This is a genomic window from Bradyrhizobium sp. UFLA01-814, assembly GCF_046718885.1.
Classification (GTDB): domain Bacteria; phylum Pseudomonadota; class Alphaproteobacteria; order Rhizobiales; family Xanthobacteraceae; genus Bradyrhizobium; species Bradyrhizobium elkanii.
The window spans coordinates 1-54,492 of record NZ_JAQOSR010000042.1; the positions used below are offsets into that span (position 1 = coordinate 1).

56 protein-coding genes and 1 tRNA gene are annotated in these 54,492 nt (G+C 64.7%); 25 read left to right on the top strand and 32 right to left on the bottom strand.

The window, feature by feature from the left end; all coding sequences use genetic code 11:
* The coding region (locus PMN64_RS15100; RefSeq protein WP_411781204.1) for a hypothetical protein at positions 1 to 216 on the top strand (216 nt) is incomplete at its 5' end.
* Positions 217 to 407: 191 nt separating this feature from the next.
* Here the strand turns inward: PMN64_RS15100 and PMN64_RS15105 are convergent.
* From PMN64_RS15105 to PMN64_RS15115, 3 genes are read right to left on the bottom strand one after another with little or no spacing between them, the layout of a single operon-like run.
* Positions 408 to 1,907 carry a tripartite tricarboxylate transporter permease gene (locus PMN64_RS15105; RefSeq protein ID WP_411781205.1) on the bottom strand — a complete coding sequence of 500 codons (1,500 nt, stop codon included), beginning with the start codon at positions 1,905 to 1,907 and terminating at the stop codon, positions 408 to 410.
* Positions 1,907 to 2,404 (bottom strand): tripartite tricarboxylate transporter TctB family protein, encoded by a 498-nt coding sequence (locus PMN64_RS15110; protein WP_411781206.1) that lies wholly within the window; start codon positions 2,402 to 2,404, stop codon positions 1,907 to 1,909. Before PMN64_RS15110 ends, PMN64_RS15105 begins: the two co-directional genes overlap by 1 nt.
* Positions 2,404 to 3,372, bottom strand: a complete 969-nt coding sequence (locus tag PMN64_RS15115; protein ID WP_411781207.1) for a Bug family tripartite tricarboxylate transporter substrate binding protein — start codon at positions 3,370 to 3,372, stop codon at positions 2,404 to 2,406. The genes PMN64_RS15110 and PMN64_RS15115 overlap by 1 nt, the downstream gene beginning before the upstream one ends.
* A 331-nt stretch (positions 3,373 to 3,703) precedes the next feature.
* Here PMN64_RS15115 and PMN64_RS15120 point away from each other — a divergent pair, with 331 nt between their 5' ends.
* From PMN64_RS15120 to PMN64_RS15130, 3 genes are all read left to right on the top strand, one after another.
* Positions 3,704 to 3,937, top strand: a complete 234-nt coding sequence (locus PMN64_RS15120; RefSeq protein ID WP_028340954.1) for a hypothetical protein — start codon at positions 3,704 to 3,706, stop codon at positions 3,935 to 3,937.
* A 109-nt stretch (positions 3,938 to 4,046) separates the two neighbouring features.
* Positions 4,047 to 4,436 (top strand): PRC-barrel domain-containing protein, encoded by a 390-nt coding sequence (locus PMN64_RS15125; protein WP_028340955.1) that lies wholly within the window; start codon positions 4,047 to 4,049, stop codon positions 4,434 to 4,436.
* 849 nt (positions 4,437 to 5,285) lie between these two features.
* Positions 5,286 to 5,465 (top strand): hypothetical protein, encoded by a 180-nt coding sequence (locus PMN64_RS15130; RefSeq protein ID WP_028340956.1) that lies wholly within the window; start codon positions 5,286 to 5,288, stop codon positions 5,463 to 5,465.
* Between the two features lie 527 nt (positions 5,466 to 5,992).
* Here the strand turns inward: PMN64_RS15130 and PMN64_RS15135 are convergent.
* Entirely contained in the window at positions 5,993 to 6,250 is a 258-nt protein-coding gene (locus tag PMN64_RS15135; RefSeq protein ID WP_411781208.1) for a DUF3551 domain-containing protein, read from the bottom strand.
* Between the two features lie 186 nt (positions 6,251 to 6,436).
* Here PMN64_RS15135 and PMN64_RS15140 point away from each other — a divergent pair, with 186 nt between their 5' ends.
* Positions 6,437 to 6,817, top strand: coding sequence for a hypothetical protein (locus tag PMN64_RS15140; RefSeq protein WP_411781209.1), 381 nt, complete (start codon positions 6,437 to 6,439; stop codon positions 6,815 to 6,817).
* 307 nt (positions 6,818 to 7,124) lie between these two features.
* Here PMN64_RS15140 and PMN64_RS15145 read toward each other — a convergent pair whose 3' ends face one another.
* From PMN64_RS15145 to PMN64_RS15160, 4 genes are all read right to left on the bottom strand, one after another.
* Positions 7,125 to 7,346 carry a hypothetical protein gene (locus PMN64_RS15145; protein ID WP_016845010.1) on the bottom strand — a complete coding sequence of 74 codons (222 nt, stop codon included), beginning with the start codon at positions 7,344 to 7,346 and terminating at the stop codon, positions 7,125 to 7,127.
* A gap of 20 nt (positions 7,347 to 7,366) precedes the next feature.
* Positions 7,367 to 7,597: a hypothetical protein gene (locus PMN64_RS15150; RefSeq protein WP_016845011.1), complete on the bottom strand. Its 231-nt coding sequence runs from the start codon at positions 7,595 to 7,597 to the stop codon at positions 7,367 to 7,369.
* A gap of 215 nt (positions 7,598 to 7,812) precedes the next feature.
* Positions 7,813 to 8,331 (bottom strand): transcriptional regulator LdtR, encoded by a 519-nt coding sequence (ldtR, locus tag PMN64_RS15155; RefSeq protein ID WP_028340958.1) that lies wholly within the window; start codon positions 8,329 to 8,331, stop codon positions 7,813 to 7,815.
* Positions 8,332 to 8,993: 662 nt separating this feature from the next.
* A complete protein-coding gene (locus PMN64_RS15160) occupies positions 8,994 to 9,455 on the bottom strand; it encodes a DUF6163 family protein (RefSeq protein ID WP_016845013.1) in 462 nt (153 codons plus the stop codon).
* 213 nt (positions 9,456 to 9,668) lie between these two features.
* Between PMN64_RS15160 and hemB the strand changes: the two genes are divergently transcribed.
* From hemB to PMN64_RS15175, 3 genes are all read left to right on the top strand, one after another.
* A complete protein-coding gene (hemB, locus tag PMN64_RS15165) occupies positions 9,669 to 10,733 on the top strand; it encodes a porphobilinogen synthase (protein ID WP_411781210.1) in 1,065 nt (354 codons plus the stop codon).
* A 259-nt stretch (positions 10,734 to 10,992) separates the two neighbouring features.
* Positions 10,993 to 11,550, top strand: coding sequence for an RDD family protein (locus PMN64_RS15170; protein WP_411781211.1), 558 nt, complete (start codon positions 10,993 to 10,995; stop codon positions 11,548 to 11,550).
* 86 nt (positions 11,551 to 11,636) lie between these two features.
* Positions 11,637 to 12,413 carry an arginyltransferase gene (locus tag PMN64_RS15175; protein ID WP_028340961.1) on the top strand — a complete coding sequence of 259 codons (777 nt, stop codon included), beginning with the start codon at positions 11,637 to 11,639 and terminating at the stop codon, positions 12,411 to 12,413.
* Here the strand turns inward: PMN64_RS15175 and PMN64_RS15180 are convergent.
* Positions 12,410 to 13,783, bottom strand: coding sequence for an Nramp family divalent metal transporter (locus PMN64_RS15180; RefSeq protein WP_411781212.1), 1,374 nt, complete (start codon positions 13,781 to 13,783; stop codon positions 12,410 to 12,412). The genes PMN64_RS15175 and PMN64_RS15180 overlap by 4 nt on opposite strands.
* A 121-nt stretch (positions 13,784 to 13,904) precedes the next feature.
* Here PMN64_RS15180 and PMN64_RS15185 point away from each other — a divergent pair, with 121 nt between their 5' ends.
* From PMN64_RS15185 to PMN64_RS15195, 3 genes are read left to right on the top strand one after another with little or no spacing between them, the layout of a single operon-like run.
* Positions 13,905 to 15,035 carry a PspA/IM30 family protein gene (locus PMN64_RS15185; protein WP_411781213.1) on the top strand — a complete coding sequence of 377 codons (1,131 nt, stop codon included), beginning with the start codon at positions 13,905 to 13,907 and terminating at the stop codon, positions 15,033 to 15,035.
* Positions 15,032 to 15,694 carry an OB-fold-containig protein gene (locus tag PMN64_RS15190; protein ID WP_411781214.1) on the top strand — a complete coding sequence of 221 codons (663 nt, stop codon included), beginning with the start codon at positions 15,032 to 15,034 and terminating at the stop codon, positions 15,692 to 15,694. Before PMN64_RS15185 ends, PMN64_RS15190 begins: the two co-directional genes overlap by 4 nt.
* 3 nt (positions 15,695 to 15,697) lie before the next feature.
* A complete protein-coding gene (locus PMN64_RS15195) occupies positions 15,698 to 17,446 on the top strand; it encodes a flotillin family protein (protein ID WP_411781215.1) in 1,749 nt (582 codons plus the stop codon).
* A gap of 190 nt (positions 17,447 to 17,636) precedes the next feature.
* Here PMN64_RS15195 and PMN64_RS15200 read toward each other — a convergent pair whose 3' ends face one another.
* On the bottom strand, positions 17,637 to 18,446 hold the full coding sequence (locus PMN64_RS15200) for an autoinducer binding domain-containing protein (RefSeq protein ID WP_411781216.1): 810 nt from the start codon (positions 18,444 to 18,446) through the stop codon (positions 17,637 to 17,639).
* 36 nt (positions 18,447 to 18,482) lie between these two features.
* Positions 18,483 to 20,123 (bottom strand): amidase, encoded by a 1,641-nt coding sequence (locus PMN64_RS15205; RefSeq protein WP_411781217.1) that lies wholly within the window; start codon positions 20,121 to 20,123, stop codon positions 18,483 to 18,485.
* A 158-nt stretch (positions 20,124 to 20,281) separates the two neighbouring features.
* On the opposite strand from PMN64_RS15205, the gene PMN64_RS15210 reads away from it, so the two are divergent.
* Positions 20,282 to 21,523 (top strand): MFS transporter, encoded by a 1,242-nt coding sequence (locus tag PMN64_RS15210; protein ID WP_411781218.1) that lies wholly within the window; start codon positions 20,282 to 20,284, stop codon positions 21,521 to 21,523.
* Positions 21,524 to 21,634: 111 nt separating this feature from the next.
* On the opposite strand, the gene PMN64_RS15215 is transcribed toward PMN64_RS15210, so the two are convergent.
* A complete protein-coding gene (locus PMN64_RS15215) occupies positions 21,635 to 22,891 on the bottom strand; it encodes an adenylate/guanylate cyclase domain-containing protein (protein ID WP_092078051.1) in 1,257 nt (418 codons plus the stop codon).
* A 174-nt stretch (positions 22,892 to 23,065) separates the two neighbouring features.
* Here PMN64_RS15215 and PMN64_RS15220 point away from each other — a divergent pair, with 174 nt between their 5' ends.
* Positions 23,066 to 23,257, top strand: a complete 192-nt coding sequence (locus PMN64_RS15220; RefSeq protein ID WP_411781219.1) for a hypothetical protein — start codon at positions 23,066 to 23,068, stop codon at positions 23,255 to 23,257.
* Here the strand turns inward: PMN64_RS15220 and PMN64_RS15225 are convergent, their stop codons facing one another.
* Complete coding sequence (locus PMN64_RS15225; protein ID WP_411781220.1) at positions 23,258 to 24,136, bottom strand: DMT family transporter; 879 nt, start codon at positions 24,134 to 24,136, stop codon at positions 23,258 to 23,260.
* A 90-nt stretch (positions 24,137 to 24,226) separates the two neighbouring features.
* On the opposite strand from PMN64_RS15225, the gene PMN64_RS15230 reads away from it, so the two are divergent.
* The gene (locus PMN64_RS15230) at positions 24,227 to 25,045 is read left to right on the top strand and encodes a helix-turn-helix domain-containing protein (RefSeq protein ID WP_411781221.1); all 819 of its coding nucleotides are present in this window, start codon (positions 24,227 to 24,229) and stop codon (positions 25,043 to 25,045) included.
* On the opposite strand, the gene PMN64_RS15235 is transcribed toward PMN64_RS15230, so the two are convergent.
* The 13 genes from PMN64_RS15235 to rpoZ all read right to left on the bottom strand — a co-directional run bounded on the left by PMN64_RS15235 (position 25,036) and on the right by rpoZ (position 38,199).
* The gene (locus tag PMN64_RS15235; protein ID WP_411781232.1) at positions 25,036 to 25,839 is read right to left on the bottom strand and encodes an N-acyl homoserine lactonase family protein; all 804 of its coding nucleotides are present in this window, start codon (positions 25,837 to 25,839) and stop codon (positions 25,036 to 25,038) included. The genes PMN64_RS15230 and PMN64_RS15235 overlap by 10 nt on opposite strands.
* A 147-nt stretch (positions 25,840 to 25,986) precedes the next feature.
* Positions 25,987 to 26,943, bottom strand: a complete 957-nt coding sequence (locus PMN64_RS15240; RefSeq protein WP_411781222.1) for a cation diffusion facilitator family transporter — start codon at positions 26,941 to 26,943, stop codon at positions 25,987 to 25,989.
* A 173-nt stretch (positions 26,944 to 27,116) separates the two neighbouring features.
* Complete coding sequence (parC, locus tag PMN64_RS15245) at positions 27,117 to 29,372, bottom strand: DNA topoisomerase IV subunit A (RefSeq protein WP_411781223.1); 2,256 nt, start codon at positions 29,370 to 29,372, stop codon at positions 27,117 to 27,119.
* 81 nt (positions 29,373 to 29,453) lie between these two features.
* The gene (locus tag PMN64_RS15250; RefSeq protein ID WP_035631644.1) at positions 29,454 to 29,711 is read right to left on the bottom strand and encodes a hypothetical protein; all 258 of its coding nucleotides are present in this window, start codon (positions 29,709 to 29,711) and stop codon (positions 29,454 to 29,456) included.
* Between the two features lie 168 nt (positions 29,712 to 29,879).
* Positions 29,880 to 30,629, bottom strand: coding sequence for a DNA repair protein RecO (gene recO, locus PMN64_RS15255; protein ID WP_304495634.1), 750 nt, complete (start codon positions 30,627 to 30,629; stop codon positions 29,880 to 29,882).
* Positions 30,630 to 30,768: 139 nt separating this feature from the next.
* A complete protein-coding gene (locus PMN64_RS15260; RefSeq protein WP_411781224.1) occupies positions 30,769 to 31,149 on the bottom strand; it encodes a hypothetical protein in 381 nt (126 codons plus the stop codon).
* Positions 31,150 to 31,163: 14 nt separating this feature from the next.
* On the bottom strand, positions 31,164 to 32,087 hold the full coding sequence (era, locus tag PMN64_RS15265; RefSeq protein WP_016844010.1) for a GTPase Era: 924 nt from the start codon (positions 32,085 to 32,087) through the stop codon (positions 31,164 to 31,166).
* Positions 32,080 to 32,901, bottom strand: coding sequence for a ribonuclease III (gene rnc, locus PMN64_RS15270; protein WP_028340976.1), 822 nt, complete (start codon positions 32,899 to 32,901; stop codon positions 32,080 to 32,082). Before rnc ends, era begins: the two co-directional genes overlap by 8 nt.
* Positions 32,898 to 33,659 carry a signal peptidase I gene (gene lepB, locus PMN64_RS15275; RefSeq protein ID WP_028333840.1) on the bottom strand — a complete coding sequence of 254 codons (762 nt, stop codon included), beginning with the start codon at positions 33,657 to 33,659 and terminating at the stop codon, positions 32,898 to 32,900. Before lepB ends, rnc begins: the two co-directional genes overlap by 4 nt.
* A 283-nt stretch (positions 33,660 to 33,942) precedes the next feature.
* Positions 33,943 to 34,359, bottom strand: coding sequence for a holo-ACP synthase (gene acpS, locus PMN64_RS15280; RefSeq protein WP_253591904.1), 417 nt, complete (start codon positions 34,357 to 34,359; stop codon positions 33,943 to 33,945).
* The gene (locus PMN64_RS15285) at positions 34,356 to 35,126 is read right to left on the bottom strand and encodes a pyridoxine 5'-phosphate synthase (protein ID WP_038385373.1); all 771 of its coding nucleotides are present in this window, start codon (positions 35,124 to 35,126) and stop codon (positions 34,356 to 34,358) included. The genes acpS and PMN64_RS15285 overlap by 4 nt, the downstream gene beginning before the upstream one ends.
* 178 nt (positions 35,127 to 35,304) lie before the next feature.
* Positions 35,305 to 37,596, bottom strand: a complete 2,292-nt coding sequence (locus PMN64_RS15290; protein ID WP_028340980.1) for a RelA/SpoT family protein — start codon at positions 37,594 to 37,596, stop codon at positions 35,305 to 35,307.
* 210 nt (positions 37,597 to 37,806) lie between these two features.
* Positions 37,807 to 38,199, bottom strand: coding sequence for a DNA-directed RNA polymerase subunit omega (gene rpoZ / locus PMN64_RS15295; protein ID WP_016844003.1), 393 nt, complete (start codon positions 38,197 to 38,199; stop codon positions 37,807 to 37,809).
* Between the two features lie 361 nt (positions 38,200 to 38,560).
* Between rpoZ and PMN64_RS15300 the strand changes: the two genes are divergently transcribed.
* Positions 38,561 to 39,193, top strand: a complete 633-nt coding sequence (locus tag PMN64_RS15300; protein ID WP_028340981.1) for an NYN domain-containing protein — start codon at positions 38,561 to 38,563, stop codon at positions 39,191 to 39,193.
* Positions 39,174 to 39,833 (top strand): uracil-DNA glycosylase, encoded by a 660-nt coding sequence (locus PMN64_RS15305; protein WP_411781225.1) that lies wholly within the window; start codon positions 39,174 to 39,176, stop codon positions 39,831 to 39,833. Before PMN64_RS15300 ends, PMN64_RS15305 begins: the two co-directional genes overlap by 20 nt.
* Before the next feature lie 169 nt (positions 39,834 to 40,002).
* On the opposite strand, the gene PMN64_RS15310 is transcribed toward PMN64_RS15305, so the two are convergent.
* The 4 genes from PMN64_RS15310 to dapA form a co-directional block, all read right to left on the bottom strand.
* On the bottom strand, positions 40,003 to 40,596 hold the full coding sequence (locus PMN64_RS15310; protein ID WP_411781226.1) for a peroxiredoxin: 594 nt from the start codon (positions 40,594 to 40,596) through the stop codon (positions 40,003 to 40,005).
* A gap of 101 nt (positions 40,597 to 40,697) precedes the next feature.
* Positions 40,698 to 41,171 carry an SsrA-binding protein SmpB gene (gene smpB, locus PMN64_RS15315; protein WP_016843999.1) on the bottom strand — a complete coding sequence of 158 codons (474 nt, stop codon included), beginning with the start codon at positions 41,169 to 41,171 and terminating at the stop codon, positions 40,698 to 40,700.
* A 1-nt stretch (position 41,172) separates the two neighbouring features.
* Positions 41,173 to 41,589: a large conductance mechanosensitive channel protein MscL gene (gene mscL, locus PMN64_RS15320; protein WP_411781233.1), complete on the bottom strand. Its 417-nt coding sequence runs from the start codon at positions 41,587 to 41,589 to the stop codon at positions 41,173 to 41,175.
* A gap of 59 nt (positions 41,590 to 41,648) precedes the next feature.
* Positions 41,649 to 42,539 (bottom strand): 4-hydroxy-tetrahydrodipicolinate synthase, encoded by an 891-nt coding sequence (dapA, locus tag PMN64_RS15325; RefSeq protein WP_028340985.1) that lies wholly within the window; start codon positions 42,537 to 42,539, stop codon positions 41,649 to 41,651.
* A gap of 328 nt (positions 42,540 to 42,867) precedes the next feature.
* On the opposite strand from dapA, the gene PMN64_RS15330 reads away from it, so the two are divergent.
* The 4 genes from PMN64_RS15330 to PMN64_RS15345 all read left to right on the top strand — a co-directional run bounded on the left by PMN64_RS15330 (position 42,868) and on the right by PMN64_RS15345 (position 47,554).
* Positions 42,868 to 45,372 (top strand): transglycosylase SLT domain-containing protein, encoded by a 2,505-nt coding sequence (locus tag PMN64_RS15330; protein WP_411781227.1) that lies wholly within the window; start codon positions 42,868 to 42,870, stop codon positions 45,370 to 45,372.
* Positions 45,373 to 45,612: 240 nt separating this feature from the next.
* A tRNA-Ser gene (locus PMN64_RS15335) sits at positions 45,613 to 45,706 on the top strand.
* Between the two features lie 292 nt (positions 45,707 to 45,998).
* Complete coding sequence (locus tag PMN64_RS15340; protein ID WP_304495638.1) at positions 45,999 to 46,280, top strand: hypothetical protein; 282 nt, start codon at positions 45,999 to 46,001, stop codon at positions 46,278 to 46,280.
* Between the two features lie 992 nt (positions 46,281 to 47,272).
* A complete protein-coding gene (locus tag PMN64_RS15345) occupies positions 47,273 to 47,554 on the top strand; it encodes a hypothetical protein (RefSeq protein WP_304495640.1) in 282 nt (93 codons plus the stop codon).
* 428 nt (positions 47,555 to 47,982) lie between these two features.
* On the opposite strand, the gene PMN64_RS15350 is transcribed toward PMN64_RS15345, so the two are convergent.
* Complete coding sequence (locus PMN64_RS15350) at positions 47,983 to 48,891, bottom strand: DMT family transporter (RefSeq protein ID WP_411781228.1); 909 nt, start codon at positions 48,889 to 48,891, stop codon at positions 47,983 to 47,985.
* Positions 48,892 to 48,987: 96 nt separating this feature from the next.
* Here PMN64_RS15350 and PMN64_RS15355 point away from each other — a divergent pair, with 96 nt between their 5' ends.
* Positions 48,988 to 49,785 (top strand): AraC family transcriptional regulator, encoded by a 798-nt coding sequence (locus PMN64_RS15355; protein WP_411781229.1) that lies wholly within the window; start codon positions 48,988 to 48,990, stop codon positions 49,783 to 49,785.
* A 215-nt stretch (positions 49,786 to 50,000) separates the two neighbouring features.
* Here the strand turns inward: PMN64_RS15355 and gcvA are convergent, their stop codons facing one another.
* Complete coding sequence (gene gcvA, locus PMN64_RS15360; protein ID WP_304495643.1) at positions 50,001 to 50,900, bottom strand: transcriptional regulator GcvA; 900 nt, start codon at positions 50,898 to 50,900, stop codon at positions 50,001 to 50,003.
* Between the two features lie 186 nt (positions 50,901 to 51,086).
* Here gcvA and PMN64_RS15365 point away from each other — a divergent pair, with 186 nt between their 5' ends.
* The 4 genes from PMN64_RS15365 to PMN64_RS15380 all read left to right on the top strand — a co-directional run bounded on the left by PMN64_RS15365 (position 51,087) and on the right by PMN64_RS15380 (position 54,462).
* Positions 51,087 to 51,593 (top strand): PaaI family thioesterase, encoded by a 507-nt coding sequence (locus PMN64_RS15365; RefSeq protein WP_304495644.1) that lies wholly within the window; start codon positions 51,087 to 51,089, stop codon positions 51,591 to 51,593.
* Complete coding sequence (locus tag PMN64_RS15370) at positions 51,590 to 52,852, top strand: MFS transporter (protein ID WP_411781230.1); 1,263 nt, start codon at positions 51,590 to 51,592, stop codon at positions 52,850 to 52,852. The genes PMN64_RS15365 and PMN64_RS15370 overlap by 4 nt, the downstream gene beginning before the upstream one ends.
* A gap of 71 nt (positions 52,853 to 52,923) precedes the next feature.
* Positions 52,924 to 53,646, top strand: a complete 723-nt coding sequence (locus tag PMN64_RS15375) for an AraC family transcriptional regulator (protein WP_304495646.1) — start codon at positions 52,924 to 52,926, stop codon at positions 53,644 to 53,646.
* 72 nt (positions 53,647 to 53,718) lie between these two features.
* Positions 53,719 to 54,462: a sulfite exporter TauE/SafE family protein gene (locus PMN64_RS15380; RefSeq protein ID WP_411781231.1), complete on the top strand. Its 744-nt coding sequence runs from the start codon at positions 53,719 to 53,721 to the stop codon at positions 54,460 to 54,462.
* Positions 54,463 to 54,492 lie beyond the last annotated feature (30 nt).

Consider the following 54,492-nt stretch of genomic DNA (forward strand, 5'->3'; position numbering starts at 1 on the left):
GGCTCGTCCTTTGCCGACACCGCGAACACTGCACGCGTCCCGGGCGTCGTGCTGGGCGACCTCGCCTTGCATTACGAATGGGGCAACAACTGGCGCGCGGCGCTCAATGTCGTGAACGTCACCGACAAGATCTATGTCGCGAGCTGCGCGACCATCAGCTCCTGCTACTACGGCGATCGCCGCCGCATCACGGCGAGCCTCGCCTACAAATGGTGAGCTGAACTTTCCGTTCACGGAAAATCCTGCGACAGCGAGGCGGCATTCGGCTGCCTCGCTTTTTTCGCCGTCGTCAGGGTGGTGTCAGCTTGTCGCGCTAGGTTTCGCGTCGCGGCGATATTTGCCGTGCCCAGACTGGCCCGCTCCGAAATGCGAGCCCCGGAGCGGGCCTTTTACGGTCTGGTCGCATCCTAATCCTCGTTGGCCTTGAACCGCCCGAGCCCCTTGAGCACGAACGGCGCCAGCAGCGCGATCAGCGCGATGCCGAGCAGCGTCGCCGACATCGGGCTTTGCAGCAGCACCATGGGATCGCCGAGGCTGATCGCCAGCGCGCGACGGAGCTGGCTTTCGGCGATCGGCCCGAGGATCAGCCCGATCACGACGGGCGCGATCGGGAAGTCGAACCGGCGCATCAGAAAGCCCATCACGCCGAATGCCGCCAGCATCGACAGCTCGACGACCGACGGCTTCGCCGCGATCGTGCCCATCGTCGCGAACACCAGGATGCCGGCATAGAGCCAGGGCTGCGGAATCGCCAGCAGCCGCACCCAGAGCCCGACCAGCGGCAGATTGAGTACCAGCAGCATGCCGTTGGCGATGAACAGGCTCGCGATCAGGCCCCACACCAGGTCGGGCCGCTCCGCGAACAACAGCGGCCCCGGGTTGAGGCCGTATTGCTGGAAGCCCGCCAGCATCATCGCAGCCGTTGCCGAGGTCGGCAGCCCGAGCGTCAACAGCGGCACCAGCGTGCCGGCGGCGGACGCGTTGTTCGCCGCTTCCGGCCCTGCGACGCCTTCGATCGCGCCCTTGCCGAATTCCTCGGGATGTTTGGTCAGCCGCCGCTCGGTGGAATAGGACAGGAACGTCGGGATCTCCGCCCCGCCGGCCGGCAGCGCCCCGATCGGAAAACCGAACATCGTGCCGCGCAGCCACGGCTTCCACGACCGCCGCCAGTCCTCCCGCGTCATCCACAGCGAGCCGCGCACCGGCTCGAGCTTCTCCTCGGCGTGATGACGGCGCGAGGCGACATAGAGCGCCTCGCCGACCGCGAACAGGCCGACCGCGAGCGTCGTCACCTCGACGCCGTCGAGCAGCTCGGGGATGCCGAAGGCAAGCCGCGCCTGACCGGTCAGCTTGTCGATGCCGACCAGCCCGAGCGTGAGGCCGATGAACAGGCTGGTGAGGCCGCGGACCGGCGAGTCGCCGAAGGTTGCCGACACCGTGACGAAGGCGACGCACATCAGCGCGAAGTAATCCTCCGGCCCGAAGCGCACCGCGAAATCGACCAGCCATGGCGCGAGGAATGCGAGGCCGATGGTGGCGATGGTGCCGGCCACGAACGAGCCGATCGCCGAGGTCGCCAGCGCCGGACCGCCGCGGCCGGCCTTGGCCATCTTGTTGCCCTCGAGTGCGGTCGCCATCGACGCGCTCTCGCCCGGCGTATTGATCAGGATCGCGGTGGTCGATCCGCCATACATGCCGCCGTAATAGATGCCGGCGAACATGATCAGCGAGCCGCCGGGATCGAGCTTGTAGGTCACCGGCAGCAGCAGCGCGACCGTCAGCGCCGGACCGATGCCCGGCAATACGCCGACCGCGGTGCCCAGGAACACGCCGATCAGGGCGTAGAGCAGGTTCATCGGCTGCATGGCGACCGCCATGCCGTGCGCCAGCGCAGCGAAAGTGTCCATCACAGCAGTCGCTCCAGCGGGCCGGCGGGAAGGCTCAGCGTCAACAGCTTGTCGAACGCGAGATAAATCAGCGTCGTGATCACGAGCGCGATGGCGGTGTCGGCCAGCACGGCGCGGCGGCCGAACGCCGCCGACGTGGTGACGAACAGCGCCGAGGTGGCGAGGATGAAGCCGCCGCCAAGGCCGATGATGGCGATCAGGAGCGCCAGGCCGCCGATGATCAGCCACACCGGTTTCTGATCCATGCTCTCGCGCGGCGGCAGGTTGCCGCGCAGCGCGTCGATCAGATTGCCGACCGCGAGGATGACAAGGCCGATTGCGATGACGACCGGCATCGCCTCCGGCCCCATGCCGTACATCGTGGTCGACGGCAGCTTGCTGGCGTCCCACACCAGCACCGCCGCAAGCCCGGCAAGCGCGGCCGCGATGACCACGCCGGCGCGATCGACGCGCCGCGCCGGCGCGGGCGGGAGATTTTCTGACGCCGCGTCCGGCATCACGACTTCACGAGGCCGACGGACTTCAGCACCTCGGTCACGCGCGTGATCTCCTTCTTCAGGAAATCCGCGAAGGCGTCGCCACCGAGATAGGCGTCATCCCAGCCCTTCTGCTTCAGGATCTCCTTCCAGGCGTCGGACTTCACCATCTTCTCGACCGCATCGCTCAGCACCTTGCGCTGCTCCGGCGTGATGCCGGGCGGTGCGACCACCGAGCGCCAATTGGCCAGCACGAGATCGATCCCCTGCTCCTTGAAGGTCGGGATATCGACGCCGGGCAGTCGGTTCGCCGACGTCACGCCGAGCGCGCGCAACTTGCCGGCCTTGATCTGGCCTTCATATTCGCTGAGGCCGGAAATGCCGGCCGTGACCTTGCCGCCGAGAATGGCTGCAAGCGACTCGCCGCCGCCCGAGAACGGAATGTAGTTGATCTTCTTGGCGTCGGCGCCGACCGTGCCCGCGAACAGCGCCGCCATCACATGGTCGACGCCGCCGGCCGAGCCGCCGGCAAAGGTCACCTTGGCGATATCGGCCTTCACCGCGGCGGCAAGATCCTGCGCCGTCTTGATCGGCGAGTTCGCCGGCACCACGATGACCTGGATCTCCTCGGTGAGGCGCGCGATCGGCGTCACCTGATCCAGCGTCACCGGCGACTTGTTCATGGCGAGTGCGCCCACCATGACGAAGCCGTTCACCATCATCTGGTTGCCGTCGCCCTTGGCGCCGTTGACGAACTGCGCGATGCCGACGCTGCCGCCGGCGCCGGGAACGTTGGTGACCTGGACGCTGCGCGCGACACCGGAGGCGACCAGCGCCTGCTGCATCGAGCGCGCCGTCTGATCCCAGCCGCCGCCGGGCGCTGCCGGCGCCATCAGCTTGAGCTCGAGCTGCTGCGCGGGCGCCGGACCGCTCGCCCCAAGCAACAGCGCGACGACCGCGCCGACCAGGCGCATGTGGGACGGGATCATGGGGCTTCCTCCTGAATTTTCGGAAAGCAGCCTGCCGATCGCCGGCTGCATCCGGTCACGTGATCGCATCGCCACTCGGACGGCGCGGTCCCTTCGGGTCAGGAATCGCTCGCCGATCTCGCGTCTGCGTGTCCCTAGCGACCATTCGCCACAGCCTTCGGCAAGCCGCAGGGCACGGCTAGCCAGTGCTGCAAATCGCCGCACCATCGCCGGTCATTTTTCGCTTGCTTTGATTCGGAGCGGGCCGCCAACGCAAGCCTGGTTCTAGGAACCTTCGCCATTTACTCCCGTTCCACCTCGGCCGATTGGTACGGCTATTGGAGGAGAGAACATGAACGTTAAGACCATTGTCGCGGCAACTTTGCTTGCCGCTTTCGTCACGCCGGCATTTGCAGCGGATGAATTCTACGTCGTGCAAGACGTGAAGACGAAGAAGTGCACGATCGTTGACAAGAAGCCGGTCGACACGACGACCACCGTCGTCAGTCCGTCGGGCACTGTCTACAAGACGCGCACCGAAGCCGAGACCGGCATGAAGAGCGTCAAGGTCTGTACCTCGGACTAGGAGGCGATCGAATGCCAGTCATCATTCTCTGGGCTGTGCCGGCGATCATGGTCATCGGCGGCGGCATCTACCTGATCGGCCATATGCACTGAAGGCAAGGAGACCTCTTATGAAGAAATTGGCTATCGGCTGCATCATGGCCGCAGCGTTCGCTACCGCCGCGCATGCCGCTACCACCATGCCCGCCGCGCCGGCGGACAGTTCGACCATCACCAACTACTACAAGCAGAATGTCTACGACCCGAAGGAATCCAAGATCGGGACCATCGACGATGTACTTGTCGACAAGTCCGGCAAGGTCACCGGTCTCGTCGTCGGTGTCGGCGGTTTTCTCGGCGCCGGCGAGAAGGACGTGATCGTGCCATTCACGGCCGTCAAGTCCCAAAAGAAAGACGACAAGTGGTGGCTCACGCTCGACGAGACCAAGGACAGCCTGAAGGCCGCGCCTGGTTTCAAATACGATCGCGCCAGCACGACCTGGAAGCCGGAGAACAAGTAGCACCGAGGTCCCGCCTGCTCACTGAGGGCAGGCGGGACGCTGCGGCAGATCACTCACGGGATGGCGGCGCTATCGAAGCTCGCCCGAAACGCATCAGGTAATGCGCCAAACAACGAAATGGCCCCAGCACCTTTGGGGGCCTGGAGGCCGGTGCTGGGGCCGTTTGCCTGATCCGGGGCTGAGCTGTTGGAGCCAGGCAGCCCCATCCATCAAGAACCGCGCGGTTCCAGCATTAGCTTATGTAAATCGCTGCGGGATATCCCAAGGCGAGTGTCTTGCGCGCAACAGCCGATTGGCTGGGCAAAGCCGGCAGCTCAGGGCGAAGCCGGCGCGACCGTCGAATGAGGGCCTCGGTGGAGCCCTCGGTCGAATTTCAAGCTAGCAATTCTTACCCTAGCAAAAGCCAGGCCATGGAGGCGATGAGAGCCACAAGCGACACGGTCGCAGCGCTTACAAAGGCAATCTCCACACCGTCGATATGGTGGTGGTTTGTATGCATTGAGCGTCCTCCTAGATGGGTGCCCGCGGACCTTGGGACAGCAGCCACGCCGTCAAATTGGCGGTGGTTTCGTCATGCCGCGCCTGCCTCAACAGGGTCTCTCGCTCTCGACAGGGAGGAAGGTTCTTGGCCCGTTGACGTAGCCGTTTGGCTTCCTGGGCAAGGCGTTCTTCAAGATGGAAAATCTGCCTAACCCGGCGTCGTCGCTTCATGGCTCCTCTCTCCAACGCTGACGTTTGGCTGCCCCAAAGCAAAATCAAAAAGCCCGGGAGCGTGAAAAGTTCCCGCCAGCTTCGCGTCAATGAGATCAGACGGATGGAACTGCCGGAACGGCGTGGAAGTTACAGGACATGGGCATCGCCAAGGACCTGAAGAAGCAGGCCAAGACCGCCGAGCAGGCGGCGGTGCGGACGGCTGACGAATTCGCGGCCGAGCAAATGAAGAACCTCGCCCAGGCCTTCCGGGCTCAGGCCGAGGTCGTCAAGCGAAACAAGAAAAAGAAGAAAGATGAGCTTCACCGTAAAGGCTAGGTGCAAGTTTGGAGAGATCGTGCACCGTCGCGGCACCGCCGAGGCAGCTCTGCGCAAGGCAAAAGAGCTTTCACGATCCCAGTGTTACGACATCCACATCGTGACACCTGAAGGCCGAGACTACGACTCGTCCGAGTTTGGGGATCTTCCCCGCACGCCGTTGGCTGTGCGCGTTGCTCAGAAAGGCCACACCTATCCATAGAGCAGCGGAGGTTTCAAAAAGGCCGGCTCAAAAAACGGCCCCAGCGAGGGGGTACAGGCTGAGGCCGGAGCAACTTGGTGCTCAATTCTAACCTAGACCCGACATCTGCCGCCTCTCCGTCCGGTATCGGCGCTTACGAAGTTGAGGTACCTCTTCTTGGCTACGAAACTCCTGGACCCGCCAGCAGACCAATTGTCGTCAGGATTTTGCATCACCCATCCTGGGGCCAGAGCCATCGCCGCTCGCATGCATTTCAAGCGGGCGGCGTTCGGTTATGAGCGCCCCCTCTCCGCGACCCGCCTTGCGCGCCCGACTGGCGCGACAATCAATAGCGGTTGCGATATCCCCGCCGCTGCTGACCAAATGCCGCGCGAGGATTGATGCCGCAGGTCACGTTCCTTCCGGACGCTGACGCGAGACACTGGGCGCGGGTTCGGTACATGCAATCGCCGGGATAGCCGACGCCGCGCCCCTGCACGCACCAGGGATAATCCCGGGCGCTGGCCGGGCTCACATTTGCCAGCCCTGCAATGCCGAACGCCAGAACGAACGCCAAGACAGCGAATAGGACAGTTGTGCGCATGATTGGCTCCTCGCAAGCAATCGAGGACCAACGGAGCGGCAAGATCAGCGTTCCCTTCGGATCGTGGCCGGCCGGTGAGCAAGATCGCGGGCCGCAGCTGGAGCGGCCGCGCCGAGAGCGAGCGCAGGAACCATGCTCCGTCGGGTCGGTTGTCGGAAACCATCCATCCTACACAAGTCAATTGGCATGCCGTCACGACTGCTTTGGTTTCTGACTTTTCCGGTTCTGGTTGTTCTGGGTGGCTGCGGCGATCAACTCGAGTGCGATTCAATCGAAACCCGGAAGGCCGTGCTCCAGACCATCTCCAACGATCACCGCAATCCGCTTGTCAATTTCGCCGCCAGGGAATCGACGGCAAAGCCCACTGCGGAAAACTCAAAGCCGCAATACCTCCTCGCTGAAAAGATCGTCACGACGTCGGCCAGTGAGGACAAGCGAACATTGCAGTGTAGCGGCGGCATCTCGGTTTCCGTGGGCGACATCAAGGCTTCCAAGGAAGTCGAATTCACCGTGCAGAAATCAAGCGACGGAAAGCTCGCGGTTTCGGTTGCTCCATTTCAGTTTTGAGGTGCGACAAACTCAGTGTCGTCCTGGCGAAAGCCAGGACCCATTACCCCAAATCTCAATTGTTGCGCGACGCTGGGGCCGCGATCCCGTTCATCATCAAATGCGGTGGTTATGGGTCCTGGCTTTCGCCAGGACGACGATCGTGTGTGAGGAACCCGCACCGTCATAGCCAGGTTGGCGATCCAGTACGCCGCGGCCTCTCGGCTCAATCACCGCGGCCTCTGGAATACTGGACCACCCGCTTTCGCGGGTGACGACACCGAACGAGCTGTTTGACAGTTGAACCAGACTGCGAAACCAGGCTGGCTTACAGCCCGGTATACCCGGCCTTGACATGGTCGGTGCTGCCGTCGAGCTGGCGCAGATAGGTCAGCCCACACACCGTCAAGCGATGCGGATCGCGCTCGCCGGCGTCGAACAGCGTCTGCACGTACTCTGTCACCTTGGCGCGCGCTTCGTCGCTTGCAGCGGGCGTGCGGTTGAGCAGCAGATCATACGTCTGCATGATCCGATCGATCGCGGCTTCCATTGAAGTCTCCGGGTTGACGCTCAGGCGACCACCAGCGTCTCGGCCTCGAACTTCGCGATCGCCTTGTTGGCGAGGCGGAGGCGGTTCATCTCGCCGCGCTGGAACAGCTTCACGATGATGCCGAGCAGGCGCTCATTGGTGGCGAAATTGTCGGGAATGGCGCCGGATTTGCGCAGATAGTTCGAGGCGATCGCGTAGGCGTCACCGACGACCTCGACGTTCAGCACCTCAATCCCGCGTTCGAGCAACATATCCCTGCCTCTCCGTTGGCTAACGGATAAGCCGCAGGGAATGCCTTGGTTCCTCGCCGGGGCTCATTTATTTTCGCAGGTGCAGCATGAAAAACGCACCGGCCGGGCATGACCGATGCGTTGACTGGAGCAAGGCTGGACTGGAGCAAGGCTGGACTGGAGGCTGCCGGTCTTCTCGAGCGGCCGGCTTGGCCATCAGGCGAAAACGGGAAGGCTCAGAGGCGATACAGGATCTGGTCGGTCCAGAAGCGCTCGAGGCGATGCAGCGACTTGTTGAGGCTCGCGAACTCCTCGTTCGAGATGCCGCCGACCTGCTCCACCGTCTTGACGTGCTTCTGATAGAGCGCATCGACGATCTTGCGGACTTCCTGGCCCTGCGGGGTCAGCCGAATGCGGACCGAGCGGCGATCGACGCGCGATCGCTGATGATCGAGGAAGCCGAGCTCGACGAGCTTCTTCAGATTGTAGGAGACGTTGGAGCCGAGATAGTAGCCGCGGGTGCGCAGCTCGCCGGCGGTCAGTTCCTTGTCGCCGATGTTGTACAGGAGCAGCGCCTGCACCGAGTTGATGTCGGCGCGGCCGCGACGATCGAATTCGTCCTTGATGACGTCGAGGAGCCGGCGATGCAGCCGCTCCACCAAAGTCAGGGCTTCGAGATAGAGCGGCTGCACCGGAGCTTGATCGGCAGCGCGATCAGCGGCATTCGCCGCCGTTGTCGCAACGGCTTTCATCATGACACTTCCCCTGTTTGTCGTTTTTATCGACTTTATTCGACGAAACTTGTGTCCCGCCTGATAGGTCCAACGTAAGGGGGCCGTTTGAATATCCGCTTAAATAAGAGAATAAAGAGATCATGAATTTAAGACAGTGAATCGTGGATTAAGCCCATGGATCAAAGGCTTTTCGCAACTTTTCATTGACGGTGGCAGACCCTTGTTCACGCTTCGTCTGCCTGCCCTGTCACATTCGGAAACAGCATCGTCTGAATTCGAAACGGTGGCGTAACGGGTATGAGGGAACCCTTTACGGTGACCGATCGGTTACCGGAAAATTCTTTGAAAATTTTATCGGCGTGCATCGGCGGGACGTGCACGCGACGCGCGCAAGCGGTGCTGATCCGGTGCGGGGCCAGACCGGTTCCGCCGTCGGCCCGCGCAAAGCCGGCCGGCACACGCGCCGAGATCCGGTGAAATGGGTCCCGACGGCAGGTCCCGCAGAGACGGTCCCGGAAGGGGTTGTCTCAAACGGATGCGATCTGTCGGAACCCAACTATCAGAACCAGCGATGCTGTCTTCTCGTTGCGCGCACGGCTGCCAAATATTGCCGGCCGCGGCCGGCTATTCGTGGCGCTGTCGCCACGGGGCAACAGTGCATCAGGCCATCGCTGCACGCCGGCCTATGGCGGGCGTTCGCGCGCCGACATCCAGGCCAGCGCGAGATAGGCGGCGAGCATCAGCGCCTCGAGCCCGACCACGGTGAGACTGCCGCCATAGATGCCGGGAAACATCAGCTCGATGACCGCCATCGACACCACGGTGGTCAGCCACACCACGGCGCCCCACGGCGTCGCGAGCCAGAGCCCGACGGCGGCGACGAGCTCGATGACGGCGAAATAGATCGTGGCGGTCTGCCAGGCCATCGACTGGTTCTCGAAGGCCTCCTCCTCGCCGCCGACGAAGCCGGTCACCTGGGCCCAGTGATAGAGGCCCTTGGCGACCGAGACGACGGCCATGATGCGCAGGAAGATGACGAGGCGCCGCGTCCACGCATTGTCGTCCGGCTCGATCCGGTCGGACGAAATCGCGCTCACCGAGATGGCGTTGTCCCGCGCCTGATCGCGTGCAGAGGTGTCAGACATCCGAATCGCCGCAGAGCGGCTGCAAAATGGGGTTCATGGGCGCAGTCTTGGCCCGCCGGGGACGCAAAATCAATTGCCGTTGCGGCAAATCAAGGGCGCCAAGGATGCAATAGCGGCGCAATGACGGCGCCCCTGACAGGTGCTAGAACTGGACTTATATCAGGTCCAGACCTTATCAGGTCCAGAACTGCCGTCCGTCGAGGAGAAGAAGACATGGCGATCAAATTCGGGCGCCCGATCGAACTGCGCGATGCGCCGCGGCGCCAGACTGATGCCCTCGCCTCCCCCTCGCTCGACCTTACGATCCGGATGCGGCGCAATCGCAAGTCGGAATGGGCCCGCCGCCTGGTGCGCGAAAACGTGCTGACCACCGACGACCTGATCTGGCCGATGTTCGTGGTCGATGGCCACAACACTCGCACGCCGGTGGCCTCGATGCCCGGCGTCGACCGGCTCACCGTCGACCAGATCGTCCGCGACGCGGAGCGCGCGGCAAAGCTCAACATTCCCTGCATCGCGCTGTTCCCGTTCACCGAGCCCTCGCTGCGCGACGAGCAGGGCTCGGAAGCGCTCAATCCCGACAATCTGGTCTGCCAGGCGGTGCGCGCGATCAAGAAGGAGTTTCCCGACATCGGCGTGCTGTGCGACGTCGCGCTCGATCCCTTCACCAGCCACGGCCATGACGGGCTGATCGAGGACGGCAAGATCCTCAACGACGAGACCGTTGCGGTGCTGGTGAAGCAGGCGCTGACCCAGGCCGAGGCCGGCTGCGACGTGATCGCGCCGTCGGACATGATGGACGGCCGGATCGGTGCGATCCGCGAGGCGCTCGACGACAACGGCTTCGGCGACGTGCAGATCATGTCCTATGCGGCGAAATACGCCTCCGCTTTCTACGGGCCGTTCCGCGACGCAATCGGCTCGGCCAAGACGCTGACCGGCGACAAGCGCACCTACCAGATGGACAGCGCCAATTCCGACGAGGCGCTGCGCGAGGTCGAGCTCGACATCGCCGAGGGCGCCGACATGGTGATGGTGAAGCCGGGCATGCCCTATCTCGACATCGTCCGCCGCGTGAAGGACCATTTCGCGATGCCGACCTTCGTGTACCAGGTGTCCGGCGAGTACGCGATGATCGCGGGCGCCGCCGCCAATGGCTGGATCGACGGCGAGCGCGCGATGATGGAGAGCCTGGTCGGCTTCAAGCGCGCCGGCGCCGACGGCATCCTCACCTATTTCGCGCCGAAGGCCGCCGAAAAGATCAAGGCGGAGAGCTGATAGTTTCCTCCGCCGTCATTGCGGGGAGCTCGCGACAAAATTGCAAAGCAATTTTGCACTGAAGCGACGATGCTATCCATGCCGCCGCGAGCTCAGCAATGCGTTGCTTCGCTCCGCTCGCAATGACGGCGTGGAGGTAGAACCGCTCAATTCAGCCGCCGAATCGCCGGAATATTTCGGCTAGTTAATGTTCGCGCAGGCTTGGCGAACGCGCCTCCTGTTCCCATCTCCTGCGCGGGACTTTCATCGGAGGTTGGTCATGTCCTACGGCAATGACGGCGGCACCTGGCGCAATGAGGCCTGGAGCAACGACGGCGGCGTTCCCCCGCATGCGTTCGATCCGTTGATGCAGCCGGACCTGTTCCGCGGCGTGCTGACGCGGCGCGTGTTTGCATTCCTGATCGACCTGTTCGTGCTGTCGGTGCCGGTGATCCTCGCGGTGATTTTCATCGCGGTGTTCGGCCTCGTCACGCTCGGTCTCGGCTGGGCGCTGTTCTGGCTGGTCTCGCCGGCCTCGATCGTCTGGGCGATCGTCTATTACGGCGCCTCGATCGGCGGGCAGCACTCCGCCACCATCGGCATGCGCATGATGGATCTGGAACTACGGACCTGGTACGGCGCGCGCGGCTATTTCGTGCTCGGCGCCACCCACGCGGTGCTGTTCTGGGTGACGATCTCGTTCCTGTCGCCGCTGGTGCTCCTGATCGGGCTGCTCAACGGCCGCCGCCGGCTGCTGCACGACATCATCCTCGGAACCGTCATTATCAACAGCTCGGTCCGGACCCCGGTCGCCCCGGCCGCGCGGGCCTCCTATTAGGCCCGCCTAAACCAATTGACCGTTAGCCTCAGGGGGGCGATGCTCACTCGGCTGCCTTTATTGTTTGTGGAGCCCGACGATCTGACGTGACCCAGCATTCGCGTGATACTCCCCAGTTCTATTTGACGGCGCCCTCGCCCTGCCCGTATTTGCCGGGCCGACACGAGCGGAAGGTTTTTACGCACCTGGTCGGCGACAAAGCGGGCGATCTCAACGACTTGCTGACCCATGGCGGCTTCCGCCGCAGCCAGTCGATCGCCTACCGCCCGGCCTGCGACCAGTGCCGGGCCTGCGTCTCGGTCCGGGTGATCGCCAACGAATTCCGCCCCTCCCGCAACTTCCGCAAAGTGCTGGCCCGCAACGCCGACGTCATCGGCGAGCAGCGCACCGCGGTGCCGACCTCGGAGCAATATTCGGTCTTCCGCGCCTATCTCGACCGCCGCCACCGCAACGGCGGGATGGCCGACATGACCGTGCTCGACTACGCCATGATGGTCGAGGACAGCCATGTCGAGACCCGGATCATCGAGTACCGCAAGCGCAATGCCGACAGCGCGATCACCGGCCGCGGCGACGAGCTGATGGCGGTGGCGCTGACCGACGTGCTCAGCGACGGGCTGTCGATGGTCTATTCGTTCTTCGAGCCCGGGCTGGAGGCCCGCTCGCTCGGCACCTTCATGATCCTCGACCACATCGCCCGCGCCCGCCGGCAGGGCCTGCCCTACGTCTATCTCGGGTACTGGATCGAGGGCTCCAAGAAGATGGACTACAAGGGCCGCTTCCTGCCGCAGCAGCGGCTTGCGCCGTCGGGCTGGCTGCGCGTCGATGCCTCAGGCGAGGTCTTGGCCGAGCCGCAGGACTAGCTGCCGAAGAACGTATCGATCAGCAGCTTCACGTTCAGGATCACGATCAGCCCGGCAACGATCCACGCTGCCACCGCGACGGGGCGCGAAATCGCGAACACGCCCATCTTGCGCTTGTCGGACACGAAGCGCACCAGCGGGATCACCGCGAACGGCAGCTGCATCGACAGCACGACCTGGCTGAACACCAGCAGCTGCGCCGTGCCGCTTTCGCCATAGAGCGCGGCGACCACGATGACCGGGACGATCGCGATACCCCGCGTCACGACCCGCTGCAGCCAGTCGGGCAGCCGCAGATCGAGAAAGCCCTGCATCACGATCTGTCCGGCCAGCGTCGCGGTCACCGTCGAGTTGAGGCCGGACGCCAGCAGCGCCACGGCAAACAGCGTCGAGGCGATGCCCAGGCCGAGCAGCGGCGAGAGCAGTTCGAACGCCTGGTCGATCTCGGCGACATCGGAATGGCCGCTCTTGTGGAAGGTCGCGGCCGCCAACACCAGGATCGCGGCATTGACGAACAGCGCCAGCATCAGCGCGATGGTGGAATCCGTGGTCGCCCACTTGATCGCGTCGCGCCGCCCCTCCTCGGTGCGCGGATAGGCGCGGGTCTGCACGATCGAGGAGTGCAGATAGAGATTATGCGGCATCACGGTGGCGCCGATGATGCCGATCGCGATGTAGAGCATCTCCGGATTGGTGACGATCTCGCGCGACGGGATGAAGCCGCCGAGCACGGCGGCAACCGGCGGCGCGGCGGCGGCGATCTGGACGACGAAGCAGACCGCGATGACGATCAGGAGCGCGATCACGAAGGCCTCGAGGAAGCGGAAGCCGCGGTTCATCAGGAGCAGCAGCAGGAACGCATCCAGCGCCGCCAGCAGCGCGCCGCCGATCAGGGGAATGCCGAACAGCAGCTTGAGCGCGATCGCGGTACCGATCACCTCGGCGAGGTCGCAGGCGATGATCGCGGCCTCGCAGGCAAGCCACAGCAGCAAATTCACCGGGCGCGAGTAGGTCGCGCGGCAGGCCTGGGCGAGATCGCGGTCGGTGGCGATGCCAAGCCGCGCGGCGAGCGCCTGCAGCAGGATCGCCATCAGGTTGGAGAGCAGGATGACCGACAGCAGCGTGTAGCCAAACTTCGATCCGCCCGCGAGGTCGGTGGCCCAGTTGCCGGGGTCCATATAGCCGACCGAGACCAGGTAACCCGGCCCGGCGAAGGCCAGCAGCCGCCGCCACCAAAGGCCGCCTGACGGCACCGCGACGGTCGCGTTCACCTCCGGCAGGCTGCGCACATGTCCGGCATCGCCCCGCCAGCCGCCTGGCACGGCATTGGGAACGGAAACGGAAGACAGTTCAGGGGTCCGAGCATCCATCCGACAAGGATGGCCGATCTCTCCCGTTATTGCAACTCATTTGCAACTGCATCTAGGCTCACGAAAATGATACCAGCTGCCCAGCTTGTAAAGTACTGAGGAAGTACTTTACGTTAGATGCATGATCAAGCTGCCCGTCGAGACGCCCACCGCAACGCTGCGCTACGCCCTCGCCCCTGACCCTTCAGCCATCGAGGCGATCGAGGCGACCTTTGCGGCCTATGACCGGATGATGGCGATCCTCGCCGAGGTCGCCCCCGTCGGCGCCAACCTCGTCTCGCTGCACGCCCAGGCCTACGAGAAGATCCGCAAGGAGACCGGCCTGCCCGCACGGCTGGTGACGCTCGGCCTGCGCGACCGCGCCAATTACATCGCGGGCTCCGCCGTCCGCCGGATACCGCTCGACGACAAGTTGTTTGCGATCAAGGGCCCAACTTCACTGACCATTAGCACTGTCAGCGGACGCGTCTTGGTGCCGTTCGACGTGCCGGGATATGTCTCGGGCTGGGAAAGCCCCTTCCCGGCGCATTTGATCTCGGATGGACGCGGCTACGAAATCCACATCGCCGTCAAATCGAAATCAGCACCACCGGAGGAGAAGACCATGCTTCACGAAGGCATCCTTGCGCGCATGGGCCGGCTTCTTGCCGCCATCGCGAGCCAGACCATCGACAATGTCGAGAACAACAACAAGGTCGCGCTGGTCAAACAGGCGATCCGCGAGATCGACGCCGGGGCCGACGAGGCCCGCTACGCGCTCGGCAAGTCGCGCGCCGAAGAATTCCGTTTGAAGAAGCGGCGCGAGGAACTGGATACCGAAACGATCGGTTTGAACGAGAAGATTCGTCTCGCACTTGTGGAAAATCGCGAGGATCTCGCGCGCGCCGGCGTCGCACGGCAAATTGATCTGGAGTCGCAGGTGATCGCGCTGGAACGCGCGATGGATTTCATCGAGCTCGAAATCGATGAGCAGACCAAGGCGCTGCAGGCCATGCTCGGCGCGCGCCGCGAGGCGGAGACGCGCTTGGCCGATCTCGAACAAAGCCTGATCCGCGAGGCCCAGGACGAAACCAGCCGGGGCCCATCCGCGACCAATACATTGAGTGCTGAGCGCGCCATGGCGGCGATCGCCCGGGTCACCGGTGTTCCCGCCTCCAGCGTGCTCGGCGACAAGGAGCTTGACGAACTCGATCGCCTGCATCGCGAAAAGGAAATCGCGGCGCGGCTTGAAAGGATCAAGTCAGAAAAATGAGTGCAGTTGGCGACATTCTGCTCGCCCCCGACGTGCGGCCCTTCGCGGTCGCGGCTGCGATCATGGTGGCACTTGGCGGTGTCGAATTGCTGAGCACCATGATCGGACTTTCGATCAGCGAACTCATCGGCAAGGATTTCGCGGTCGAGGCCGAGAGCCACAACGCTCTCAGTGGCCTGTTTCTCTGGATCAACGCCGGGCGGCTTCCCCTCCTGATCCTGATCATCCTGATCCTCGGCATCTTCTCGATCGGAGGCTTCCTGCTTCAGGGACTGGCGCATGCCGCAGGCACCGCCATCCCGGTCTCGCTTGCCGCGGTGGTTGCTGCCGCAGGCAGCATCCCCGTGATCAGAAATACCAGCCGCGGCCTCGCTCGCGTCATTCCGCGCGACGAGAGCTATGCGGTCAACGACAGCGACTTTGTCGGCAAGGTCGCGACCGTGTCGGTCGGCCCGCTCGATCAGGGCCTGCCCGGCCGGGTCCGTCTCAAGGATGTCTTCGGCAACTGGCACACCGTGTCGGCGCGTGCCAGCGCGGAGTCTGGGGCATTGCCGGTCGGCGCCAGCGTGCTGCTGGTCGATCGCGACGCCAAGGGCTTCATCGCGATTGCCGCTCCAGCCGACCTCGTCGAACAACAACCGTCCTCCAACAGGGCATAACACATGTGGGAACTTGCTGTACCCGTCGTTATTGGCGTCATCGTCATCCTCGTTATCGGTCTCCTGTTCGCAAAGCTCTACAAGCGCTCGACGCGCGATGAGGCCTATGTCCGCACCGGCCTCGGCGGCCAGAAGGTGGTGCTCGACGGCGGCTCGCTCGTGCTGCCGATCTTCCACTCCACCGCGGCGGTGAACCTGAAGACGCTGCGGCTCGAGGTCGCGCGCGGCGGCCCTGACTCGCTGATCACCAAGGACCGCATGCGCGTCGATATCGGCGCCGAGTTCTATCTGCGCGTCAAACCCGACTCCTCGTCGATCGCGCTCGCCGCGCAGACGCTCGGCAACCGCACCAATGACGCGGCCGAGCTGCGCGAGCTGGTCGAGGCCAAGTTCGTCGACGGCCTGCGCTCGGTCGCCGCGACCATGAACCTCGAGGAATTGCAGGAGCAGCGCGCGACCTTCGTCAAGGCGGTGCAGGACGCGGTCGGCGCCGACATCCAGAACAACGGTCTCGAGCTTGAATCGGTGTCGCTGACGAAGCTCGACCAGAGCGACATCAAGCACTTCAACCCGAGCAATTTCTTCGATGCGCACGGCCTGACCACGCTGACCAAGATCACCAAGGAGCGTGAGCAGGAGCGCAACCAGATCGTCCGCACCACCGAGGTCAACATCGCCCAGCAGGACCTGGTAGCGCGGCAGACCACGCTGACGATCGAAAGCACCAAGCGCGAGGCCGAGCTCGCCCAGCAGCGCGACATCGCCAACAAGACCGCCGCGATGCGCGCGCAAACGGCGCAGGTCGAGCAGACCGCGTTGCAGAACGAGGCCGAATACCGCATCCAGCAGGAGCTCGCGGTCGCCAACAAGCAGACCGAGGCCAACCAGGCCCGCGACACCCGCAAGATCGAGGCCGATCTCGCGGTCAAGCGCCGCAATACCGAGATGGAGCGTGACCTTCAGATCGTGGCGCAGGAAAGCGCCATCGCGGTCGCGGCCAAGAGCAAGGAGCAGTCGGAAGCCCAGACCATCGCCGAGACCGCGCGCGCGGTCGCGATCGCCGCCGAGGAAAAGGTCACCACCGCCCGCGCCACCGAGATCGCCGAGCGCGACAAGATCATCAACGTGATCGCGGCGCGCAAGGCGGCCGAGACCGACGCGATGCCGATCACGGTGATGGCCGAGGCCGAACGCCAGGCCGCCGCCAACAAGGCGGAAGCCACCAACGTGCTCGCCAAGGCCGATGCGGCCGCCGCCACCACCCGCGCTGCCGGCGTCAAGGCTCTCGGCCAGGCCGAAGCCGAGGTCGCGACGATGAAGGCGGAGGCGCGCAACAGACTGAGCGCCGACATGATCGCCTACGATCTCAACCTCGCGCGGATCAACGTGATCCCGAGCGCGCTCGCCGAGGCGGTGAAGCCGATCGAGAAGATCTCCGACATCCGGATCTTCGACACCGGCGGCATGCTCGGCCGCGGCGGCGCCAACGGCCACACCAACGGCAATGGCGGCCTCGGGCTCGGCGACGGCCTCGCCGCGCAGCTGCTGTCGGTCTCGGCATTCAAGCCGATGATCGACAAGATTCTCTCGGAGGCAGGATTCCCGGCCGGAGCCGACGCACTCACCAGCCTGACCAGCGCGCTGGCGCAGCGCAATGCCGAGGTCGCCCCGTCGGCGGCGAATGGCGAGGACAGCCGCCCCGCCACGTTGGTCGGCACCATCACCGGCCAGCTCGCGCCCACGCCGCAATGAAAGCGCCGAGGTGTTGGGCTGAATCAGTCTGATGGCAAACGCACTTCACCTCTCCCGCTTGCGGGGAGGTTGGATCGCATCGACAGATGCGATCCTGTTGCCGCCTCAGGGCGTGATGTCCCCACGGATGGCGCCTGAGCATGGGCGCATTCTTGCCCGTGCATGTCCGCCGTAGGTTGAACAAGTTGTTCTAGGCGAATGGCATGTCTATGAGCCGAAGCTGGATCGCCTTCGCTATCGCATGCGGCCTGTTCGACGCGTTGAGGTGCGCGATCGCACGCTTCATGTGAGAACGTACGGTCTCGCAGGACAAACCGAGGATCAGGGCAATGTCATCCGAGGTCTTCCCTTGCGCTGCGAGGGACAGGCACTCCTTCTCACGCGCGCTGAGCCAAGCCTTGGTGTCGGCGGCTTGGTTCCACAACCATCTCCGGAGAGAGGTATTCTGGAATTGATGACACAATGCGAACAGTCCATTGACAACCGTCGGTGAAGAACCGGTCTCGTACTTCGTCGCGCTTTCCGAAATCGCACTGACGAACGCAAATGACCCGTTCGGCATGTGCATCGGAATCGTGATTCCGTAGTGCAGGTTCTTGTCGTTCAGGTGGTCCACGCACGCCCGCTCGCCAGTGCTCAGGCGTTCATGGGCTTGTACGTCGATCCACTTTAGGGGCAAGGTCGTCGTAAAGCAGAACCGGTAGTAGGGATCGCAAAGGTGGCTCCAGTGCCGATCCCATCGATTTGGAAAGGCTCGCGTCTTCACGACGGGTGACGTGAAGCTGCCGTCTTGCGCTCTCGGCGTGCTGGCCATGCCGTAGGCGAAGGAGGAAAAACCCAGGTCCGACAGGGCTTGATGCAATGCATCCAGGGCGGACTCGAGGTCAACCGCCTGTTCGAGGTCGGCCGCGAAGCGTCCCATCAGAGCTTCGCGGTCGGCGGTGGGAAATGCGTGGGCTGCTGGGAGAGACATCAAGGTCCATCTCTCATCACGGGCCATAATGGTCATCCTGCGGCCCGCAGGTGTCAAGCCACGCTAGACGGCCAGCTTAGGTCGCCGACGCTGCCAGGGATGCGTCGCGCCTTCGAACGCGGACGCGATGCGGAACACCCTCAGGTCGTCATAGGCTGGACCGACAATCTGCATCCCGGTGGGCACGCTTGTTTCGGCATCGAAACCGGTGGGCACAGACATCACCGGGAGGGTGCCGACCAGGTTGAAGGGATACGTCATGAACCAGCCGATAAAGGGGTTCACCGGCTTCCCGTTGATGGTGAGCGGCTCTTCGCTGCTGCGCCCTGCGACGATCTTCGTCGTCGCAGTGGTCGGACAGATCAGCGCGTCGTGGGTCTCGAAGAGCTTCGACATCGATACGTACATCTTCTGCCGCACGGTATTCAGGTTGTAGAACTTCGTGACGTCGAGCTTCTTGCCCTCTTCGAGGATCTTGATGACGTACGGGTCAACGTCGTTGCGGGACTTGGTCAGAAGACTGCCCGCCAGCGCGTAGAACACACCCTGCCACCGGGTGTTCCATGTCTCTTCGATTTCCTTGGTCCAGCCGATATCGACCTCATCGACCACGGCGCCGAGCGAACGCAGGACCGACACAGCATTGCGTGTGTTCTTCTCGACCTCAGGATCGACCGCGAAATAGCCCAGGTCCATCGACAGCGCGATCCTCATGCCAGCGATGCTGTCGAAGGTCGGCGGGATGACCACCTTGTCCCGCAGGGACGACATGTCGGCCGGATGCTGGCCGGAAGTGACATTCTGCATCAGCCCGCAATCGCCGACGCTGCGGGCCAGTTCGCCATAATGGATCAGCCACTCATTCGGGTGCTCGCGGTCGTTGGGGTTGCGTCCCCATGGCGGCTTGTAGCCGAACACGCCGTTCATCGCGGCCGGGATGCGAATAGACCCGCCACCATCCGTGCCGTCCGACAAGGTCGTGTAGCCGGCGGCCAGGGCCGCGCCGCCTCCGCCGGTCGAGCCGCCGGGGGTATAGGCAGGGTTCCACGGGTTGTGCGTGACGCCCCAAAGCAAGGACGCCGTCACACCTGAATGCGCGAACTCCGGTGTCGTCGTGCGGCAATGCATGATCGCCCCTGCGGCGAGAAGGCGCTCCACAGTCGGCGCGGATTGGTCCGGAACGAAATCCTTGTAGAGCCGCGAGCCGTAGGTGGTGATCTTGCCCTTGACGGAGTGATAGTCCTTGATGGCAAGCGTGATGCCTTCCAGCGGGCGGACCGGTTCACCGCGCACGTACTTGCGCTCCGCAATCCGCGCCTGTTCCAGCGCCTCGTCGAAATAGGTGTACGTCGTTGCCTTGAGCGTCGGCTCCCATGCTTCGACCTGTTTGATCTGCGCCCGGAGCAGTTCGACCGGCGATAGCGTCTTGGCCTTGAATCTCGCGAGCGCCTCGCCGGCCGTCAGATAGGCAATGTCGTCGGCATCGGCCTTTTCGGACGGCCCCGCGGCGGCCGCGCGCGATGCTGCCGGCAAGACCGCCCCCGCGACGCCTGCAAGGGCGATGCTCAGGAGCCGGCGACGCTCCGGATTCGGCTGGGCTTCAAAACTCTCATGGGGGGCTTGGCTCATGATTTCTCGTCTCCCGTTGGCGGAGCCGGTGAGCGACCGGACAGCTTCCGCCAATTCGACGCCGCGCGATTCCAAGTCGCAATTCCCCTAAAGGGTGAATCGAGATGAGAACGAGACGGAAATGGTGCTGCGCCGCCACGCGGGCCTTTGTTTTGGCGTTATCGGGAAACGGGTGGGATCGGGCCTCTTCCAACCACACACTACCGGGCAGTCGAATGATCAAGGATTCCGTCATGTCCGCCGATACGCCTCGCCTGCCGGCCACCTTCAACCGCCTGGCCTGGTCCAACCTTGCCGCGCAATCGGCCGAACAGATTGCGCTTGCGGCTGCGCCGATCGTCGCCGTGCTGCTGCTCGGCGTCGGCGAAGGCCAGACCGGCCTGTTGCAGACCGCGCTGACGCTGCCCTTCATCCTGTTTGCGATCCCCGCCGGCCTGCTCGCCGACCGCGTGTCGCGGCGCTGGGTGATGGCGGGCTCCGAAGCGCTGCGCGCGGCCGCGCTTGCCGCGATCCTGCTGCTCTTGTGGCTCGGCCTGATGACGCTGCCGCTGCTCGCCCTGCTCGGCTTCATCGCGGTCTGCGGCACGGTTGCCTATAGCGTCGCTGCGCCGGCGCTGGTCCCCTCGCTGGTGACGTCACAGCAATTGCCGGCCGCGAACGCCCGCATCGAGCTGGCGCGTACCGTCGCGTTCGCCAGCGGCCCCGCGCTCGGCGGCGTGCTGGTCGGCTGGGTCGGTGCCGCGCCAGCGTTCGGATTCGCCGCGGCATTGTCGGCGATCGCAGTCGTGCTGCTCTCCGGCATCTACGAGCCGGCGCGCCAGCCTGCCCCGCGGCGGCATCCGTTGCAGGACATCAAGGAAGGCGCGGCCTTCGTGATGCACCACGCCTTGCTGCGGCCGGTGTTCATCACCCAGTTCATCTTCAACACCGCCTCCTTCCTGCTGCTCGCCGTGTTCGTTCCCTATGCGGTGCGTCATCTCGGGCTCAGCGCGACCGGTGTCGGCACCACGCTCGCGATGTACGGCGTCGGCATGGTGGTCGGCGCGCTGTTCGCGACCCGCGTGATGAAGCGGCTGGCGTTCGGCACCGTGATCGGGCTCGGCCCGGTCACCGGCTTCGTCGCCGCGGCCGTGATGGCGCTGACGACCTGGATTGCGACGCCGCTGCTCGCGGGCCTCAGCTTCTTCCTGCTCGGCGTCGGCCCGATCCTGTGGGTGATCTCGACCACCACGCTGCGGCAGTCGGTGACGCCGCCCTCGCTGCTCGGCCGCGTCTCGGCGATCAACATCATGAGTTACGGCGCGCGCCCGCTCGGCTCCGCGCTCGGCGCCATCGTCGGCGGCCTCTACGGTGCCGAAGCCTGCCTCTATCTCGCGGCCGCGATCTTCGCCGCCCAGGCGCTAGTGATCCTGATGTCGCCCGCGGTGTCGCTGACGCGGCAGCCCGACATGGTCGGCGAACCCGCGCGCTGCTGAGCGAGACTATCTCATCACGTCATTGCGAGGAGCGAAGCGACGAAGCAATCCATGTCTCCGCAAGCGATGAAATGGATTGCTTCGCTTCGCTCGCAACGACGGGGAGAGAGATCAGCTCGCCAGGTACCGCTCGTATTTGCCGCCGACGACCTCGTCGGCGGCGACAGCCGGATCCAGCGTATAGAGATCCTGTGCATGGCCGATGCCGCGCAGCACGAAGCGGCCGGTGGAGACCAGATAGTTGCGGCCGGCGGCGTCGAGCCCGGTGCGAAAGTCCGTCGAAGTCAGTAGCTCGCGGTCGACCGAGGCGCACATCGAGGCGATCCGGCTGACCTCGTTGACGGCGGGCCCGACCACCGTGAAATCCAGCCGGTCCTCGCTGCCGATATTGCCGTAGAACACCTGGCCGACATGGAGCCCGACATAGGCCGTGGTGGTCGGCCGGCCCTCGTTCTCGCGGCGATCGTTCAGCACGCGGATGTTGTGCCGGAATCTGTGCTCGGCCCGCAGCGCGGCCCGTTTGGCGCCTGCGACGTTCTCGCCGGTGAACATCGCCAGCACGCCGTCGCCGATCAGCTTCAGCACCTCGCCGCCGGCGTCATGGATCGCGTCGATCGAGGCCTGCGCATAGTCGTTGAGGAACGGAATGATCTCGTCCGGGCCGATCCGCTCGCTGATCGCGGTCGAGCCGCGCACGTCGGAGTACCACAGCACGGCCTTGATCTTCTCGGTGATGCCGCGCTGCATGCGTCCGCGCAGCACCTGCTCCGCGGTATCGCGGCCGAGATAGACCCGTCCGAGCGTGCGGGCGATCTCGACCTGCGCGGCCGACTTGATCGCAAGCCCGAGCACCGGCACCAGGTCGCGCAGCGCCGCCATATGGTTCTCGTCGAACCCGTCCGAATGGCGGGTGGTGTAGTAGGAGTAGAAGCAGTCCATCTCGCCGATCGTGCCGGCCTCGCCGAAGCGATGCACGAAGGCGGCGAAATGCTTGTGGCCCTTTTCGGCCAGCTCGCCGATCATCGAGAAATCGTGCGAGGTGTCGGCGAGATCGATCACTATCTCATCATGGCCGTTTTCGAGCATGTGGTAGAAGGCCGACCGCCGCCAGGTCTGGCTGGCCTCGCCGGTGCTGGTCGAGCCGTATTCGAAGATGTCGGCCTCATTGCTCTCGCCGTCGTTCCAGCGGAAACCGCGTCCCTCGAAGATCGGATGCAGCGTATCGATGAAGACGATGGCCCGCGACAGCGGCATGCCCGCCGCCCGGCAGCGCTCGCAGAAGCCGCGCAGCAGGTCGTTTTCCGGCAGGCCCGTCAGACCCTGGCGGACCAGCCAATTCATCAGGCGCAAACGGGGCGTCAGTTCCATAAGCTGGATTATGCCGGGCAATTGGTGCGGGAGGAAGGGCTGGTCGTCGCGTGACAGATGCGAACGCCAATGCGGCATTGCAAGGCCGCCCGCCTCACCATTTCGCGCGGAACACCGCCGCCGAATGGCGCCGATTCCGCTTCCTTTTGTCCACCCCTTCGCGCACAACAGCGCATGGACAACGACACTGGCCCGCCAAACTCGATCCGACGCCTCATGCAATGGGCGATCACCCCGCCGCAATCCTATGGGGTCTATCTTGTCGGTCTTATCCTGGTGTTCGTCCTGTCGTTCTACGCCGGCACGCTGAAGCCGAAGCACTCGCCTGCCCCGTCGGTGACCGCGCCTGCCGCCCCGCGCGGCTGATCAGACCGATTTGGTTTCCGACGTCGCGATCCAGATGCCCGCGAAGACCGCGATCAGGCCGACGACCAGATTGGCCGTGATCGGCTCGCCGACCAATTGCTTCGCAAGCAGCCCGGCGGCGATCGGATTGACCGTCATGGTGTTGGCGACGCGGGTCGGCGAGGCTCGCTCGAGCGCCAGCACCCACAGGATAAAGGCCAGCGCACCGCCGGCTATGCCGAGATAAAACCCCGCGATCCATTGCGACGGGCCGAACTCGCGCAGCGTCGCCAGGCTGCCGGTGAAGGAGCCCACCGCCACCAGCGCCGCCGCGCCGGCGCCCATGCCGACGGCAAGGAAACCGAGCGCGCTGGAGCGACGGATGAACGGCCGCGACAGCACGTTGTAGAAGGCCATGCAGAGCACCGCGGCGGCCATGATCAGTTCGCCGCGCCATGCCCCCACTGGCGCCGCCGCCAGCCCGGATGCCAGCGCCGCCGCCACGCCGAGCACCGCAATCGAGACCCCGATCGATTTGCGCATCGTCAGCGGCTCGATGCCGAGCAAGGCGCCGACCACCATGGTGGAGAGCGGCAAGGTCGCCAGCGCCAGGCTGGCGCGCGCCGCCGTCGTGTAGGACATCGCGAGATTATAAAGCACGAAGAACACGCCGAAGAAGGCGACGCCGAGCGCCGCGACCGCCGGCAAGTCCGCGCGCCGCGGCCACTTCGCCCCGAGCAGGACCGCGGCGGGAAGCACGCAGAGAAAGCCGATCGCCCAGCGCAGGATCGCCAGCGTGATCGGGTCGGCGTTGCCGGCCAGGTAACGCGTGATCGCCGCCGCCGTGCCGCCGAGGCAGCTCGAGACCAAGGCAATCGCAACGCCGATCCACTCGCCCATCCCGATCCCCATGCGTTTTGTATTCGCTTGTGGCATCTTGCCCGGCGAGATCATTCCGGCAACTACTTGGCAGGTATTTGGCAGGTACCCATGTCGCAGCAGCGCGATTTTGCAGCCAGCCTGCGCTGGTGGCGGCAGCGTAAGGGGCACTCGCAACTCGAGCTCGCCGGGCGCGCGGATATCTCCCAGCGCCATCTCAGCTTCCTCGAGCTCGGGCGCGCCGCACCGAGCCGCGACATGGTGATCCGGCTTGCCGCGGCGCTCGACGTGCCGTTGCGCCAGCAGAACGCGCTCTTGGTCGCGGCCGGATTCGCGCCGGTCTGGCGGCAGACCGACCTTGCCGCGCCGGAGCTCGCCCAGATCCGCTACGCGCTGGATTTCATCCTGGCGCAGCAGGAGCCTTTTCCGGCGGTCGTGGTCGACCGGCACTGGAATCTGCTGCTCGCCAATTCGGGCGCGGGGCAGCTGGTGGAATTCCTGGTCGGACCGCTGGCCCCAGGCACGGCGGTCAATCTCGCCGACGCGCTGGTCGCGCCCGACGTGCTGCGGCCCTATCTCACCAACTGGACCGAGGTCGCCGGCTACTTCGTCCGCAGCGTCGAGGCCGATGCCGCCGCCGACGGCACCACAACGACGGCGGAATTGCTCAAGCGCCTGCTGGCCTATGACGGTGTCGAGGCCGCGTTGGCCGCGCCGACGGGGCCGACATCCGGGCCGGTGCTGCCGATGCTATTCCGCAAGGGCGACGTCAGCCTGCAATTGTTCACCACCATCGCGACGCTGGGGACGCCCCAGGACGTCACGCTGCAGGAGCTGCGCATCGAAAGCTTCTTTCCGATGGACGAGGAGACCGCGCAGATTTTTCGAAACTGGTCGAAAGCGAACGCCGCCAAGGCGGCTCAATCGTAGAAGTCCGGCGACAGCTTCAGCCCGTCGCGCTGCGCCTTGTCGTGGTTGATCCAGAGCTGCGCCTTCTCTTTCGTCAGCGTGTCGGCGATCTTCTGCATCGAGGCCAGCGTCTGCTCCTTGCTGGCGTTCATGCTCGGCGCGCGCCGATTGTCCCAATTGTCCCTGAAGTGAACGGCATCGCCGGTCAGCACGACCGCGCCTGTCTTCGGCAGTTTCACCAGCAGCGACTGGTGGCCGGGCGTGTGGCCCGGCGTCGACAGGATGGTGACGCTGCCGTCGCCGAACACGTCGCGGTCGCCTTCGAGCTTCGTCACGGGATGCTCGGGCTTGAAGCGCGGCGCGTTGTTGGCGCCGGGCCATTCATACTCCGCCTTCTGCACATACAGCATCGCGGCCGGGAACAGCTCGACATTGCCGATGTGATCGGGATGGGTGTGCGACACAGCGATCGCCTTGATGTCCGACGGCTTGACGCCGAGCTGGTCGAGCTGCGCGGCGAGCGTCTTTGGCCGCCGCCAGGTGACCGCCTTGGGATCGGCCGGCGCAAGGCCGTTCGGCATCGCCGCCACAGCATCGGGAATCCCGGTGTCCCACAGGAACCAGCCCTGGGCATGCTTGATCAGGTAGCAATTGTCGACGAAGTCCATCGACTTGCCTTCATTGACGCCGGGCGACCAGCGTGAAATGTCGCCTGCAACGCCTTCGCCGCAGTTGAGGATGTAGAGCTTCTCGACGCCCGATTTCGCCGGCTCGGCGTCCGCATGCGGCACAGCGCCCACGGCCCAGAACAACATTGCAAGACCGATTGCCTTCTTCACGTCGCCCTCCGTTGATCACGCCGGCCATTCGCGCGGTTGCAATGTGCCGTGTCGTCGCCGCCCGTGGAAGACGTGGACATGGGTCGAGCGATCAATTGAATGCGAGTGCGTGGCCGCGGCAGGCTAGACCATTTCCGCCGGCGCCAGCCGGCAGGTCTCGCTGCTGATCTCGACCTGCAGCGTCGCGTGGTGGATGCTGAAGCGATCCGAGAGCTCGGCGCAGACATGATGCAGGAAGACATCGTCGTGTCCGCCGGGCCGCACCAGATGCGCGGTCAGCGCGGTCTCGCTGGTGCTCATCGCCCAGATGTGCAGGTCGTGAACTTCAGTCACCCCCTCGAGCGCGGCGAGATAGTCCCTCACCTGCTTGAGATCGATGCCCTTCGGCACCGCGTCGAGCGCGAGATTGACGCTGTCGCGGGCAAGCTCCCAGCCGCTCAGCAGCACCACCACGGCGATGACCAGGCTGATCGCCGGATCGAGCCACTGCCAGCCGGTCGCCATGATTAAGAGCGCAGCGATCACGACGCCGACCGAGACGCCGGCATCCGCCGCCATGTGCAGATAGGCGCCGCGGACATTGAGATCGCTGTCGCGGCCGCGCATGAACAGCAGCGCGGTGCCGCCATTGATCAGGACGCCGAGCGCCGCGACCCAGACCACGGTCCAGCTTGCGACCTCCGCCGGCTCGCGCAAACGGTTGATGGCTTCGACCGCGATGCCGCCGACCGCGATCAGGAGCAGCCCGGCATTGAACAGCGCCGCCAGGATCGAGGCGCGACGGTAGCCATAGGTGTGGGTATCGGTCGGCCGCCTGCCGGCGAGCCATGCCCCGCCCCAGGCCAGCAGCAGCGCGATGACGTCGGAGAGGTTGTGAACGGCGTCGGAGACCAGCGCCAGCGAGTTGGCGGAATAGCCGAAGATCAGCTCCGCGACGACAAAGGCGGTGTTCAGCGACGCGCCCACCGCAAAGGCGGTGCCGAAATTGTCGGGCGCGTGGCTGTGCCCGGCATGGGAATGCCCGGCGTGGGCGCGTCCGTGAGAATGACCGCCGTGGTCGTGATCGTGATTGTGCGCCATGGCAACCGTCGCCCGATGTCGTCGGCGACGGTTATAGCGCGGTGGAATGTGGATACTATCACACCGCGCGGGTCGAAGGCGTAGCCCGGATGGAGCGAAGCGCAATCCGGGATCCTTGCCAAACGCGACAGCGGCCCCGGATTTCGCTTCGCTCCATCCGGGCTACCGCACGATTACTCCACGCCGCGATTGAACTTGTTCGACTTCGGCAGGCCGTGGGCGAGCCGGCCGGCGTCGGCGCGGTTGCCGCGCCAGTCGGCCAGTTCCTTCATGGTCATGCTGTGCTCGCGGCCGGCGGAGTCCTTCCAGGACAGGCCGGCCTTGGCGTCGAACACCGCAACGTCAGACAGCGACGCGCTGGTGTATTTCTGCAGGCGCACGCCGCGGCCGCGCGCCATCTCCGGCACCTGGTCGAGGCCGAACAGCACCATCTTGTGGTTGGTGCCGATCACCGCGACGGTGTCGCCGTTCACGGTCGTGATCGCGCGGGCCTCGTTCGGCATTTCGACGTTGAGCACCTGCTTGCCCTTGCGGGTGTTGCCGACGCAGTCCTCTTCCTTGACGACAAAACCCTGACCCTCGCTGCTCGCGATCAGGAACTTGCGCTCGCCCTTGTTGACGAACAGCGAGATGATCGCGGCGTCCTGCTCGAGATCGATGAACATCCGGATCGGCTCGCCATGGCCGCGGCCGCCCGGCAGTTTTGCCACGTCGAGCGAGTAGAACTTGCCGTTGGTGGCAAACAGCAACAGCTTCGAGGTGGTCTCGGCGAAGAACGAGTGCTCGAGCTTGTCGTCGGTCTTGAAGGCAAGGCCGGAGAGATCCTCGACATGGCCCTTCAGCGTCCGCACCCAGCCCTTCTCTGATATCACGACGGTGCACGGCTCGCGCTCGACCAGCGCTTCCTCGATCGCGGCGAGGTCATGCTCGGGCGCATCGGCGAAGGTGGTGCGACGCTTGCCGAGCGGCGTCTTCGGTCCGAAGATGTCGCGGACCTTGCGCACCTGATCGCTGACCTTGGCCCACTGCTCCGTCTCGGAAGCGAGCAGGCCCTCGATCCCCTTCAACTCCTTGCGAAGATCCTTGTCCTCGGTGCGGATCTCCATCTCCTCCAGGCGACGCAAATTGCGCAGGCGCATGTTGAGGATGGCGTCGGCCTGGATCTCTGACAGCTTGAAGGTCTTCATCAAGACCGGCTTCGGCTCGTCCTCGGTCCGGATGATCTTGATCACCTTGTCGAGGTTCAGATAGGCGACGAGGTGGCCGCCCAGCACTTCCAGGCGGTGCTCGATCTGGGTCCTGCGGAAGTTGGACCGGCGGACCAGCACGTCGCGCAGATGGTCGAGCCATTCGCGCAGGCACTCGGCAAGGCCGACCACCTTCGGGATGCGGCCCTTGATCAGCACGTTGAGGTTCAGCGAGATCTTGCTTTCCAGCTCGGTCAGCCGGAACAGCGACTCCATCATCAGCGCCGGATCGACGGTGCGCGATTTCGGCTCGATCACGAGCCGGACGTCCTCGGCCGACTCGTCGCGGACGTCGGCAACCAGCGGCAGCTTCTTCTCGTTGATGAGCTCGGCGATCTTCTCGACGATCCGCGACTTCTGCACCAGCCACGGAATTTCGGTGACGACGACCACCCAGGTGCCGCGCGCGCCCTCCTCCTGGGTCCAGCGCGAGCGGGTGCGGAACGAGCCGCGCCCCGTCGTGTAAGCCTCGATGATCGCTTCCTTGGAATCGACGACGATGCCGCCGGTCGGGAAGTCCGGGCCCTTGACCCATTTCAGCAGCGCCTTCGATTTGGCGTCGGGCTTCTCGATCAGATGCAGCGCCGCGTCGCAGAGCTCGGCCGCATTGTGCGGCGGGATCGAGGTCGCCATGCCGACCGCGATGCCCTGCGCGCCGTTGGCAAGCAGGTTCGGGAAGCCGCCCGGCAGCACCACCGGCTCTTTCGACTGGCCGTCGTAATTGAGGCGAAACTCGACGCCGTCCTCGTCGATGCCGTCGAGCAGCAGCCGCGCGACCTCGGTCATGCGGGCTTCGGTGTAGCGGTAGGCGGCCGGATTATCGCCGTCGATATTGCCGAAATTGCCCTGGCCGTCGACCAGCGGGTAGCGCGAGGAGAAATCCTGCGCCAGACGCACCATGGCGTCATAGATCGCCTGGTCGCCATGCGGATGGAACGAGCCCATCACGTCGCCGACGATCTTGGCCGACTTCTTGAATGCGGCGCGCGGGTCGAGCCCGAGCAGGTCCATGCCGTAGAGGATGCGCCGGTGCACCGGCTTCAGCCCGTCGCGGGCGTCCGGCAGGGCGCGATGCATGATGGTCGAGAGCGCATAGGCGAGATAGCGCTCCTCGAGCGCGTCACGCAGCGGCACCTCGTGAATTTCGGCCGGCTCTTCCGGCGGAATCTGTCGTTTTCCCATGGGGAGGCGTTAAACCTTGGCGGTGAATCGGGCAAGCCGCGAATCACGCCAACCGCGCATCGATGCACCTGATTCGCGCGATTATTGCGCCGACTGGCCGGCCGTCCGCACGGGCTTGACGGGAGTTTCCTTGAGGCAATGGCGGGCGATTTCGATCTCGGCGTCGGTCGCACCATGGGCTCTGGCCCAGCTTTCGGCGGCCGAGGCCGAGTACCTGGCGACGTAGTAGCGAACCACCGTGCAGGAGACGCGACGGAGCACGCCCCCCTGCTCGCCGGCCATTGCGTCCGGTGGCAGCGTCAGCAACGCCGCTGAAATAATAATTCCCCGCAGAAACATCGGTCGCCCATCGATGGAACCACGCCCCCGCAATGCTTCACGAGGCGATCTCGTTCCCGTCCCGCCGCGCATGACAGGGGCGCGGGAATGTCAGTGCTTCGCGCCATCGACCTGCAAGGCGAGCTCGATGACCTCGATCTCGTCAAGACAGCAGCTCGGGGCGCGGGATCACGTCCCCGCCAGCCGCCTCCGCCGCCGGGCCACGGCGTTGATAAATCCGTCGCGGGCGTCGGAATGGCCCTGGCCGCGGGGCTCCAGCACGTGGCGGAGAAGGAACAGGCCGGTAATCTGGAAACCGTCGAGCAGGTCCTGGTCCGACCAGCTGTTGGCGCCGCCCTCGCCTTCGCGCAGGAACGCCGGCAGCGGCAACAGCCGGTCGCGCCACTGCTCGCCGGCGGCGCGGGACACGGCGCCGCCGGATTTCGGCGATACATAGATCAGGTCCGACGTCTCCCCGGTGGCCGCGCAGTTTCCCAAGTCGAGCCCGAAGCCGAGCTCCGTCAGCATGGCGAGCTCGAACCGGATCAGGTGCACGGCGGCAACGCCGGCGTCCTCGAAATCGTCGAGCGTCCCTTGCAGCATCCAGTAGATGTCCTCATGCGGATCGCGCTCCGGCAGCAGCCGGGCCAGCGCCGCCAGATGCGTAACGCCGTAGACTGCATGCGACGAGCCGAGCAGCGTCGCCGCGCGCAGCCGCGTGCCCTCCAGCACATACATGCCGAGATGCTCGTCGAGCCGCGCCCGCCACACCGCGGTGACGCTGTTGCCGGGCTGCAGCAGCGGCCGCATCCGCGAGCCGGCGCCGCCGCGCACCAGGCCGAGATGGCGGCCGTGCTCGCGCGTCAACAGCTCGACAATGGCGGAGGATTCGCCATGCCGCCGCACGCCGAGCACGATGCCTTCGTCGGTCCATTCCATGCGCGGAGTCTATCAGGATTCCGCGGATGAACGCAGTCATCCTAGCGCGTCATTCCGGGGCGATGCGCAGCATCGAACCCGGAATCTCGAGATTCCGGGTTCGTGTCTTCGACGCGCCCCGGAATGACGGTGGATACCCCTACGCGTTGAACCAGCCCCGCGCGTCGCCGGTGAAGGAATAATACAGCCCGGCGGTGGTCAGGATGCACGACACCACCTCGATGGCGCTGTCGATCTCCATGCCCCTTGTGCCGATGACCTGCACCAGGGACATCACCGACAGGACAAGCACCGCGAGCAGCGCCCAGCGCGGCCAGTTCTTGCGGTGCTGCGCGGCGAGCCGGACGAAATACATCAGCAGCAGGATCATGCAGCCGGCCGTCAGGGTCTCGCCCATGATCATCTGCTCGGTCTTCAGGACGGTCGGCGTGCGGTCCTGGAACGCCACCGACAGCGCATCCAGCGTCAGCGACAGATAGAGCAGAACCTCAAACCACAGCACATTTCTGGGCACGTTCATGCAAACGTCGACTCTTATTCCTTGGGGAATTCCAATCCCATTTCCTTGTAGCGATCGGGATCGTCACCCCAGTTCTCACGCACCTTGACGAACAGGAACAGATGCACGGGGACGCCCATGATCTCGGCGATCTCGGCACGTGCCTGCGCGCCGATCGACTTGATGGTGGCGCCGCCCTTGCCGAGCACGATCTTGCGCTGGCTCTCGCGCTCGACAAAAATCGTCTGCTCGATGCGGATCGACTTGTCCTTGCGATCGGTCCAGCTGTCGGTCTCGACCGTCGACTGGTACGGCAGTTCCTGATGCAGATGGCTGTAGATCTTCTCGCGCGTGATCTCGGCCGCCAGATGGCGCATCGGCGCATCCGACATCTGGTCCTCGGGATAGAGGAAGGGCCCTGCGGGCACCAGCTTGGCCAGCGTCTGGCGCAAATCGGCAACGCCGTCGCCGGACAGCGCCGAAATCATGAAGGTGTGCTCGAAGCGCATCCGCTCGTTGGCGGCCTGCGCCAGCGCAAGCAGCTTCTCGCGCTGCACGAGATCGACCTTGTTCAGCACCAGGATCTTCGGATGGGCGACGGTTTCGAGCTTGGCCAGGATCGCGTTGGCCTCTTCGTCGAGGCCCGACTTCGCATCGAGCAGCACGCAGACGAGATCGGCGTCGTGCGCGCCGCTCCAGGCGGTCGACACCATGGCGCGGTCAAGCCGGCGCCGCGGCGCGAAGATCCCGGGCGTGTCGACCAGGATGATCTGCGCGTTGCCCTCGATCACGATGCCGCGGATCAGCGCGCGCGTGGTCTGCACCTTGCGCGAGACGATCGTGACCTTGGAGCCCACCAACGCGTTGACCAGCGTCGACTTGCCGACATTGGGCGCACCGATCAGCGCGACGAAGCCACAGCGCGTCGCGTCCCCTTGCCCTTTGGCCTCGTCAGTCATTGGTGCCGACGCCTTCGCGCTCGATCATCGCGGATGCTGCCGCCTTTTCGGCCGCGCGCTTGTTGCCCCCGAGGCCCTCGGCGGAGGCCAGGCCCGGCAGGTCGACCGCAACGCGGAATTGTGGATCGTGATGCGGGCCGGTGCGTTCGACCTCGCGATAGACCGGCGTCGGCAGCCCCTTGCCCTGCGCCCATTCCTGCAACACGGTCTTGGGATCGCGCAGCGGCCGGCGCAGCTTGTGCATCCGTTCGGTCCAGTTGCGCTCGACGAACTGGCGCGCGGCCTCGTAGCCGCCGTCGAGAAAGATCGCCCCGATCACCGCTTCGCAGATATCGCCGAGCACGGACTTGCGCAGCCGGGCGCCCTCGACCGCCTTCACCATGCCGAGCTTGATGTCCTCGAGCAGCCCGAGCGCCTTGGCGACGTCGGCGCAACTCTCCTTGCGCACGAGGTCGGCGAGCCGCTTCGACAATTCGCCCTCGTCGGCCTTGGGGAACGACCGGAACAGCATGTCCGATACGATCAGCCCGAGCACGTGATCGCCGAGGAACTCCAGGCGCTGGTAGCTGTCGGCGCGGTTGCGGGTGGCGGGCTTCAGCGCGGACACGTGGGTGAACGCAGTGGTCAGCAGCGCGGGATCCTGGAACGTGTACCCGATCCGCGCCTCGGTGCCCGCGATCGCGGCCTTCTCCTCAGCGGCCTTGGCCGCCTTGCTGCGCCGTTTCTTCGGCGCGGCTGTGCTGTCGGCGGCAGGCGTCTGGCTCGGCTCGCCGGTCGGCGCTTGATCGTTGATGGCTGCGGTATCGTCGTTCATCGCACGATAGAGAATAGGCGATTCCACCGCACGGCAAGCGGCCAGCGCCAGATCATCCAGGCCTGTTCGCCCTCGGCGATCGAGAAGAAGATCATCTGGGCTCGCCCGATGATGTTCTCGAACGGCACGTAGCCGACCTGCGACAGGAAGCGGCTGTCGGTGGAGTTGTCGCGGTTGTCGCCCATCATGAAGAAATGCCCGGGCGGAACGGTGTAGACGATGGTGTTGTCCATGTAGCTGTTGTCGGTGCAATCCAGCGTCTCGTAGCTGACGCCGTTCGGCAGCGTCTCCTTCCAGCGCTTGACGCGGGCGGTCGCATCTGCCGAGCCGCAGGGATCCTCGCCAACGAAATCGCTCAGCCGCTCCCGCTTGATCGGCTCGTCGTTGATGTAGAGCAGCCCGCTCTTGACCTCGATGCGGTCGCCGGGCAGCCCGATGACGCGCTTGATGTAGTCGGTGGAGTCATCCCGCGGCAGGCGAAACACCACGATGTCGCCGCGGTTCGGCTCCGAGCCGAAGATGCGGCCCGAGAAAATGTTCGGCGAGAACGGGATCGAATAGTGGCTGTAGCCATAGGAATATTTCGAGACGAACAGGTAGTCGCCGACCAGGAGCGTCGCCTTCATCGACCCGGAGGGGATGTTGAACGGCTGGAACAGGAAGGTGCGGATGACGAGCGCGATCAGAAGAGCATGGATGACGACGCGGATGGTCTCGCCCAAGCCGCTTTCAGATTTGGTCCCGGTGGTCACGCTCATTGCTTTCCCAATTCCCGTGGACTGATGTCCACGCGGTGGCAGAACGTTCTCTTCGCGCGAAGCGTTCGGCCTTCGCGTGAGGAAAATGGCCTTGATTCTGATCTTGAGGGCAAATTCCGGCCTAAACCCGGAATCAGCGTCTCGCTCGATATAACCCTGCGGCGTTTTAGACGGTTGTTCGCAGGGGCGCAATCAATCGCCGCCTCAAAACTTCGCAATTCATTGAAATATCAATGATTTTTTAGTTTGCTGAAGTTTTCCGGCAGATTCCGGCGCCCCGCGTTCATCTGGCGGGGGCAACCGCCGAAATTATGACGAAGGCCTGGGCCAACGGCCAATCGTCGGTGATCGAAAGATCGATCTGCGCCTGCATGCCCTCGGGCGTCAGTTCCTGGAGCCGGGCCAGCGCCCCGCCGGTCAGCCGCATCGACGGCCGTCCGCCCGGCAGGTTCACGACGCCCATGTCCTTCCACCACACCCCGCGCCGGATACCGGTGCCGAGCGCCTTGGAGCAGGCTTCCTTGGCGGCGAAGCGCTTGGCGTAGGTTGCGACCACCATCTTCTCGCTGTTGGCGCGGCGCATCGCCTTGGCGCGCTCGGCATCGGTGAAGATCCGCTCGAGGAATCGCTCGCCATGGCGCTCGATCACCTTGGCCACCCGGGTGATGTCGATCAGGTCGGAGCCGATGCCGATGATCATGCGCTGACGCCACCCTGCGCCCTGGCGCGGCCGCGGTCCATCGCCGCACGCATCTCACGCACCGTCGCGGCGATGCCGACGAACAGCGCTTCGCCCATCATGAAATAGCCGATGTTCAACTCCCGGATTTCGGGCAGCGCGGAAATCGTCTCAGCGGTGTCATAGTCGAGCCCGTGGCCGGCATGGACCTCGAGCCCGGCCGCCTGCGCGAGCCTGGCGCCGGCGACGATGCGCTTCCATTCGGCCTCCGCCTTGTCCTTGTGACCGTCGACCACGGCGTCGCACCAGCCACCGGTGTGGATCTCGATCACCGGCGCCTTCAGCTTCGCGGCCATCTCGATCTGCCTGGGATCGGCGGCAATGAACAGCGAGACCCGGATGCCGGCGTCATTGAGCCGCGCGATGAACGGCGCCAGCGCGTTGTGCTGGCCGACGACGTCGAGGCCGCCTTCGGTGGTAAGCTCCTGGCGTCGTTCCGGCACCAGGCAAACCGCGTGCGGCTTGGTGGCGAGCGAGATCCGCAGCATGTCGTCGGTCGCCGCCATCTCGAAGTTCAGCGGCTTGGAGATCTCGGCCTTGAGCCGCGCCATGTCCTCGTCGCGGATGTGGCGGCGATCCTCGCGCAAATGCGCGGTGATGCCGTCGGCGCCGGCCGCGATCGCGGCAAGCGCCAGCCGCACGGGATCGGGCCGGCCTCCGCCCCGCGCGTTGCGCAGGGTGGCGACGTGATCAACATTGATACCGAGACGCAGCGGCGGAGACGACATCAAATCACTCTCTGACAAACCAGTTGAACCATCCCCTCATCTGAGGAGCGGCGCCTGCGCCGCGTCTCGAAGGATGAGGCCCCGTCTCGGGCCGCATGGTTCCCGAGCGATGCGGAGCATCGTCCGGAGACGGCGCTGACGCGCCTCCTCACCATGAGGGCCGATGACAGGCGGAACCCTAACCATTGACGCGCTCGACCCGAGCGACGACGGCCTTGGCGCGCAACTGGGCGATGATAGCGCTGAGATGCTTGAGGTCATAGACCTCAAGATCGATGGTCAGCTCCGTGAAGTCAGGCGATTGGCGCGACATGTGGATGTTGTCGATGTTGCCGTCGTGCTCGGCGATCACGGTCGCGATCTGGGCGAGGCTGCCGGGCTCGTTGACATTGTGGACCAGGATGCGCGCCGGAAAGCGCTGCGGCATGGTTTCGTCGATATCCCAGCGGACGTCGAGCCAGCGCTCCGGCTCCTCCTCGAAATCCTTCAGCGCCGGCGACTGGATCGGATAGATCGTGATCCCTTCGCCCGCCGTGACGATGCCGACGATCCGGTCGCCCGGCACCGCGCCGCCGTTCGGCGCGAACTTCACCGGCAGGTCGGAATTGATGCCGCGCACCGGGATCACCGAGGTGGCGCGCGCCGGATGCGGCGGGTTCTGCGTCTTCAGCTTGGCGGCGAGGCCCTTCTTGGCGCCGTAGCGCACCAGCCGCTCTTCCTTGTAGTCGGGATACATCGCGCGCGCGACGTCGGAGGCCTTGATCTCGCCGCGCCCGACCGAGGCCATCACGTCCTCGATCGAGGTGCGCGCGAGCCGCGGCAATGCGCCCTTCAGTTTGTCGTCGGCATATTCGATCTTGGCGCGGGCAAACAGGCGGTCGACGATGCGGCGGCCGAGGCCCGCATACTGGTCGCGCACCGCGTCGCGGGTGGCGCGGCGGATCGCGGCCCGCGCCTTGCCGGTGCGGGCGAGCGCTTCCCAGGCCGACGGCGGCGCCGACTGCGCTTTCGAGGTCAGGACCTCGACCTCGTCGCCGTTCTGCAGCTCCGAGGACAGCGGCGCGAACTTGCCGTTGATCTTGCAGCCGACCGCGCTGTTGCCGACGCCGGTGTGAACGGCATAGGCGAAATCGATCACGTTGGCGTTGCGCGGCAGCGCGATCAGCTTGCCCTTCGGCGTGAAGCAGAACACCTGGTCGTGGAACAGCTCGAGCTTGGTGTGCTCGAGGAATTCTTCCGGATTGGCGCTTTCCGAGAGGATGCCGATGGTGTGGCGCAGCCAGGCGAAGGCGTTGGACTCGTGCTTCATCCGCTCGTGCGGCGAACCCGCGCCCTCCTTGTAGAAGGCATGCGCGGCGATACCGAACTCCGCGATCTGGTTCATGTCCTCGGTGCGGATCTGCAGCTCGACGCGCTGCTTGCCCGGCCCGATCACCGTGGTGTGGATCGAGCGGTAGTCGTTCTGCTTCGGGGTCGAGATGTAGTCCTTGAAGCGGCCCGGCACCACCGGCCAGGTGGTGTGGACGATGCCGAGCGCGCGGTAGCAGGCCCCGACATCGTCGAGGATGATGCGGAAGCCGTAGATATCGGACAGCTGCTCGAAGCCGACCGACTTGCGCTCCATCTTGGTCCAGATCGAAAACGGCTGCTTGCGGCGGCCGAACACCCGCGCGGTAATGCCGTTCTTCTGCAGGTTCTTGGAGAGCTGGGTTTCGATCTCGCCGATCAAATTGCGGTTGCGCTCGGCCAGTGAATCGAGCCGCTGCTTGACCACCGCATAGGCCTCAGGATCGAGCACGAAGAACGACAGGTCCTCGAGTTCCTCGCGCATCTCGTGCATACCCATGCGACCGGCCAGCGGCGCATAGATATCCAGCGTCTCTTCGGCGATGCGGCGGCGCGAGGCCGGCGGCACGAATTCCAGCGTGCGCATGTTGTGCAGGCGGTCGGCGAGCTTGATCAGCAGCACGCGGACGTCGTCGGCGATCGCAAGCAGCAGCTTGCGCAAATTCTCGGCCTGCTTGGCCTCGCGCGACACCAGTTCCAGCCGCTTCAGCTTGGTCAGGCCCTCGACCAGCGCGCCGATCTCGTGGCCGAACACATTGTCGATCTCGGCCCGCGTCGCCTCGGTGTCCTCGATCGTGTCGTGCAGCAGCGCCGCCACGATCGTGGCGTCGTCGAGCTTGAGGTTGGTGAGGATCGCGGCGACCTCGAGCGGATGCGAGAAATAGGGATCGCCGGAGGCGCGGGTCTGCGTGCCGTGCGCCTTCATGGCGTAGACATAGGCGCGGTTGAGCAGGTCTTCGTTGGTATCGGGGTTATAGGAGCGGACGCGCTCGACGAGGTCATATTGTCGCATCATTCGCGTCCGCGGCTTGGCCGGCCTTTCCGCCGTGGACGACGTCGGCGCCACCGCGACCGTTTCGGTTGCAGCCTGCATCTGGATGGAACTGCGGCGTCGATACGCCATGAACTCGCTGCCTCTCGCGCGGGACCGGAATGTCCCACCTTTCTTCAATCTAGTGCGCTTTCGAATGAAGCAGCACCCCGCGCGGGCCCTGGAACCATTCAATTTCGCGCGTCCGCATAGGACGCACCGTAACAGCAAAATTGTCAACAAAAGCAAAGGCCCGGAGCAATGTCCGGGCCTTCGGTAAATCGGTTCGAAACGACGGCGAGCTTACTCGTCTTCCTCGGGCTGCTCCTCCGGGGGCGCCAGACCCTCGAGGCCCTTCAGCAGCTCTTCCTCGGTCATCCGCTCGACCGCGACCTCGGTGTCGTCGGCGTCGACGCTGGCACCGGCGGAACCGATCAGCGGCACGGTGTCGGGCTCGGGCTCGTCGACCTCGACGAACTTCTGCAGGGAGTGCACGAGCTCCTCTTTCAGGTCTTCCGGCGAGATCGTCGAATCGGCGATCTCCCGCAGCGAGACGACCGGATTCTTGTCGTTGTCGCGATCAACCGTGAGTTGCGACCCCGACGAGATCATCCGGGCGCGATGCGCGGCCAACAGGACGAGGTCGAAACGATTGTCGACCTTGTCAATGCAATCTTCGACGGTGACGCGAGCCATCTCGAGGCGCTCCGTGGTAAAAGGGACCAAACATGTAGGTTATGAGGGTTAGTTATAGGCCTAGCCCCCGTTTCGCAAGGTAAAATTTGTGATTTGCCTTCCGAACAGGCTCTGATAACCCGGTCTGACGGGGGCCAGAAGGGCCGGAGCGTCTGACGACATGGCTAGGTTGCTGTCCCAGGCGAGTAAATCTCTTCATTGCAATGTCAAGGGTCTAGGCTTTTTGCCCTCGCCTCACCATAATTGCGGTGGTGACTGTCGTGGGGAAAGATTCACAGAACTTTAGGCAGCAACGCCGGAAATTGCGCGCGGTTGATCACCGCCGCGCTAAGAACACTAACAACCACGCGAGAACACTTTGATGTCGTCACCTGTTTCCAACAAGATCGCGCTCTTCATCGACGGAGCGAATCTTTACGCCACCGCAAAGACGCTGGGCTTCGACATCGACTACAAGCGCCTCCTCAAGGAGTTCCAGAGTCGCGGCACGCTGCTCCGTGCGTTCTACTACACGGCGATCATCGAGGATCAGGAGTATTCGTCGATCCGCCCGTTGATCGACTGGCTCGATTACAACGGCTACACCGTCGTCACCAAGGCGACCAAGGAATTCATCGACGCCAGCGGCCGCCGCAAGGTGAAGGGCAACATGGACATCGAGCTCGCCGTCGATGCCATGGAACTCGCCGAGCACATCGACCAGATGATTCTGTTTTCCGGCGACGGCGACTTCCGCTCGCTGGTGGAGGCCGTGCAGCGCCGCGGCGTTCGCGTCACGGTCATCTCCACCATCGCCAGCCAGCCGCCGATGATCGCCGACGAGCTGCGCCGCCAGGCCGACGTCTTCACCGACCTGGTCGAGCTGCAATCCAAGCTCGGCCGTGACCCGTCTGAACGTCCGGCCCCGCGCGAACCGCGCCACCACTCCCCGCAATTCCTGCAGCGCGCGACCACCATGGCCCCACGGGGAGCCGATGACGAATTCGACGAGTAACCTCGTCACCGCTGCCACGCGCCCCGACAGCAACTGTCCGCTCTGTCCACGGCTGGCCGAGTTCCGCGCGCACGCGCGCGCACGCGAGCCGGGCTGGTTCAACTCACCGGTGGAATCGTTCGGCGATCCGAATGCGCGGCTGTTGATCGTCGGGCTCGCGCCGGGCCTGCAGGGCGCCAACCGCACCGGCCGTCCCTTCACCGGCGACTACGCCGGTGATCTGCTCTATGCGACCCTGCTCGAATATGGCTTCGCCAGCGGCGTCTACCAGGCGCGGCCGGACGACGGGCTGAAGCTGGTCGACGCCCGGATCAGCAACGCGGTGCGCTGCGTGCCGCCGCAGAACAAGCCGCTGCCGGCCGAGATCAACACCTGCCGGCAATTCCTCCGCGCCACCATCGCCACGATGCCGAAGCTGCGCACGATCGTGCTGCTCGGACGAATCGCCCACGAATCGACTCTCAAGGCGCTGGATGTTCGCTTGGCGGCCGCGCCCTTTGTGCACGGTGCCGTGCATAGCGCGGACAAATTCAAGCTCTACGACAGCTACCACTGCTCGCGCTACAACACGAACACCGGCGTGTTGACGACCGACATGTTCCGCAAGGTGTTCGCGGCCGTGCGCAAGGAACTCGGCTAGCATACGCGACAGCGTTGGGGCGGAGGCGCACAATTTCGGAATATTAGAAATATATCCCTGAATTGCCCGACGTGTCAAGTTGCCTGGTCGAACGCCGGCCGCCGCCGGCTACTTTGCATGGGGTTGTTCTCGATATTTTGGCAGCGTGACCTGCGACGGCCCCATCACATCATGTTGCGCTAGTGTCCCTCCGCGGATTGGCCTTCAGCCAAGCCAGCACGTCGTCGGCGTTCCGGTCAGGCGGGAACACCGGATAGAACACGTGCGTGATGCGCGCATCGTCGATGACCAGTGCGAGCCGCTTGATCAGCGTCAGGCCGGCGACCGACATCGTCGGCAACTTCAACGTGTGCGTCAGTTCCAGCGCTTCGTCGGACAGCACCGGGAACGGCAGATGCAGGCGTGACGCCATCTCGGCCTGGTACGCATTGCTTTGCGTCGACAGCCCGAACACCTGGGCGGCACCGGCTGCCTTCAGTTCGGCGAACAGGTCGCGGAATGCGCAGGTCTGCGGGGTGCAGCCGCGGGCGCCCGGGATCATGTCCCAATCGTCGACCAGCCCGATCTTGCCGGGCTCGCCGGTTCGCGGATAGGCGAACACCACGGTGCGGCCCTTGAGCGCCGAGAGCGCCACCGCGGTGTCGTCGGTGGCACGCAGCCTGACCGGCGGGATCGTCATGCCGACGAGGTGCGCCGCGCCGCCGTCATCCGTGGGCGCCGGGATCTTGCTCCAGTCGACATCGGTAAGGCTCGATTGAGTCATGGCCCAAATCTCCATCCACCGTCATCGCGAGGAGCTCGCGACAAAATTGCGGAGCAATTTTGCGCTGAAGCGACGAAGCGATGACGACAAAATCAACCGCCCTACCCGCGCGCTCGCATCAGGCGACCCTTCTCGCGGCCCCAGTCACGCTTCTTCACGGTCTCGCGCTTGTCGTGCAGCTTCTTGCCCTTGGCGACCGCGAGCAGCAGTTTGGCACGGCCGCGCTCGTTGAAGTACAGCTTCAGCGGAATGAGCGTCATGCCCTCGCGGTCGACCGCTCCGAGCAGCTTGTTGATCTGCTTGCGATGCAGCAGCAGCTTCCGAGGCCGCTTCGGCTCGTGGTTGAAACGGTTGGCCTGCAGATATTCGGGGATATTGGCGTTGATCAGCCACAGCTCGCCGTTCTTGGAATCCGCATAGGATTCCGCGATCGTGCTCTTGCCGCTGCGGATTGATTTCACCTCGGTGCCGGTCAGCGAAATGCCGGCCTCGATCGTGTCCTCGATCGCGTAGTTGAAGCGGGCCTTTCGGTTCTCGGCAACGACCTTGATGGGACGTTCGTTCTTCTCGGCCACTTTAGCTCTTCTTGAGGAGGTCGCGGATTTCCGTCAGCAGCACGACTTCGTCGGACGGCTTCGGCGGCTCGGCGGACTTGGCCTCATCCTTGCGTTTGAACTGATTCATGAAGCGGACAACCATGAACAGCACGAAGGCGACGATCAGGAAGTTGAGCGTCAGCGTCAGGAAGCTGCCCCAGGCCAGCACCGCGCCCTGCTTCTTGGCGTCGGCGAGGTTGGTCGCGTTCACGGCCTTGGAAAGCCCGGTGAAATAGTTGGAGAAGTCGAGTCCGCCCGTGATCGCGCCGATGATCGGCATGATGATGTCGCCGACCAGCGAGGTGACGATCGCGCCGAAGGCTGCACCGATGATGACGGCGACGGCGAGGTCGACGACATTGCCCTTCATGGCGAACTCGCGGAATTCCTTCAGCATGCCCATCCCCTTCTGTTCGACATTGTGCACGGCACTGGTCGCGGCGGCAGCGGTCCGGCTCAGTTGATCAGGCCGGCATGCACCATGGCGCTGCGGACCGCCTGGCGGGTCGCTTCGGTGACCGGCACCATCGGCAGGCGCAGCTTCTCGTCCAGCTTGCCGAGCAGCGACATCGCGTACTTCACCGGCGCCGGATTGCTCTCGATGAACAGGTTGGTGTGCAGCGGCATCAGCTTGTCATGGATCTTCAGTGCCGTGGTGACGTCGCCCTTCTGCCAGGCGATCTGGAACTCCGAGCACAGCCGCGGCGCGACGTTCGAGGTCACCGAGATGCAGCCGTGGCCGCCATGGGCCATGTAGCCGATGATGGTGGCGTCCTCGCCGGAGAGCTGGTTGAAATCCTCGCCCATCGCGGCGCGCTGCTGCGAGACCCGCACCATGCTCGCGGTGGCGTCCTTGACGCCGGCGATGTTCTTCAGCTCGAACAGCCGCTTCATGGTGTCGACCGACATGTCGATCACCGAGCGCGGCGGGATGTTGTAGATGATGATCGGAATGCCGATCGCATCGTTGATTGCCTTGAAGTGCTGATACATGCCTTCCTGGGTCGGCTTGTTGTAGTACGGCGTCACGACCAGCACCGCGGTGGCGCCGGCCTTCTCGGCGTGCTCGGCGAGCTCGATCGCCTCCTTGGTCGAATTCGAGCCGGCGCCGGCGATCACGGGCACCCGGCCCTTGGCCTCCTCGATGCACCATTCGACCACCCGCTTGTGCTCGTCGTGGCTCAGCGTCGGGCTCTCGCCTGTGGTGCCGACCGGCACCAGGCCGTGAGTGCCCTCGGCGATCTGCCAGTTCACGAGGCTGCGGAACGCCGCTTCGTCCACCGAGCCGTTTTTGAAGGGCGTCACCAAGGCAGTGAATGATCCCCGGAATTTTGTCTTGGCTGCCATAGACTTCCTCCAAACGCTTCAGGCTAAAGGCTAGGTCGACGGACCTTTGTTGTTGGCGCGCTTCACGTCCGTGCGACCGGCACCCGGTTGTTGCGAAACGCCATGAAAGGCAATTCATATCGGGTCTGGCCGACAGGCGAAAGGGCCGTACCGTACCTATTCCCAACGGTAATCTGCGGCGCGCGAAATCGTTTCCAGCCGCGATTTTGCCGTTGTGCTGGCGCAAACAGCCGCACCGGCAGGCTTCTTAGTATTTTGTGTACGTTTTCAATCAAATAAGAACCCATGGCCCAAACGACCAGATGATTCGGGGCCGCAGAGGACTTCTGTGATCCGTTCCGTTCGCGCAGGCACATTGCGGTCGACGGCGCTGGCGACGAGCCTGGCGCTCGTTGTCGGCCTTGCCGCCATCACGGCAGATGCCTGGGCCGCCGAGGATGCTCCAACTGCAAAGCCGGCTGCCCAAGACACGGCCTCCAAGAGCGCCGCCTCCAAGACCACGCCGAAGTCCACGGCACCGAAGGCGGCGGCTTCAAAGCCAACGGCAACCAAACCCGGCGCCGCCAAGACTGACGCGGCCAAAACTGACGCAGCCAAGACCAGCACAGCCAAGACTGACGCTCACAAGACCGAGGCTCACAAGACAACGTCGTCCAAGTCCGGCGCGGTCAAGACAGACGGGGCCAAGGCCGCTCCTGCCAAGACCGAAGCTCACAAGGCAACGGCTCCGAAGCCCACGGAATCCAAGGGCACCACGTCCAAGACCAACACATCCAAGACCACCGCGGCCAAGCCCGCCGCTCCGGTTGCAACGGGAACTGTGTCGAACAGGTCGGTGCCCGCGCCCGCGCTGGTTCCGGCAACCCGCCAGCATGCCGCACCGATCGCGCGCAAGCCGGTGCTGCCTGCGGCCGTAGCCGCGACATCCTCGACGTCGCAGTCGGACAAGGAAGCGCTTGCAAGCGTCGTCGAGCTGCTGCGCAAGCGCAAGCCGGCGGACGCCACCGAGGCCGAAGCCTCGATCTCCGATCCGGTCGCGCGCAAGCTTGCCGAATGGCTGATCCTGCGCAGCGAGGACAACGGCGCCTCGGTCGAGCGCTACCGCGCCTTCCTCGATGCCAATCCGAGCTGGCCGTCGCAGACCTTCCTGCGCCGCCGCATCGAGGCCTCATTGTGGGACGACCGCCGCGACGACTCCGTGGTCTGGACCTGGTTCCAGAATGAATCGCCGGTCTCGGCCAAGGGCCGGCTCGCGCTCGCCAAGGTGATGATCGGACGCGGCGACCGCGGCAATGCCGAGCGCCTGGTCCGCGAGGCCTGGCGCAACGACGGAATGAGCGAGGACACCGAAAACACCGCGCTCGACCTGTTCGGCTCGCTGCTGACTGCCGGCGACCACAAGGCACGCATGGACACCATGCTGTACGGCACCGACAACGAGGCCGCCGGCATGCGCGAAGCCAAGCGCCTTGGCTCCGGCTACGTGGCGCTCGCGAAGGCACGCATCGCCGCCACCCGCAAGGGTTCGAACCTGCGCGCGCTGCTGGAAGCCGTGCCGAGCGAGCTCTCCGGCGACACCGGCTATTTGTTCGCCAGGATCCAGTTGCTCCGCCGCGAGGAGAAATTCGCCGAGGCCGCGCGGCTGATGCTGAGCGCACCGAAGGAAGCCTCCCGCCTCTACAATGTCGACGAATGGTGGATCGAGCGCCGGCTGCTGGCGCGCAAGATGATCGACACCAACGAGTTTCGCACCGCCTATCTGATCGCGCGCGACGCGGCGCTGCCGGCCCGCGACATCTACAAGACCGAGCAGGAATTCACCTCGGGCTGGATCGCGCTGCGCTTCCTCAACGATCCCGCCCTCGCCGCCCAGCATTTCGCGCGGATCGGCGTCGGCAGCGCCAACCCGACGGCGCTCGCGCGTGCCGGCTATTGGCAGGGCCGCGCCGCGGAAGCCGCAGGCCGCGGCCAGGAGGCGCGCGCCGCGTACGGACGCGCGGCCGAGCAGTCCACCAGCTATTACGGCCAGCTCGCGCGTGCCAAGCTCGGCCTGCCGCAGATCGAGCTGAACAGCGCGCCGCGCGGCCGCGGCGCCGAGCGGCTGGAGATCGTGCGCGCGGCGGCGCTGCTCTACGAAATCGACGCGCGCGAGCTCGCGATCCCGATCTTCGGCGACATGGGCGACAATGGCGATCCGGAGGCCCTCGCCGGCCTCGGCGAGCTCACCGGGCGCCACGGCGATGCCCGCGGCATGCTGCTGATGGGCAAGGCCGCGCTCAACCGCGGACTGCCGTTCGACCACTACGCCTATCCGGTCAACGGCATTCCGTCGTTCCGCCAGGTCGGGCCGGAGGTCGAGCAGAGCGTCGTCTACGCGATCGCGCGCCAGGAGAGTGCGTTCAATCCGGCGGTGGTGTCGCCGGCCCAGGCCTACGGCCTGATGCAGGTGACGCCGGACGCCGGACGTTACGTCTGCAAGCGCGCCGGCATCGGCTTCGACCTCAACCGGATGAAGACCGATCCGGTCTACAACGCGATGCTCGGCGCCGCCGAGCTCGGCGGCTTGCTCGAGGACTATCGCGGCTCCTATATCCTGACCTTCGCCGCCTACAATGCCGGCCGCGGCAGCGTGCGGAAGTGGATCGAGCGCTATGGCGATCCGCGCGATCCCAAGGTCGACGCGGTCGACTGGGTCGAGCTGATTCCGTTCTCGGAGACGCGGAACTACGTCCAGCGGATCATGGAAAACCTGCAGGTCTACCGCGCCCGGTTCGGCGGCGGCACCAAATTGCAGATCGAGGCCGATTTGCGCCGCGGCGCCAGCGTGGAATGAGCCGGCGCGACCGGTTTTCAACAGGCTTGGCGACCGAAGCTTCCAGCCTCAATCCAGTATCACGCTAATCTATTGTTATAACTTGCATTTTAAGCATCGACGCGCTTCGACGCCTGCCGATCGGCGCGTTATATCAAAGGCTCGGGGACGGCCGGCGGCCGAGCTGCCCTTAAATCACCTTGGCGCAATCTGAATCTGCCGCTTGCGGCTCAGCGCCCTCTCGGGCATATCGGCGCCATTGGAGACGTGGCCGAGTGGCTGAAGGCGGCGGTTTGCTAAACCGTTATAGGCTTGTAAAGGCCTATCGAGGGTTCGAATCCCTCCGTCTCCGCCATACTCATTGTTGTCCAGCCCGGAGACATGGGTAACGGATCGTACCTAAGACATGGGTGACAACCTCGTGCCGAACGGGTTGTCGAGGGGTTGCAGGGTTTTCTGCTCCAGGTCGAAGTCCCAGATCATAGTGCATGAAGCTGACGAGCCAAATGCCGGCCCCTGGCCTGGACCGGTCGTCACCTCCGCGTGAATGAAACATCATTCCCGGCGCCGCGAAGCGAGCGCGCAACAAACCGCGCCCACGATCCTTGCATTGTTTTCTTTCACCTGAACATTTCCGGGGTAAGGCCATGCAGCAAGACAGTGGCATCCAATTCCAGGATCTCGACCAGGTTCTGCGTAACGCCCAGCTTCGCCGATCCGCCGACGTTGGCTTCTGGCTGCGACAGCGCTTCCCATCCAAAGCAGGCAGGCTCGTCGTCGCAACTTCGCTGGCTTGCATGGTTGTTGCGCTGGCGATCGTTGCTGCCCCGCGGCCGGTCTCAAGCGCTGCGCTCGGCAGCGAGTGGCAATGCAGCAAGGCGGCGTTTGTTTTGACGACCTGCCGTCAAGCCGACCCTGCGCGCTCATAGCAATCGGCCGCGTCCGAGGGTCGTACGGTAGCAACGTCAATTGACATCGGTGAAACCATTGTCCGGCGACTCCGTAGCTGGAGCGCCGGCCTATTTCTTCCATTTTGGCACTACGGGCCGGCTGGGGCCGTTCGGTCTTTCCCAGTCACGAACGGCCTCACTTTTAAGTCCCACTATGAACTCAGCTTTCCCTCGGCTTGATTATTTGGCATCAAATGATCAAGACGCCCGCACGAAGTATCCGCCGGCTGGTCGAGATCGGGCTGAAGGCGAAGAAATAAATGGATGGCCCAAGTCGCGGTCTCAGGTTAGCGATCTGTTTCGCGCTGGTTCTCGTTCTGCCTGCTGCGCAGACGCCGCCGACACTACATTCGCGGGACGAGTGGCGTGTGGTTGACAAGGAATGTCGCGATGTCTTGCCCGCGCAGGCAAAGATACGGGCATGCCTCAACCTGCTGAGCGATCGACGCCGTCGGGTGAAGCACTTCCTGCCAGTCTCGGTGCGATGTCTCTGCGTTACACGGAGCTCGGGACACTCCAGACACTCAATCGCCAAACCAACTTCGGCAGTCAGTCGGATGAAGCCCGCCGAGGCGCCACTGAGGAACAAAATAGCTACAACCTTGCGCTTCAGTACAACCCGATGAACTACAGGGCATATAGATACCGGGCTGAAATTCGCAGCCAATTCTGCGACAGCGCGTCCGCCGCTCAGGACATGGAAGCAGCGGTTAGGTTTGCCGAACAGGCAGGAGATCAGGACGCCGCGCGAGACTTCAAGCGTGTCACGCTAGGTGCTTGCGTTCCGGCTTGGCGGCGAGACTAGTCAGCGAGATCTACCAGACGTCGTCACCCGGTGGCATACCCCGCGCCGGACCGCCCCCGACCGTATTCCTACGGACCTGCGACTGGCAGGCAACTTGCGATGTATCCGTCAATAGTTCGGCGCCGCTGTTCTCGATGTGCCGAACTCAGACATTCGGAGCACGCAAATGAACATGCATCATCGTTTTGAGACAGCTCGCGGACGTGGCGGACGAGAGTCGACGGTCAGCAAGATGCTGTCCGATCTCATCCTGGCCTGCCAGCAGATCGAAGCCGATATCGCGACCGAAGAAGCGCGCGCGGGAATTTACGACCGATCGGACGCGAGGTATCCGATTTTGGCAAGGTCGCTCAATGAGCGGCACGCCAATCTCAAGGGAACGATTGCCACACTCGAAAAGCGCGTCGCCGAGAGATCTCAGCACAAATTGGTCACCGACGCCGCATAGCTCGATCTTTGACCAACTTCCTGTACGCTGGCAGAGCGACCGATGCGATGAAGCATCAGTGCGGGCGCTGACCGACATCAGCCGCTGCCGCGGGCGGATGGATCGAGGTTCCGGTTCTCGCCCGGCGGGATCGGGCCAAAGCCCGGATATCGGTACGAGCTCGGAGGAGCCATCTGCTCGCTTGGGCGGATGATGAAATGCTGCCGCACGCGCCTGTGATGCGCAGTTGCGGCGTCGGCAGCCAGGCTCGACAGGAGCACAAGCGGCAACGTCAGGACCAGGGAAATACGTAAGCATACGCGCAAGGCAACACGCATCGTGATCACTCCGTCTCACCGAACAGGTGATCGCCGAGCGTAGCGCCCTATTCTGCCCTGGCCTCTCACATGCGATCAAAACAGCGAGATCGCCAATCCATGACTTGCGGGTTATCGCGAATCGCAGGCCGTCTTGACCGGCCGCGGCAAGGCCTGCGCGCAGGCGACGCCGAGCAGCGCGAGGCCGCCGCCGATGACGTGGAATGGCCTGACCGGCTCACCCAGCATCACGATCGCGGCCGCGGCCGTCAGCACCGGCAGCAGGTTCATGAAGATCGCGCAGCGGTTCGGGCCGAGCTGCGCGACGCCGCGGATCCAGAGAAACGGCAGCACGACCGAGGCCAGCGCGCCGGCATAGACGATCAGCGGCCAGGTTTCGGCGTTGACCTGCCGCAGCGGCGCCGGCGTCGCGAGGAAGGCGGGAAACATCACGGCCAGCGCGCACAGCGCCTGCATGTAGGTGGATTGCCATCCAGTGATTGGCAGATTCCAGCGTTTCAGCAGCACGCCGTACAGCGCATAGACGATCGCGGCCAGCAGCATCAGCGTGTCGCCCGCATGCACGCCGTTCTGCAACAGCGACGACAAGTCGCCGCCGCTGACGAGATAGACGAGGCCCGCAAATGACAGCGGCGCGCCGCAGATCATGCCAAGCGTCGGCGGTTCGCCGAGCAGCGCGGCACTGAGGGCGACCGTCAAGAGCGGCGTCAGCGCGGTGAACACCGCCATGTTGGTCGCGGTGGTAGTCTCGGCCGCCAGATACGACAGGCTCTGGAACAGGCACATCGCAAGGAAGCCGAGGATCGCGAGCGGACCAAGATGCGGCCAGATCGCACGGCGATTGCGCCAGGCGCCGCGCGCCACGAATGGAGACATCAGCAGCACGGCGACCAGCAGGCGATAGAAGGTGATCGCCTGCGGACCGATCGTATGCGCCGAGAGGCGAGAGACGATGACGTTGCCTGCCCACAGCACGATGGCAACGAAGGGATAGAGAAGTGCAGCTTTTGACTTGAACATGACCCGGCAGCGCGTTGGTGAAGATCACACCAGCAACTACCTGTCGCGCCCAAGTCCGTCTCACGCTAGACTGACCTAACCTAGCGAGATTGGGACATGCGAGATGAAGACGTGTTGGACGAGCTGGACGAGCTGATCACACGGCACCTCGACTATCACGCCACGGCGCGGCCGATGGCGGCGATGGAGATCGACTATCCGAGCGGCGCGTCGACCGGCCTGCACACGCATCCGCGCGGCCAGCTGCTCTACGCGATCGAAGGCGTGATGGTCGTGCGCTGCACTGAAGGCACCTGGGTGGTACCGCCCAATCGCGCGGTGTGGCTCGTGGCCGATCTCGAGCACGAGGTCCGGATGTGCGGCGCGGTCAAGATCCGCACCGTGTTCGTGGACGCCAACGCGGCTCCCAATCTGCCGCAGGCCAGCTGCGTGTTCGCGGTCTCGCCGCTGCTGCGCGAATTGTTCGTCGCCGCGATGCGCGTCCCGCTGGACTATGCGCCCGCGACCTCCGACGAGCGCCTGATGCGCGTGCTGCTCGACCAGTTGCGCGAAGTCGATGTGCTGCCGCTGCACCTGCCGATGCCGCGCGACGAAAGGCTCGCACGGGTCTGCTCCGCGCTGGTGGCCCGCCCGGACGATGGCTCCACAGCCGAGCAATGGGCACGCCGGCTGAAGCTGACGTCGAAGACCATCCATCGTCTGTTCGCCAGGGAGACCGGCATGACGTTCGGCGAATGGCGTCAGCAGGCGCGCTTGCTGTTCGCGCTCGAACGCCTCGCGCGCGGCGCGCGCGTGGTCGATGTCGCGCTCGATGCCGGCTATGCCAGCCAGAGCGCCTTCACCGCGATGTTCCGCAAGCATTTTGGCGTGCCGCCCAACGCGTTCTATCGGTAAGCCGCCCACTGCCGCTGTGCTCCCTCTCCCCGTTCTTACGGGGAGAGGGTTGGGGTGAGGGGCTGCATCCGCGTATCCTATGATAGCTGCGTTTGCGGAGGCTCCCCCTCACCCGGATCACATTGCGCTTCGCTCCATGCGATCCGACCTCTCCCCGCACACGGGGCGAGGTGAAGCAGAGTCCGTTGCTCGACCTGACATAATCTCGTCGCGCTTTAGTGCTCCGCCGCCGACTGAGCCTCCGGTCCCAGGATCCATTCCCTGAACGCCGCGATCTTCGGAGGCGACTGCCGGTTGTCGGGACAGACGAGATAGTACGCGAACTCCTCCAGATGCGCGGTCTCGAGCAGCTGGATCAGTTCACCGCTCGCGATCTCATTTGCCACCATCGCGGCCGGCAGCAGGCCCGCGCCCTGCCCCGTCAGCACGGACTTCAGCAGAAGGCCGCTGTCATCGAACGAGGGTCCGCGCGGCGTGCGAACCTCCGCGATGCCGTTGGCCTGAAACCACAGGCTCCATCCCTTGCGATCGGCGTCATGCACCTGCGGCCAGCTTGCGAGCGCGCCAGGAGATGCCGGTCGCCCGAGGCGCGCCACCAGCGACGGCGATGCGACCGCCACCATCTCCACGGTGACGACGCGGTCGCTGCGCAGCCCCGGATAGCGGCCAAGGCCGTGGCGCACCGCGACGTCGACGCCGCTGCGCGAGAAATCGACCACCGTGTTGCTGGTGACGATCTGCAGATCGATCTCGGGATGCGCGCCCTGAAACGAGGCCATGCGGGGCACCAGCCAGGCCGACGCAAAGAACGGCGTGACGCTCACCGTCAGCGTACCGACATCGACGGAAGCCGCGACGCGGCGCGAGGCATCCGCGATCTGGCGAAACGCGTTGCGGATCGACGGCAGATAGTCGCGGCCGGCGTCGGTGAGATAGATGCCGCGCGGCACTCGCTCGAACAGCTTCACGCCGAGATCGGCTTCGAGCGTCTTGAGCATCTGGCTGACCGCACCTGGCGTCACGCATAGCTCCTCGGCCGCGAGCTTCACCGAGAGATGGCGAGCGGCGGATTCGAACGCCTTGAGCGCGTTAAGGGGTGGAAGCCTGCTCTCCATGATTTAGATTTTCTAATCTGAATTGCCCAGCAAATCTGGTTTGCCAACTCGGCCTTCCGGGCGCTCTATCAGCTTAATCCAATGCTGAAAGCCGCGTCAACACAGAGAAAGTCGAGCCATGGACCTTAGGTTTTCTAACCGTCTTTCCCGCTCCCGACGGCCCCATTTTCTTGATGGAGCCAGGCCATGACCGAGGTCGCAAACAAGCTCGGCCTCCGCGAGATCGCTGCAGGCGGCCAGACCAGCTCGCTCGTCGAGCGCATCAACGCGTCGCAAGCCGGCAGCCTGCCCGGCCTCCTGGACTTTCAATGGCTCGAAGCCGGACGCGGCCACATCCGCGGCCGCTTCGAGATTGCCGCGAAGCACTTCTCGCCGCACGGGCTGCTGCACGGCGCAAGCATCGTCGCATTGGCCGATACCGCATGCGGGTTCGGCTGCCTCGCGTCGTTGCCGGATGGCGCCATCGGCTTCGCCACCGGAGAGTTGAAGACCAACTTCATCGGCGCCGCGCGCGAAGGCGATTTGAGCTGCGAGGCGCGCCTCGTTCACGCCGGGCGCACCACCCAGGTGTGGGACGCCGAGATCCGCAGCGAGGCCACAGGCAAGACCATCGCGCTGTTTCGCTGCACGCAGATGCTGCTCTACCCGCCGAGCGTGGCCGGCGGTCGCGCGGCACAGGGAGAACGATCATGAGGAATGCCGCGATGCATGCCGGTTATCAACGCGCCAAGCCGTTCTACGGCTGGTATGTGGTCGCAGCCGCCTTCGTCGTGACGCTGATCGGGTTCGGCAGCGCCTACACGTTCTCGTCCTTCGTCGAGTCCCTGCAGCGGGAGTTCGGCGCCTCGCGCGGCTCGGTGTCGCTGGTGTTCTCCTTCGCGGGCTTCCTGTATTTCGGCCTGGGGATGATCTCCGGTCCGCTTGCCGATCGCTGGGGCGCGCGCAGGCTCGCTGGCCTCGGAATGGCGCTGGTCGGTCTCGGCATGGTGCTGGCGGGACAGGCGCAGACCATCCTCCAGGTCTACGCCGCCTACAGCATCGGGATCGGCGCCGGCGTCGGCTGCGCCTACGTTCCGACCTTGGGCGCCGTGCAGCGCTGGTTCGTCAGGCGGCGCGGTTTTGCGTCGGGCCTCGCCGTCAGCGGGATCGGGGTCGGCACCCTGGTGATGCCGCCGCTCGCGACCTGGCTGATCACGAGCCTCGGCTGGCGCGATGCCTATGTCGTGCTGGGCGTTGTCGCCGCCGTCGCCGGGATCGGTGCATCGCTACTGATCGCGGACGATCCGCGCCGCTACGGCACCGGACCGGACGGCGATCCGCTCGAGACGGTTTCGGGCGCGCCGCTCCGCCAGGGCGTCTCGATCCGCGGCGCGGTGCGGACCGCCCGCTTCGCCGGGCTCTATGCCGCCTGCCTGATCAGCGCGTTCGGGGTGTTCGTGCCGTTCGTGCACCTCGTGCCCTTCGCGGTCGATCATCAAGTCGCGCCGACGCTTGCCGTGCTGCTGCTCGGGATGATCGGGGTCGGCAGCACCGCCGGCCGCTTCTTCCTCGGCGGCATCGCCGACCGGGTCGGCCGCGATGCATTCCTGGTCGCGATGTATCTCGGCATGGCCGTCTCGCTGGCGATCTGGGCGATCGCCGGCACCTTCTGGTCACTCACGGTCTTCGCGCTGCTGTTCGGCCTGTTCTATGGCGGCTGGGTCGCGATCCTGCCCGCTGTGGTCACCGACCATTTCGGCGGCCGCAATGTCGGCGGCATCATCGGCATCCTCTACAGCAGCGTCGCTGTTGGCACGCTGCTCGGCCCGAGCGCCGCCGGCTTCGCCTACGACATCAGCCACAGCTACTTCATTCCGGTGGCGATCAGTGCAGCCGCCAACCTCGTCGCCGCCCTCATCGCAATGGCGACCATGCGAACGGCCTCGCCGATCGTTTCGGTTGCGCAGGGGTGAAGCCCTCCTGACGGTCGGCGATCCCTGTGCTAGCGTTCCGGGCTCACCTGCCCGATCGCTTGAAGACCTCCGTGATCACTCCGTTCGCCATGACCAATACCTGGAATTATCGGCGAGCGGACAGTGACGGCATCGTCGAGCTGGCATTGTGGCGCGGCGCCGGCTCGCTTTGCCTCAAGCCGCACTTCCACGACGAGAACCAGATCGTGCTGGTGCTGTCGGGGTCGCGCGCCTTTCGCATCGGCGGCGCGACCGTCACTGTGCCAGCCGGCCATGCCGCGCTCATTCCGGCGGGAATGCTGCATGCGCCGATGACGATGTCGGACGAGGAAACGGTCTGCCTGAACGCCTACGTTCCTGCCGGCCGCGTCTGCTCGTCGGTGCGGATCATCCGCTTCGGGCAGCGTTGGCGGAACCTCGACGAGATCTCGCCTAGGCACGTCGGCGAGATCGCCGACGACATCCTGTCGCGCGCGCCATCCCACCCCGCCGGGTGCGCCGACAGGACGATGCTCGGCATCGCGCTGACCGAGAGCGTCGCGCCGATCGGAGCGATTGCCGCCGGCTTCGGGCGAAGCCGCGAAGGGTTCAGCCGCATGGTCAGCCGCGAGCTCGGCATCCCGCCGCATACCTTCCGCCTGCTGGCCCGCCTCAATCTTGCCCGGCAATTGCTGCGCGCGGGCGAGCCGATCGCAGCAGCCGCGGCCGATGCGGGCTTTTCCGACCAGAGCCACCTCACCCGGCTGTTCCGCCGCACCTTCGGCACGACGCCGGGCGTCTACTGGCGCGGCTGAACCGACGTCACAGACGTTCCAGACCGATTGGCGCGCCGCCCGCTAGCCTGCTCACCCTCACGAGGGTGAAGGATGGATACCCAGACAAGTCTTCTGTTGCTGGCGGCCGGGGTCACCGGAGGCATCATCAATGCACTGGCGGGCGGCGCGACGCTCATCACCTTTCCGGCGATGCTCGCGGCGGGCCTGCCGGCTGTCATCGCCAACGCGTCGAACGCGGTGGCGATCTCGCCGGGGCATTTGATCGCCGCGCTCGCCGATCGCGGCAAGCTGCCGCCGCCGACGCGGCGCACGATCAGCTTCGTCGTGATCGCCGCGCTCAGCGGCACAATCGGTGCTGGCATCCTGTTGCTGCTTGCAGAACGGCTGTTCGTCCTGCCGGTGCCGGCTCTGATCGCATTTGCAACGCTGTTGTTTGCCTTCGCGCCGCAGATCCAGGGATGGACCATCGGGTGCGAGAGGGCCGCAGCGCTGTCGTCGACCGGCGCGAGCGGTGCTATCCTGGGATTGGCGTGCGTCTATGGAGGGTTCTTCGGTGCCGGATTAGGCGTCATCCTCACCGCGGTGCTGTCGATCACGGAGCCCAACGACATCAGGGCGATCAAGGCGTTGAAGAACCTGCTCGCGACCTGCGTGTCGCTCGCTGCCACATTGATCTTTGTCTTTCAGGGAGCAGTGCGGTGGCCGGAGACCTTGGCGATGCTGCTCGGCGCCATGATCGGCGGCTATGCCGGAGGCTTCCTGATCCGGATCCTTCCCGGCCACACCGTGTTTAGCCCGGACAGATCACTGACGGGTGTTCGGAGACATAGCTGACACATCAACCTTGGCTGGATTGGTCCGATT

Excerpts from the sequence above, each read along its gene's own strand:
- PMN64_RS15365 (WP_304495644.1), top strand. The coding sequence starts at position 51,087 with ATGACCGAGGTCGCAAACAAGCTCGGCCTCCGCGAGATCGCTGCAGGC.
- PMN64_RS15340 (WP_304495638.1), top strand. The coding sequence starts at position 45,999 with ATGCAGCAAGACAGTGGCATCCAATTCCAGGATCTCGACCAGGTTCTG.
- PMN64_RS15250 (WP_035631644.1), bottom strand. The coding sequence starts at position 29,711 with ATGTTTCTGCGGGGAATTATTATTTCAGCGGCGTTGCTGACGCTGCCA.
- PMN64_RS15160 (WP_016845013.1), bottom strand. The coding sequence starts at position 9,455 with ATGTCTGACACCTCTGCACGCGATCAGGCGCGGGACAACGCCATCTCG.
- PMN64_RS15130 (WP_028340956.1), top strand. The coding sequence starts at position 5,286 with ATGGGCATCGCCAAGGACCTGAAGAAGCAGGCCAAGACCGCCGAGCAG.
- PMN64_RS15345 (WP_304495640.1), top strand. The coding sequence starts at position 47,273 with ATGAACATGCATCATCGTTTTGAGACAGCTCGCGGACGTGGCGGACGA.
- dapA (WP_028340985.1), bottom strand. The coding sequence starts at position 42,539 with ATGGCAGCCAAGACAAAATTCCGGGGATCATTCACTGCCTTGGTGACG.
- PMN64_RS15110 (WP_411781206.1), bottom strand. The coding sequence starts at position 2,404 with ATGCCGGACGCGGCGTCAGAAAATCTCCCGCCCGCGCCGGCGCGGCGC.
- PMN64_RS15300 (WP_028340981.1), top strand. The coding sequence starts at position 38,561 with ATGTCGTCACCTGTTTCCAACAAGATCGCGCTCTTCATCGACGGAGCG.
- PMN64_RS15115 (WP_411781207.1), bottom strand. The coding sequence starts at position 3,372 with ATGATCCCGTCCCACATGCGCCTGGTCGGCGCGGTCGTCGCGCTGTTG.
- PMN64_RS15120 (WP_028340954.1), top strand. The coding sequence starts at position 3,704 with ATGAACGTTAAGACCATTGTCGCGGCAACTTTGCTTGCCGCTTTCGTC.
- PMN64_RS15290 (WP_028340980.1), bottom strand. The coding sequence starts at position 37,596 with ATGGCGTATCGACGCCGCAGTTCCATCCAGATGCAGGCTGCAACCGAA.
- gcvA (WP_304495643.1), bottom strand. The coding sequence starts at position 50,900 with ATGGAGAGCAGGCTTCCACCCCTTAACGCGCTCAAGGCGTTCGAATCC.
- PMN64_RS15370 (WP_411781230.1), top strand. The coding sequence starts at position 51,590 with ATGAGGAATGCCGCGATGCATGCCGGTTATCAACGCGCCAAGCCGTTC.
- PMN64_RS15285 (WP_038385373.1), bottom strand. The coding sequence starts at position 35,126 with ATGTCGTCTCCGCCGCTGCGTCTCGGTATCAATGTTGATCACGTCGCC.
- PMN64_RS15190 (WP_411781214.1), top strand. The coding sequence starts at position 15,032 with ATGAGTGCAGTTGGCGACATTCTGCTCGCCCCCGACGTGCGGCCCTTC.
- PMN64_RS15200 (WP_411781216.1), bottom strand. The coding sequence starts at position 18,446 with ATGGCCCGTGATGAGAGATGGACCTTGATGTCTCTCCCAGCAGCCCAC.
- PMN64_RS15260 (WP_411781224.1), bottom strand. The coding sequence starts at position 31,149 with ATGAACGTGCCCAGAAATGTGCTGTGGTTTGAGGTTCTGCTCTATCTG.
- parC (WP_411781223.1), bottom strand. The coding sequence starts at position 29,372 with ATGGGAAAACGACAGATTCCGCCGGAAGAGCCGGCCGAAATTCACGAG.
- PMN64_RS15235 (WP_411781232.1), bottom strand. The coding sequence starts at position 25,839 with ATGTTGTTCTGGGCCGTGGGCGCTGTGCCGCATGCGGACGCCGAGCCG.
- PMN64_RS15380 (WP_411781231.1), top strand. The coding sequence starts at position 53,719 with ATGGATACCCAGACAAGTCTTCTGTTGCTGGCGGCCGGGGTCACCGGA.
- PMN64_RS15150 (WP_016845011.1), bottom strand. The coding sequence starts at position 7,597 with ATGTTGCTCGAACGCGGGATTGAGGTGCTGAACGTCGAGGTCGTCGGT.
- PMN64_RS15305 (WP_411781225.1), top strand. The coding sequence starts at position 39,174 with ATGACGAATTCGACGAGTAACCTCGTCACCGCTGCCACGCGCCCCGAC.
- PMN64_RS15310 (WP_411781226.1), bottom strand. The coding sequence starts at position 40,596 with ATGACTCAATCGAGCCTTACCGATGTCGACTGGAGCAAGATCCCGGCG.
- rpoZ (WP_016844003.1), bottom strand. The coding sequence starts at position 38,199 with ATGGCTCGCGTCACCGTCGAAGATTGCATTGACAAGGTCGACAATCGT.
- PMN64_RS15135 (WP_411781208.1), bottom strand. The coding sequence starts at position 6,250 with ATGCGCACAACTGTCCTATTCGCTGTCTTGGCGTTCGTTCTGGCGTTC.
- PMN64_RS15215 (WP_092078051.1), bottom strand. The coding sequence starts at position 22,891 with ATGGAACTGACGCCCCGTTTGCGCCTGATGAATTGGCTGGTCCGCCAG.
- PMN64_RS15225 (WP_411781220.1), bottom strand. The coding sequence starts at position 24,136 with ATGGGCGAGTGGATCGGCGTTGCGATTGCCTTGGTCTCGAGCTGCCTC.
- PMN64_RS15170 (WP_411781211.1), top strand. The coding sequence starts at position 10,993 with ATGTCCTACGGCAATGACGGCGGCACCTGGCGCAATGAGGCCTGGAGC.
- rnc (WP_028340976.1), bottom strand. The coding sequence starts at position 32,901 with ATGAACGACGATACCGCAGCCATCAACGATCAAGCGCCGACCGGCGAG.
- PMN64_RS15145 (WP_016845010.1), bottom strand. The coding sequence starts at position 7,346 with ATGGAAGCCGCGATCGATCGGATCATGCAGACGTATGATCTGCTGCTC.
- PMN64_RS15185 (WP_411781213.1), top strand. The coding sequence starts at position 13,905 with ATGATCAAGCTGCCCGTCGAGACGCCCACCGCAACGCTGCGCTACGCC.
- ldtR (WP_028340958.1), bottom strand. The coding sequence starts at position 8,331 with ATGATGAAAGCCGTTGCGACAACGGCGGCGAATGCCGCTGATCGCGCT.
- PMN64_RS15195 (WP_411781215.1), top strand. The coding sequence starts at position 15,698 with ATGTGGGAACTTGCTGTACCCGTCGTTATTGGCGTCATCGTCATCCTC.
- PMN64_RS15355 (WP_411781229.1), top strand. The coding sequence starts at position 48,988 with ATGCGAGATGAAGACGTGTTGGACGAGCTGGACGAGCTGATCACACGG.
- acpS (WP_253591904.1), bottom strand. The coding sequence starts at position 34,359 with ATGATCATCGGCATCGGCTCCGACCTGATCGACATCACCCGGGTGGCC.
- PMN64_RS15210 (WP_411781218.1), top strand. The coding sequence starts at position 20,282 with ATGTCCGCCGATACGCCTCGCCTGCCGGCCACCTTCAACCGCCTGGCC.
- PMN64_RS15220 (WP_411781219.1), top strand. The coding sequence starts at position 23,066 with ATGGACAACGACACTGGCCCGCCAAACTCGATCCGACGCCTCATGCAA.
- mscL (WP_411781233.1), bottom strand. The coding sequence starts at position 41,589 with ATGCTGAAGGAATTCCGCGAGTTCGCCATGAAGGGCAATGTCGTCGAC.
- lepB (WP_028333840.1), bottom strand. The coding sequence starts at position 33,659 with ATGAGCGTGACCACCGGGACCAAATCTGAAAGCGGCTTGGGCGAGACC.
- PMN64_RS15180 (WP_411781212.1), bottom strand. The coding sequence starts at position 13,783 with ATGGATGCTCGGACCCCTGAACTGTCTTCCGTTTCCGTTCCCAATGCC.
- era (WP_016844010.1), bottom strand. The coding sequence starts at position 32,087 with ATGACTGACGAGGCCAAAGGGCAAGGGGACGCGACGCGCTGTGGCTTC.
- PMN64_RS15240 (WP_411781222.1), bottom strand. The coding sequence starts at position 26,943 with ATGGCGCACAATCACGATCACGACCACGGCGGTCATTCTCACGGACGC.
- hemB (WP_411781210.1), top strand. The coding sequence starts at position 9,669 with ATGGCGATCAAATTCGGGCGCCCGATCGAACTGCGCGATGCGCCGCGG.
- PMN64_RS15350 (WP_411781228.1), bottom strand. The coding sequence starts at position 48,891 with ATGTTCAAGTCAAAAGCTGCACTTCTCTATCCCTTCGTTGCCATCGTG.
- PMN64_RS15140 (WP_411781209.1), top strand. The coding sequence starts at position 6,437 with ATGCCGTCACGACTGCTTTGGTTTCTGACTTTTCCGGTTCTGGTTGTT.
- PMN64_RS15125 (WP_028340955.1), top strand. The coding sequence starts at position 4,047 with ATGAAGAAATTGGCTATCGGCTGCATCATGGCCGCAGCGTTCGCTACC.
- PMN64_RS15230 (WP_411781221.1), top strand. The coding sequence starts at position 24,227 with ATGTCGCAGCAGCGCGATTTTGCAGCCAGCCTGCGCTGGTGGCGGCAG.
- recO (WP_304495634.1), bottom strand. The coding sequence starts at position 30,629 with ATGGAATGGACCGACGAAGGCATCGTGCTCGGCGTGCGGCGGCATGGC.
- PMN64_RS15105 (WP_411781205.1), bottom strand. The coding sequence starts at position 1,907 with ATGGACACTTTCGCTGCGCTGGCGCACGGCATGGCGGTCGCCATGCAG.